38 protein-coding genes and 2 tRNA genes are annotated in these 54,720 nt (G+C 34.3%); 30 read left to right on the top strand and 10 right to left on the bottom strand.

Going from position 1 to position 54,720, the window contains the following annotated elements; genetic code table 11:
- The 4 genes from FEM21_RS14695 to FEM21_RS14680 form a co-directional block, all read right to left on the bottom strand.
- Nucleotides 1-2,309: Z1 domain-containing protein (locus tag FEM21_RS14695; protein WP_051627628.1), on the bottom strand; the 2,309-nt coding region annotated here is incomplete at its 3' end.
- Complete coding sequence (locus FEM21_RS14690) at nt 2,306-3,775, bottom strand: ATP-binding protein (RefSeq protein ID WP_035661972.1); 1,470 nt, start codon at nt 3,773-3,775, stop codon at nt 2,306-2,308. The genes FEM21_RS14690 and FEM21_RS14695, both read right to left, overlap by 4 nt.
- A gap of 183 nt (nt 3,776-3,958) precedes the next feature.
- On the bottom strand, nt 3,959-5,632 hold the full coding sequence (locus FEM21_RS14685; protein ID WP_051627627.1) for a DNA cytosine methyltransferase: 1,674 nt from the start codon (nt 5,630-5,632) through the stop codon (nt 3,959-3,961).
- A gap of 11 nt (nt 5,633-5,643) precedes the next feature.
- Complete coding sequence (locus FEM21_RS14680) at nt 5,644-5,859, bottom strand: helix-turn-helix domain-containing protein (RefSeq protein WP_035661969.1); 216 nt, start codon at nt 5,857-5,859, stop codon at nt 5,644-5,646.
- Nucleotides 5,860-6,431: 572 nt separating this feature from the next.
- On the opposite strand from FEM21_RS14680, the gene FEM21_RS14675 reads away from it, so the two are divergent.
- Together FEM21_RS14675 and FEM21_RS14670 are read left to right on the top strand one after the other, a co-directional pair.
- Entirely contained in the window at nt 6,432-7,988 is a 1,557-nt protein-coding gene (locus tag FEM21_RS14675; RefSeq protein ID WP_035661965.1) for a sodium:solute symporter, read from the top strand.
- Between the two features lie 28 nt (nt 7,989-8,016).
- A complete protein-coding gene (locus FEM21_RS14670; RefSeq protein WP_035661962.1) occupies nt 8,017-8,937 on the top strand; it encodes a dihydrodipicolinate synthase family protein in 921 nt (306 codons plus the stop codon).
- Nucleotides 8,938-9,597: 660 nt separating this feature from the next.
- Here the strand turns inward: FEM21_RS14670 and FEM21_RS14665 are convergent.
- The gene (locus FEM21_RS14665) at nt 9,598-10,467 is read right to left on the bottom strand and encodes an AraC family transcriptional regulator (protein WP_035661960.1); all 870 of its coding nucleotides are present in this window, start codon (nt 10,465-10,467) and stop codon (nt 9,598-9,600) included.
- A 268-nt stretch (nt 10,468-10,735) separates the two neighbouring features.
- On the opposite strand from FEM21_RS14665, the gene FEM21_RS14660 reads away from it, so the two are divergent.
- From FEM21_RS14660 to galB, 9 genes are all read left to right on the top strand, one after another.
- Nucleotides 10,736-12,334 (top strand): fucose isomerase, encoded by a 1,599-nt coding sequence (locus tag FEM21_RS14660; RefSeq protein ID WP_035661957.1) that lies wholly within the window; start codon nt 10,736-10,738, stop codon nt 12,332-12,334.
- 148 nt (nt 12,335-12,482) lie between these two features.
- Nucleotides 12,483-13,631 carry an ABC transporter substrate-binding protein gene (locus FEM21_RS14655; protein ID WP_035661954.1) on the top strand — a complete coding sequence of 383 codons (1,149 nt, stop codon included), beginning with the start codon at nt 12,483-12,485 and terminating at the stop codon, nt 13,629-13,631.
- Nucleotides 13,628-14,764 (top strand): CaiB/BaiF CoA transferase family protein, encoded by a 1,137-nt coding sequence (locus FEM21_RS14650; protein WP_035661951.1) that lies wholly within the window; start codon nt 13,628-13,630, stop codon nt 14,762-14,764. The genes FEM21_RS14655 and FEM21_RS14650 overlap by 4 nt, the downstream gene beginning before the upstream one ends.
- Before the next feature lie 77 nt (nt 14,765-14,841).
- Nucleotides 14,842-15,978 (top strand): CaiB/BaiF CoA transferase family protein, encoded by a 1,137-nt coding sequence (locus FEM21_RS14645; RefSeq protein WP_035661949.1) that lies wholly within the window; start codon nt 14,842-14,844, stop codon nt 15,976-15,978.
- A 1-nt stretch (nt 15,979) separates the two neighbouring features.
- A complete protein-coding gene (locus FEM21_RS14640; protein WP_035661946.1) occupies nt 15,980-17,209 on the top strand; it encodes an ABC transporter substrate-binding protein in 1,230 nt (409 codons plus the stop codon).
- Between the two features lie 2 nt (nt 17,210-17,211).
- A complete protein-coding gene (locus tag FEM21_RS14635) occupies nt 17,212-18,279 on the top strand; it encodes a Gfo/Idh/MocA family protein (protein ID WP_035661943.1) in 1,068 nt (355 codons plus the stop codon).
- A gap of 134 nt (nt 18,280-18,413) precedes the next feature.
- On the top strand, nt 18,414-18,857 hold the full coding sequence (locus FEM21_RS14630; RefSeq protein WP_035661941.1) for a MaoC/PaaZ C-terminal domain-containing protein: 444 nt from the start codon (nt 18,414-18,416) through the stop codon (nt 18,855-18,857).
- 21 nt (nt 18,858-18,878) lie between these two features.
- Nucleotides 18,879-20,180 (top strand): L-fucose:H+ symporter permease, encoded by a 1,302-nt coding sequence (gene fucP, locus FEM21_RS14625; RefSeq protein ID WP_081824712.1) that lies wholly within the window; start codon nt 18,879-18,881, stop codon nt 20,178-20,180.
- Between the two features lie 157 nt (nt 20,181-20,337).
- Complete coding sequence (gene galB, locus FEM21_RS14620; protein WP_051627626.1) at nt 20,338-22,764, top strand: beta-galactosidase GalB; 2,427 nt, start codon at nt 20,338-20,340, stop codon at nt 22,762-22,764.
- A 56-nt stretch (nt 22,765-22,820) separates the two neighbouring features.
- Here galB and FEM21_RS14615 read toward each other — a convergent pair whose 3' ends face one another.
- Nucleotides 22,821-23,387, bottom strand: a complete 567-nt coding sequence (locus tag FEM21_RS14615; RefSeq protein WP_035661939.1) for a hypothetical protein — start codon at nt 23,385-23,387, stop codon at nt 22,821-22,823.
- A 167-nt stretch (nt 23,388-23,554) separates the two neighbouring features.
- Between FEM21_RS14615 and FEM21_RS14610 the strand changes: the two genes are divergently transcribed.
- From FEM21_RS14610 to FEM21_RS14545, 14 genes are all read left to right on the top strand, one after another.
- Nucleotides 23,555-25,243, top strand: a complete 1,689-nt coding sequence (locus FEM21_RS14610; RefSeq protein ID WP_035661937.1) for a glycoside hydrolase family 28 protein — start codon at nt 23,555-23,557, stop codon at nt 25,241-25,243.
- Nucleotides 25,244-25,355: 112 nt separating this feature from the next.
- Complete coding sequence (locus FEM21_RS14605) at nt 25,356-26,000, top strand: LamG-like jellyroll fold domain-containing protein (protein ID WP_081824711.1); 645 nt, start codon at nt 25,356-25,358, stop codon at nt 25,998-26,000.
- Between the two features lie 31 nt (nt 26,001-26,031).
- Nucleotides 26,032-27,222 (top strand): pectate lyase, encoded by a 1,191-nt coding sequence (pelA, locus tag FEM21_RS14600; protein WP_035661935.1) that lies wholly within the window; start codon nt 26,032-26,034, stop codon nt 27,220-27,222.
- 192 nt (nt 27,223-27,414) lie between these two features.
- Complete coding sequence (locus FEM21_RS14595; RefSeq protein ID WP_236353672.1) at nt 27,415-29,367, top strand: glycoside hydrolase family 97 protein; 1,953 nt, start codon at nt 27,415-27,417, stop codon at nt 29,365-29,367.
- A 114-nt stretch (nt 29,368-29,481) separates the two neighbouring features.
- Nucleotides 29,482-30,111, top strand: coding sequence for an RNA polymerase sigma factor (locus FEM21_RS14590; protein WP_035661931.1), 630 nt, complete (start codon nt 29,482-29,484; stop codon nt 30,109-30,111).
- A gap of 56 nt (nt 30,112-30,167) precedes the next feature.
- Entirely contained in the window at nt 30,168-31,337 is a 1,170-nt protein-coding gene (locus tag FEM21_RS14585) for a FecR family protein (RefSeq protein WP_035661975.1), read from the top strand.
- 175 nt (nt 31,338-31,512) lie between these two features.
- Entirely contained in the window at nt 31,513-34,794 is a 3,282-nt protein-coding gene (locus FEM21_RS14580; protein WP_236353671.1) for a SusC/RagA family TonB-linked outer membrane protein, read from the top strand.
- A 17-nt stretch (nt 34,795-34,811) separates the two neighbouring features.
- Nucleotides 34,812-36,410 carry a RagB/SusD family nutrient uptake outer membrane protein gene (locus tag FEM21_RS14575; RefSeq protein ID WP_035661924.1) on the top strand — a complete coding sequence of 533 codons (1,599 nt, stop codon included), beginning with the start codon at nt 34,812-34,814 and terminating at the stop codon, nt 36,408-36,410.
- 220 nt (nt 36,411-36,630) lie between these two features.
- Nucleotides 36,631-37,452 (top strand): helix-turn-helix domain-containing protein, encoded by an 822-nt coding sequence (locus tag FEM21_RS14570; protein ID WP_035661921.1) that lies wholly within the window; start codon nt 36,631-36,633, stop codon nt 37,450-37,452.
- 163 nt (nt 37,453-37,615) lie between these two features.
- Nucleotides 37,616-38,926 carry a TolC family protein gene (locus FEM21_RS14565; RefSeq protein ID WP_236353670.1) on the top strand — a complete coding sequence of 437 codons (1,311 nt, stop codon included), beginning with the start codon at nt 37,616-37,618 and terminating at the stop codon, nt 38,924-38,926.
- A gap of 21 nt (nt 38,927-38,947) precedes the next feature.
- On the top strand, nt 38,948-39,994 hold the full coding sequence (locus tag FEM21_RS14560) for an HlyD family secretion protein (protein WP_236353667.1): 1,047 nt from the start codon (nt 38,948-38,950) through the stop codon (nt 39,992-39,994).
- A 1-nt stretch (nt 39,995) separates the two neighbouring features.
- The gene (locus FEM21_RS14555; protein WP_035661911.1) at nt 39,996-41,579 is read left to right on the top strand and encodes an efflux MFS transporter permease; all 1,584 of its coding nucleotides are present in this window, start codon (nt 39,996-39,998) and stop codon (nt 41,577-41,579) included.
- A 71-nt stretch (nt 41,580-41,650) separates the two neighbouring features.
- Nucleotides 41,651-42,310 carry an HAD family hydrolase gene (locus tag FEM21_RS14550; protein WP_035661907.1) on the top strand — a complete coding sequence of 220 codons (660 nt, stop codon included), beginning with the start codon at nt 41,651-41,653 and terminating at the stop codon, nt 42,308-42,310.
- 77 nt (nt 42,311-42,387) lie between these two features.
- Complete coding sequence (locus FEM21_RS14545) at nt 42,388-43,215, top strand: SMP-30/gluconolactonase/LRE family protein (RefSeq protein ID WP_035661903.1); 828 nt, start codon at nt 42,388-42,390, stop codon at nt 43,213-43,215.
- Between the two features lie 225 nt (nt 43,216-43,440).
- Here the strand turns inward: FEM21_RS14545 and FEM21_RS14540 are convergent.
- The 3 genes from FEM21_RS14540 to rseP all read right to left on the bottom strand — a co-directional run bounded on the left by FEM21_RS14540 (nt 43,441) and on the right by rseP (nt 45,430).
- Nucleotides 43,441-43,514, bottom strand: a tRNA-Asn gene (locus tag FEM21_RS14540).
- Nucleotides 43,515-43,877: 363 nt separating this feature from the next.
- Nucleotides 43,878-43,951, bottom strand: a tRNA-Asn gene (locus FEM21_RS14535).
- Between the two features lie 135 nt (nt 43,952-44,086).
- Nucleotides 44,087-45,430, bottom strand: a complete 1,344-nt coding sequence (gene rseP, locus FEM21_RS14530) for an RIP metalloprotease RseP (protein ID WP_035661900.1) — start codon at nt 45,428-45,430, stop codon at nt 44,087-44,089.
- Nucleotides 45,431-45,617: 187 nt separating this feature from the next.
- Between rseP and FEM21_RS14525 the strand changes: the two genes are divergently transcribed.
- From FEM21_RS14525 to FEM21_RS14505, 5 genes are all read left to right on the top strand, one after another.
- A complete protein-coding gene (locus FEM21_RS14525; RefSeq protein ID WP_035661897.1) occupies nt 45,618-46,679 on the top strand; it encodes an NADH:flavin oxidoreductase/NADH oxidase in 1,062 nt (353 codons plus the stop codon).
- 56 nt (nt 46,680-46,735) lie between these two features.
- Nucleotides 46,736-47,779: a Gfo/Idh/MocA family oxidoreductase gene (locus FEM21_RS14520; protein WP_035661894.1), complete on the top strand. Its 1,044-nt coding sequence runs from the start codon at nt 46,736-46,738 to the stop codon at nt 47,777-47,779.
- Between the two features lie 200 nt (nt 47,780-47,979).
- Nucleotides 47,980-49,194, top strand: coding sequence for an MFS transporter (locus FEM21_RS14515; protein WP_035661891.1), 1,215 nt, complete (start codon nt 47,980-47,982; stop codon nt 49,192-49,194).
- A gap of 339 nt (nt 49,195-49,533) precedes the next feature.
- Nucleotides 49,534-52,371, top strand: coding sequence for a TonB-dependent receptor (locus tag FEM21_RS14510; RefSeq protein WP_035661886.1), 2,838 nt, complete (start codon nt 49,534-49,536; stop codon nt 52,369-52,371).
- Between the two features lie 18 nt (nt 52,372-52,389).
- Complete coding sequence (locus FEM21_RS14505; protein ID WP_035661883.1) at nt 52,390-53,730, top strand: DUF5689 domain-containing protein; 1,341 nt, start codon at nt 52,390-52,392, stop codon at nt 53,728-53,730.
- Nucleotides 53,731-53,802: 72 nt separating this feature from the next.
- Here FEM21_RS14505 and FEM21_RS14500 read toward each other — a convergent pair.
- Nucleotides 53,803-54,720 (bottom strand): T9SS type A sorting domain-containing protein (locus tag FEM21_RS14500; protein WP_035661880.1); only part of this gene is annotated, 918 nt, incomplete at its 5' end.

Below are 54,720 nucleotides of genomic sequence, written 5' to 3'. Positions count from 1 at the left end.
GATATCACTTGATTATTTATTGAAGGAATATTTATTTTATAATTTTCAATAAAATCAGTTAACGCCTCTATTTGTACATTTCTATATAATAAATATTTAATTTTATTTCTTATTTGTTTTATGTTTCCATTAGTCGGAAATCCTAATCTTTCAAATAAATTCTTTAAATTATTAAAGTTGTTCTGAATTGATTTTTTGTCTTTAAGTAACAAATAAGTTTGTGGATTTGAACCAGAAAAAGATACTGAAATATCTTGAGCCCAAAAAAGTTTAGCGACACTTGTAATTGCTAATAAACCATGATGATTTCTTACTTTTAACGTAAAATCTTTTGGTTTTAAATTTCGAGTGGTCATTTCATCAAAATCACACCTCATTTCTTCAGTAGCCATTGTAATATGGTTAAACCATTCATAAATGGTTTCTGTTGTATATAATCTACACAAATCAACATAACCTGGTCTATAACCAAACCATCTTCCCATTTGCATCAAAGAATCATACATTCTTGTGGTTCTTAAATAATAACTCGTTGACAAACCTTCTAAAGTTATCCCTCTAGCCAATCTACCACCACCAACAGCTATTACAGAAAGACCATCTTCATACCTAGAGTAATCAATTTCATCAATATTATGATACTCTAAATTTGTTGTTGATCGAGTTCCATGAACAGCACGGACATCAATTTTTGAAGCTGCCTTCTTTAATTCTGTTTTTACACTATCCCAATCATGCAGTTCAATTCTATTATCTTTGTAATCTATATTTTCAATTATATTTTCGGTTGTAGGTAAAAAATCATTAATATATAATTCTTCTAATTCTTTCAAAAATTTAGAATCATTTGCACTTATATAATTTTGAAAATCTTTCATTCTTTCGTTGACCAAAGATGCTACTCTGTCAATCCATTTAACATAAAGAGCAACATGAACTAACATAGAATTATGCTTTTTCTCATGACCTCTTAATCTTCTAATTGCACAAGTAAGAATAAATGATTTTATAGCAGTTTCAAGACTTTTAGGTAAATATTCAGGTAAATCATCCTTGTTATTTTTATTAATTGTCCTAAAGAATGGTGGATCATAATCATCAATAACTCTAAAAATATTTAATGGTTCGTGACTTTCGCCAGTAACTGGATTTTCTAAACCAAATATTTTAGCTGCTCCAATATAATTTTTCGGAGCTATTATGTTTATAATAAAATCTTTAGGGAATAAATCTTCACCTATAAAATATGTTTTGCCTTTTACAATTGTAGTTAATTCATCATTGAAATCTTGCGGAATAAATAAGTTGGCATAAGGTGTTGCTGTATAACCAACAAATGTGTTTTGATCAAAAATATTTAATAAAGTTCTTATTAACTTATTAATCGTTTTAATATCATTTATGTCTTTAGTTGCATTAACGGAAGCAGCATCAGCCTCATCGTCAATTATCAATGCAGGGACATCAAATAATTTTGGTTGTCCATTTACATATTTTATATTAGAATCGTTAGATAACCAATGGATTAAATTTTCAAGTATTGTTTTGTTTTTTTTAATTACAAAAACAACTGGATTTTTACCAATAGGAATATTTGCATTTTTAGCGATCTTAATACTAAAATCTCCTTCGTCTTTTTTAACATAATTTGATGACGTTAACGGATAAATTTCTGTACCAACTGTATATTTTCCTACACCTCTTATTCTGTTTTCAGCTTTGTTTAATAAAAAAGCAGAACTACTTCTTCCAACATAACCTTCATCAATTCGTTCTTGAGTTTGTCTTCTCAATGAACTTATTGTTCCTGCAATAACTATAATAACTTTATATCCAGCATCAGTAGCTTTATTAATTAATCCAACATAGTTTGAAGTCTTTCCTGACTGAACATGACCGACAACCATTCCTCTTCTATCCCAAGAGCCTTTCTGATTAGGATTAACACATTTGTCTAATATTCTATCAGTAAAATCATCTAAATCATTAATAGGGAACGAAGGGTCTATTTCGTGCATATATGATTTATATCTACTCCACAATTCCCAATTAATATCATCCTTACTCGAATAAAGCCAAGGTATAATATCTCCATTCAATTCAGTAATTGAACCCTTTCCAATACTAAAATCTGCTACTAATATTTCAAACAATTCTCTTTTGTCAATTAATTGACCAACAGATGCCATTGTTGACTCAACTTTATCAATAATATTCAAAATTATTTCATCTGTAATTTCATCATTTTGTTTTGCATGAGACAAAAGTGTATGCGCTATTAATCTAGCCGAGTTTTTTATATCGTTCATATTAAATAGTCATTTATTAATGGAAACAGATTGAATGGAGTTGAATTTATTATTTGTTGTCTAGCCAAGTTTTCAGGAACTCCTTGTAGAATATAAATTTTATATAATTCTATTGCTAATTTTACTAATTCATCACTAGGAATTTCAGGAATGCTTTCTAACTCATGAAAAGATGGATTCTCATTTTGATTGTATAAAATCAATTCTAACGGAATATTTTCTTCAATAAGTTTTAAAGCTTTTGAAAAAAGCTTGTTTTCCTTTTCAGAATCAAGTAATTGTTTTATTATTGGATGTTTCTTATTTATTTTATATTTCTTTATACCTTCTCTGTTTGTTTCATCTTTCCATAAACTCTCAAAAGATTGACTATTATAACCTGAAGATATCGATTTTTGACCTCTCCAATTATATATTTTTGCGGATTTCATAACAGCCATTTTTGCTATTCTGGCTAATTCTTTCCTTATTTCTATAGGTGGTGTTGCGGTTGATTTTTTTATATCAAGATTCCAGTCAAAATCCCTTGCGTTAGGAAAATTTATTGCTATCCTAGCTAACTTTGAATATTCTCTCTTTTTTTCAATACCTAACCAGTCTCCAGATACAAGTAATCTATCACCTCTATATATATAAAAGCCCTGCTGTTGATACCAGCCTAAAGGGCCACCTGATTTTTCATAATCTTCATTACTTATCTTGGACATGTGAGGCAATATGAAATAGGTAACTTCCACATTATTCTGTAAAACTTCTAATTGTCCCATTTCCGGTTTAGGATTGAGATTTAATAAAAACGGGTTCCATGCTTCAATGTCATAAGTATTACAAAGAAGTTTGATTTTTTTGCCTTCAATAAAACGGTGAAAAACTAAGCTTAAATGCTCGTTAACTGTTGACATTTCCTGATAGAAAGCATTCTTTACAGCTTCATTTTCTTCCTTAGAATCGCCAACAATTCTATCCAACAATTCCCAAATAATCAAAGTGCCGCTTTTTAAATTGTCAATTTTTTTCAGGTGTGATTCATCCGATATATAATTTAACAGCGTCCATTCTTCTACACTATTAATAAATTCTATATCCCAACAGCGTTTAATTGTTGGATAACCTTCTTTTTTGGTTACAACAGTAAGTCTTTTACATTGAGAGAATGAAGCCGTTTTTAGCCCCATACCAAATCTTCCCAAATCTTTTTCCTCCCTCGTATCTTCTGGGTCTTTGCTCCCTGGAGTCATAGCTACAATCAGTTCTTCTAAATTCATTCCTTTACCATTATCCAAAATAGAAATTACAGAATCTTTTCCTTTCCAGGCAAAATCAATTTCAATGGTATCTGCATTAGCAGAAATACTATTGTCAATTATATCTGCTATTGCAGTTGAAAGATTATAACCAAAACTACGATATGAGTTTATTGTTGATCTTGGATTTGGCTTGGCATTTTCAGCTTTGAATTCATGCATACTCACATAGTGTTAATAGATGTAGTTTTGTTTTACATCTAATGTTGATTAATTATCATTTTAATTGTGGTATTTATTAATAATGTAATTCAAGAAAAAATGTACTATATCATTTCTTTTATTTTTTTAGCAATCCATTCGACATTGGGACAGAACAGGTTTGTTTATTAAATATGTTTGCTATTAATTTATTCTTTCTAATTCTTGGACAATATTTTCATTTTCATTAAGTGGAGGATTCAAAATACCTGAGACAATTTCTGCAATCTGGAAAGCCAAATAGGGAGGTACAGCATTTCCAACCTGATGAAACTGGTTAGTACGTTCTCCACAGAAATAATAATTGTCTGGAAATGTCTGGATTCTGGCAGCTTCCCTAACAGTTAAACTTCTGCATTGTACCGGATCATAATGAATAAAATAATGACCGTCTTTTGAAATGTGACTAGTAACTGTGGTTGCGGAAATATTTGGTAATTGTACACGGAATCGATCTGTAAATTTTCCAGAACCTGCATTTTCATGATCTGGCAATAAATCATTTCCAGCATCTCTGTAGTCATCAAGCCTTGGGAAAGTTCCATTTATTTCAGAATATCGGGCTGCAAATAAATATCTTTTCAAGTCTTCTAATAGATGTTTGCGTGAAACATGCTGAAGGATTCCTCCAAGATTATCATCAGCAAACCAACCTGATAATAAATGCTCTTCAGGTAAATTATAATTATTGTGTGGCTGATAATTAAGTCCCAGTATAACCGGATAATTTAAATTATTTTGTAAAGGTTGAAGAAATGTGTTTAGTTCTTCATTAAATCCGTTAATATAATTTCTCCAGTTTTCTGCAGAATCATTGATTCGGTTATAATGTCTTTTCTTTTTTAAAGTCTGATTTTTCCCTTCAACCATTGTGAAGTGCGAAAAAGATCTTGTGATGCCACTTCTTACTGCCGGAAGATTATCTATTACAGATGAAAGAGTAATTTGTTCCTGAGGTTGTAAAATACTTTGTGGTGCGCCAAAATCTTGTCTAACACCTAAAAGTATAACCCTGTGTCTCCTTTGTGGAACACCGTAGTCCTCTGATTTAATGAGGTAGTCGATAGGATTAAATATTGGATTTCCATCATCATCAAAGTTAGTAGCTTCCGTTGTAAGAGAATATATTCTATAATTTATGTGGGGTTGATTTACATCTGTAACAATTCCTTCAGCTATGCAGGCATTAACAGGATTTTTAAGGTCAGTTAATATTCTTTGAAATATACTTTCACTTTCTGTCCTTGCCGACAGAAGACCTTTGACATTCTCCATAACAAATACAGCAGGAGTGTGCATTGCAATAATACGTAGATATTCTTTATATAATCCAACTCTTTTATCGGTAGCTCCATCCAAAATAATTTCCTGACGTCTTGCGCGACCAACTAACGAATATGCCTGACATGGCGGACCTCCAATTAATACCCAGTTTGGATTTCCATTTAAGGCTATTCTTATTCTTTCGTCCACCTCTTCGTTACTTACGCCATTAGTCTCAGTTTCATCTGGCGTGCCTAAAGTTCCGCACCAGGCTTCTTCATCTGCTAATTGTGCCTGAATCGGATGATTGGTGTAAAGTTGATCGATAGTAATTTCTCCTCTTACGAAAGAATAATAATCTGCGGGAGCCTGATTAACTGGGAATTGGCGATAAAAACTTCTAAGTTTTAGAGTGCGATGTGCATTTTCATCTTTTTCAATTGATAAGGCAATTTTGAAAACACGATTTTCATCCGCATTTATTAAAGAGGAAAATCCCTCTGCTAAACCGCCAGGACCAGCGAAAATATCTATAATTGGAATTTCTTCTTCCATGGGTTTAACTATTATTTTTTAAAGAAAAATTCAATAGGTTTTTGATAAAAATTTGCGAGAATAAAAAGTTTAGCGGCACTAACATTTTTTGCTCCATTTTCTATTTTGGATAGATTACTTTGCTTAATAACTCCACTTTCTTCAACTCTTTTCTGAGTTAAACCCTTTTCTTCTCTGGCTTTAACTAGTTGGTTGCAAATAAACTGATTGATTTTTCTTTCATTCATAAAGAAATATTTTTAATATTCCATATTGCAATATTGATGAATTAAAGTGGGTATTCCATATTGGAATACTGATGTTTATTCTTATAATTTCTATGAATCTTATATTTGGATTTTATTGATAAATTCTAGCCCTGACCGCAGTTAAACTCCTTATGCGGGAGGGCTGTGATTTTTTCTTGTCCCAAAAGAGCGACTGCAGGAAGCTCCTTTTTGGCGCTTAGAAAAATCCGGGACTACAAATAAGAGTGAAGCGAAGGGCAGGAAGTTGCTTCTTATAAAAATAGTTCTCGATACAAATTTTCAGAAAAAGCTATTCGCATTTTCCGAAAATTCACTCGAACTGACGGCTGTTACGTCACTTCGAGTGTTTTTGGCTTGAGGAATTTGTTTTGAACAAGAACTTCATAAGCCAAAAATGTATCGAGAAGCTTTATGCTAATATCCTATAACATTCTGAAAAAATCTCATAGGAAATCGTTGTAGTTTTCGAATAAATTTGTAAAATCATCAATAAGTTGTACGATATACTTATTGATGTGGAGAAATTGAATTTTAAATCCCATCTTTAATAAATGAAAAATTTACCATTTTTAGATATCGCTATAATTGCCATTTATTTGATTGCAATGGTTGGCGTGGGAATTTATTTCTCCAGAAAAAACAAGAGTGCAGAGCAATATACTAAGGCTTCGGGTAAGATTCCCGGTTGGGCAATAGGATTGTCTATTTATGCTACATTTTTAAGCAGTAATACTTTTTTAGGAGTTCCCGGTAAGGCGTTTGGAGGAAACTGGAATGCGTTTGTGTTTAGTATTTCGATGCCATTTGCAGCCTGGGTAGCGGCTAAATATTTTGTACCTTTTTATCGCAGTACGGGAGAAGTTTCGGCTTATACTAACTTAGAAAAGCGCTTTGGTCCCTGGGCCAGAACCTATGCTGTGGTTTGTTTCTTGCTGACACAAATTACCCGAATGGGATCGGTATTTTTTGGAATTTCCCTTACACTGCAAGCCCTGACAGGTTTTAGTATGGAAACCATCATGTTGGTTACCGGAATATGTATTGTTGTTTATACCGTTTTAGGAGGAATTGAAGCGGTGATTTGGACCGAGGTGGTTCAGGCCATATTAAAAACCGGAGGCGCCTTATTGATTATGTATTTGATTATTTCAAAAATGCCTGGCGGTGTTTCTAAAATAATAGAGATAGGACAACAAAACGATAAGTTTAGTCTGGGAAGTTTCTCGCTCGATTTTACAACTTCAACATTTTGGGTAGTATTGTTGTACGGTTTTTTTATTAACCTGAATAATTTTGGGATGGATCAAAATTATGTACAGCGTTATCATGCATCTTCTTCTGCTAAAGAAGCGGCAAAATCCATCTGGTTATGCGTTTGGATGTTTGTTCCGGTTTCATTGGTTTTCTTTATGATTGGTTCCTGTTTATTTGCATATTATCAGGTAACGCCGGGATTGATTGAACCCATAAAATTACAGGCAGCAGCCGAACATCTAGGAACAGCAGCTTCACAAACAGATATTGCGAATTATGCCAAAACATTACAACCATCCGATTACGGAGATAAAGTAATGCCACATTTTATGGTGAATATGATTCCTACAGGTTTATTAGGATTAATTGTTTCGGCGATTCTTTCGGCGGCTATGAGTACGATTAGTTCGGGAATGAATGCATCGGCAACGGTGTTTTCAGAAGATATCTATAAGCGTTATTCGAAAAGAAAAATCAGTGACAAACAAAATATGCGTTTGCTTTACATAGGAACCGTTTTATTTGGGTTAGCCGGAATGCTTTGTGGAATTGCAATGATAGGCGTAAAAAGTATTCTGGATATTTGGTGGCAATTATCAGGAATATTTGCAGGGGGAATGCTTGGACTTTTCCTTTTGGGAATTATTAGTAAAAAATCAGGAAATACCGAGGCTATTGCAGCGACCATTGTAGGTATTATGGTTATTCTCTGGTTGTCACTTTCGTATTTAATTCCGGATCAATATGATTTTTTAAGAAGTCCGCTTCATGCTAATATGGTAATTGTGATAGGAACACTTTCGATTTATCTGACAGGAGCAACTATAGCAAAATTTAAAAGCGTAAAAGCTTAATATAATAAAAGAAGAAAATAGAATAACGATGAACAATTCAAAAAAAGGATTTATTCCGGTAATGTTAACGCCATTTAATAATGATGGAAGCATTGATTATAAAACACTAACAGCTCTTACCGAACTTTATTTAAAGTCGGGAGTTACTGGTTTGTTTGCCAATTGTTTGTCGAGTGAAATGTTTGAATTGTCGGAAGCCGAACGTCTTCAGCTAACAAAACATGTAGTTGACGTAGTTGATGGGCAGGTGCCTATTGTGGCTACGGGAACTTTTGAAGGAACAATTCAGCAACAAGCAGATTTTACCAATAAAATTTACGGAACAGGAATTAATGCCGTAATTTTGATTTCCGGATTATTGGCTAAAGAAACTGATTCGGATGAAGTATTTGTAAACAATGTACATCAGTTATTAGACTTGACGCCGGGAATTCCAACAGGATTTTACGAATGTCCAGTGCCTTATAAAAGAGTATTGACTGCTGAGCAATTAGGAGATTTTGTTAATACCGGAAGAGTAATTTATCATAAAGACACTAGTTTAGATATCAATCAGATTAAAGCGAAATTGAGTGTGGTAAAAAATCCTGAATTTGGTTTGTACGATGCTTATATGGTTCATTCGATTGAATCTTTAAAAGCAGGTTCGGCTGGATTGTCCTGTATTCAGGGGAATTTCTTTCCTGAATTAATTGTCTGGATTTGCGATAATTATAATGATGCTTCCAAAGCTGAAGAATTAGTGGCGGTGCAACAATTTTTAGAGTCAAATATGGGAGTTATGCACGATGTGTATCCTATTGTGGCTAAATATACTTTGCAAAAAAGAGGTTTGTCTATTTCTAATTTTACACGTAGAGAAGTAGGTAATTTTACTCCAATTGTAAAAAAGGCAGTAGATCAACTGCAAAATGAGTACGATATTCTCCAGAATGAATTGTCATTCTAGTTTATATATTTTGGTTAGTGTTAGTGATTATTAATTTGTCTGTTCGATAAGTTTTTGTATTATGCCCAGCTCCTCCCTGTTTTGGACATCGTATAAGAATATTTTGGAACCTTTTTTGACCATAATTTTGGTTTTGAATACAATTTCTAATTAGAAATTATTTTGGGCAGACAGATTGATAATTGTTTTTTTGCCACGAATGCACTAATTTTTTTCTAATATTTGAGTTTAAGAATTCCCACAGATTTTAATTTTCATTTATGAAAATAACTTATTTGAACTTTTAAACACTTTTTGGAAACAAAAAACTTATATACCTTATATGATAAAATTTCTTTGTGAACTTTGCGAAAAACTTTGTGTTCTTTGTGGTTAAAAATTAAGGCTTATTTCCAGATTATTTTTTGGAACACTGATTTGAAAAATTCAAGAAATTGAAAAAAAATCATTACACAACTTTGTGTTTTTCTTTGTAAACGTTGTGAATAAAACACCGCAAATTCGCAATTTTTTTTCTTTTATTTTCATTTATGAAAACAGCTTATAAGAACTTTTAAATAGTTCTAGCAGATAAAAAACTTATATGTCTTACATGGTGAAAATTTCTTTGTGAACTTTGCGAAAACCTTTGTGCTCTTTGTGGTTAAAAACTAGCTTAACTTAATTTGATAAATACCTTTTCTTGTATTCCATAGGGGTAATTCCCGCTACTTTCTTGAAATGTCGGTAAAAATTAGATACGTTATTAAAACCACATTCAAAGCAAATCATTTCAGTAGGGATTTTATTTTCAATCAATAATCTGCAAGCATGACTGATGCGGATTTCTATTAAAAAATCATAATAGGTTTTCTTAGTCATTAACTTAAAATAACGGCAAAAAGAAGTAACACTCAGGTTGCTAAAAGCGGCAATTTCTTTCAGCGTAATCTCTTTTTTATAATTCGAAAGCGTATAACTGCATATTTTGTTGAGTCTGATTGAATCAGATTCAGTAGATTGATAAAAAGCATGCGAAGAAGTAATTTCGGTATATTCTTCGGTTTCTGATAAAATTTTTAAGATAGTAAGAAGTATAATCAACTTGTCAATCTGATTGACATATGGTGCTTTTTTCATGAGCTCCATCAGTTCTTCTTTGGCTTTACCATTAAAAATCATTCCTTTTTTTGCCTTTTCAAATAGTTTTGGCAACATAAAAGATTCCGGTAAGTTTATAAAATCTTTGCCTAAACAATCGGGCAAAAAATGAATCACAATGGCTTCTACATCCAGTTCAGGATTGTTTTGATAATATTCTTCATGACAACGCCAGGTATGTGGTAAATTTTCACCCAGTAAAATAACTTCTCCTGAACTGAAATTACTAATGTTATCGCCAATAAACCGTACACCTTCTCCTTTAGCAACAAAGTGCAATTCGAGTTCAGGATGGTAATGCCAGAGCTTGCCAAAATTAGGTTTTTTGTCATGTCTTACCTCAAAGGAACTTTGAATGCTTGTTGGGACTTTATGAAATAAAGGCTTCATAGACAATGGTTTTAAGTTGGTTTTGCTAAATTAGTGTAATTTTTACAATTACAAATGCTTTTTATGATAATATCCTATAAATAGATGCGAATAAATAACAAGATTGAAGTGCTAATTTTTAGCATATTTGAAAATAGACTATCGGGGTTTTTTCTAAAAAACACAGTGAGTTTAAAAACAAAAAAGTAATCATCAAAAGCATAACACAAAGGAGTTTGAAAAAAGTTCAGACTGTTTTGTGTTTTATTGCTTATAAATATTTTAAGAAATGAACATTTATTTAGTAGCAAGTGGCGATTTGCGTTTATCGGCAAATCAGGTATGTTGGGATGCACAAGCCCAAATGGAGCAATTATTATCAGAAGCCGTTGCAGAAGCCGGCGGAAAAATCATCAGAGCACATGCTTATGACGAAAAAAAGCAGCACGGTTTTATTGACAGCCAAAAAATGGGAATGCAGGTTTTTAAAAACATTGACCCAACAGCGCCATTAATTGTTGCTGAAAGTGTCTGGCAATATTCGCACCATGTTTTGGCAGGTTTAATCACACATCAGGGACCTATTTTAACTGTAGCTAACTGGAGCGGAGAATGGCCAGGACTGGTAGGAATGCTGAACTTAAATGGTTCATTAACAAAAGCCGGTGTACAATATAGTACGCTTTGGAGCGTTGATTTTAGTGATGATTTTTTCAAAAAGAATTTAAAAAACTGGCTGCAAACTGCTACTGTACAACCCGATGAAAGTCATGTAAAAGCATTTGATAAAACGCTTATTCCTGTAGATGAATTTGCTAAAGGAACTGCTTTTGCAAAGGCTTTTAGAAAAGAAAAAGCCATTATGGGCGTTTTTGACGAAGGTTGTATGGGAATGTTCAACGCCATTGTTCCGGATCATTTGTTGCATCCAACAGGGATTTATAAAGAAAGATTGTCTCAGTCTTCACTTTATGCAAAAATGCTAACGGTAAAAGATGAAGAAGCCGAAGCAGTATTACAATGGTTATTAGATAAAGGAATGCAATTTGCCTGGGGAACAGACGAAGCAACGCAATTAACCAGAAACCAAACTTTATTACAATGCAAAATGTACATTGCAGCTGTACGAATCGCAGCTGAATTTGGTTGTGACACTATCGGAATTCAATACCAGCAAGGCTTGAAGGATTTGGTTCCTGCCAGTGATTTGGTTGAAGGTTTGTTAAACAATCAAAATCGTCCTCCGGTTTTTGACGAAGAGGGAAATGAATTGTTTGCTAATGAAGCTTTGCCTCATTTTAATGAAGTAGACGAATGTGCCGGAATAGATGCCTTAGTTACTTATAATTTATGGCGTTCTCTGGGATTAAAAGGAGAAAATACGCTGCACGATTTACGTTATGGTGAATATTATAAAAATGAAACTATTGACGGATTTGTTTGGGTATTCTTAATTAGTGGAGCAGCTCCTCCGGAACATTTTGTAGATGGTTACAAAGGGACTTCGAGCGAAAGACAACCTGAAATGTATTTTAGATTAGGTGGCGGAAGTGTAAAAGGAGTCAGCAAACCAGGTTCGATTGTCTGGAGCCGAATTTATGTAATGGATGATGCGCTGCATTGCGACTTAGGAATTGGAGAATCGGTAGATTTACCAAAAGAAGAATTAGACCGAAGATGGAACATGACTACACCACAATGGCCTATTATGAATGCTACATTAAAAGGTGTGAGTCGGGACCAAATGATGGGACGCCACAAGGCAAATCATATTCATGTGGTCTACGCCGAAAATGAAACTGAAGCTAACAAATTGTGCCGAATTAAAGCTTCAGCCTTACAGGAATTAGGAATTCAGGTTCATTTTTGTGGTGACGTAGCCTTATAATCATAAAAAACGGTTTTCAATAAATAGTAGTTTTATAACGAAGTCTATTGAGAACCGTTTTAAAATTTATAAATAATACTTAAAAAAAACATTAGTTTTGTTTTCGGAAAATTATTTTCGAAAAAATTAAAAAAGGAATAGAACAAAGATGAAGAAATTGAAAGGGATTACATGGAACCATACAAGAGGGCTTTTGCCAATGGTTGCCACTTCTCAGCGTTTTACTGAGCTGTATCCAGATGTAGAAATTAGTTGGGAAAAAAGAAGCTTACAGGAATTTGCCGATGCTTCGATAGAAGATTTAGCAAAACGATTTGATTTATTGGTTATTGATCATCCATGGACAGGTTTTGGTGCAGCTACCAATACGATTATGCCTTTGTCAGATCATTTTTCGGCTGAATATATTAAAGATCAGGAAGTAAATACGGTAGGTAAATCATACGAGAGTTATGTTTTTCATAACAAATTGTGGGCTTTGCCTATTGATGCGGCTACACCGGTTGCTGCTGCCCGTTTAGATATTTTAGAAAAAAACGGATTCAAAGTTCCTGAAACTTATGAAGATTTATTGGCTTTAGCCAAAAAAGGATTGGTTGCTTTTGCTGGAATTCCGGTAGATTCATTGATGACTTTTTATTCTTTCTGTTGTAGTTTAGGCGAAGCTCCTTTTCAATCGCAGGAAACCGTTATTTCTGATGAAACAGGAATTAAAGCTTTGCAAATGCACCGCGAATTAGCCCAATTAATGGATCCGGCTAATTTTAACAGAAACCCAATTCAGGTGTATGAGGCAATGGTGAATACTGATGAAATTGCTTATTGCCCATTTGCTTACGGTTATTCTAATTATTCAAGAATTGGCTACAGCAAACATTTACTTCATTTTTATGACTTAGTGAAATTAAACGATCAGTCAATGATCAGTTCATTAGGTGGAACAGGTTTAGCAGTTTCTTCTTTCAGTGAAAATCTTCCTGAAGCTTTGAAATATGCTGAATTCACAGGTTCTTCTCATGTTCAGCAAAATATTTTTGCAGACAATGGTGGACAACCGGGACATTTACAGGCATGGAAAAGCGAACGAATTAACGGAATCACTCATGATTATTTCAAAAATACCTTACCGGCTTTAGAGCGTGCTTTCTTGCGTCCGAGATATTCAGGGCACATGTATTTCCAGGATCATGCCGGAGATTTGGTACGTGATTATTTGATGAATGGCGGAGACGAAATTGCAGTTTTGAGAGCAATGGATGCATTATATGTAAAATCCCTTAAGCCAGAAACAGTATGAGACCTTTAGAAGGCTTAGTGGTTTTAGAGTTTTGCCAGTTTTTGGCAGGGCCTTCGGCTGGATTAAAACTGGCTGATTTAGGAGCAAGAGTGATCAAAATCGAAAGACCTGTAAAAGGAGAAGCCTGTCGTCAATTAAGTATTAAAGATCTGTTTGTAGATGAGAGCAGCTTACTGTTTCATACCATCAACAGAAATAAAGATTCGTTTGCAGCGGACTTAAAAAATCCTTCTGATTTAGAGTTGGTCAAACGTTTGATCACTAAGGCTGATATCATGACGCATAATTTTAGACCGGGTGTTATGGATAAGATAGGACTGGCTTTTGAAGATGCAATCGCCATCAATCCAAAGATTATTTACGGCGTAGTTTCGGGTTATGGAGAAGAAGGACCTTGGGCTAAAAAACCGGGACAGGATTTATTAGTACAATCTTTATCAGGATTAACGTGGTTAAGCGGACGCGATAGTCAGGGACCGGTTCCTTTTGGATTATCAACTGCCGATATTATGTGCGGAAATCATTTGGTACAAGGACTTTTGGCAGCTTTATTAAAAAGAGCTAAAACGAATAAAGGGGTTTTGGTCGAAGTGAGTTTGATCGAATCAATATTAGATGTACAATTTGAAGCTATCACTTCGTACTTAAACGATGGTGGACAATTGCAAAAAAGAGGTGATGTTGCCGGAAGTGCGCATGCATTTTTAAGTGCGCCTTATGGTGTGTATAAAACACAGGACGGCTATCTTTCGCTTGCTATGGGCGATTTAATGTATATTAGCGAATTGCTCGAAGTGAACTTGGAAAAATACCGTGAAAAACATCTTTGGTTTGAATTCCGTGATGAAATTAGAACACTTTTAAGCGAACGCATTATTCAAAAACCAACCGATCATTGGTTGGATTTATTGATTGGAAAAGGTGTTTGGTGTGGAAAAGTATTGAATTATCAGGATTTGGATACTATTGATTTTGGTATGCCAATGAAGCAAACAATTGAAAATTCAGATTATAAAAAAATTGTTACTACCAGAAGTCCAATTCAGTTAGATGGAAAAATTTTGACCAGCACTAAGGCGGCACCAAAAGTAGGAGAACAGAATGATGTTATAAAAAAAGAGTTTATTCGTTGATTTGTTTATTTGTTTTGTAATTATCACAAACCAATTAAACGATTAATCAATTAAACAGTTAAAACGATTAAACAAAAATGAAACCATTAGAAGATTATTTAATAATAGATTTCAGTCAGTTTCTTTCAGGACCTTCGGCAAGTTTACGTTTGGCCGATATGGGTGCTCGTGTCATTAAAATCGAAAAACCGGGAACAGGAGATATTTGCAGAACCTTATATACTTCGGATTTGATTATGAACGGAGAATCCTCTGTTTTTCATACTATCAACCGAAACAAAGAATCCTTTGCCATCGATTTTAAACAACCTGAGGAATTAGCAAAATTGAAAAAACTATTGGCTAAAGCCGATGTTGTAATGCATAATTTCAGACCAGGCGTGATGGAACGCATTGGATTAAGTTATGAAGAAGTACAAAAAATAAACCCTAATGTGGTGTATGCTTCGATAAGCGGTTACGGCTCAAAAGGTCCTTTTAAAGATTTGCCGGGACAGGATTTGTTGTTGCAATCGTTAACGGCTTTGACATGGCTCACAGGAAATGAAGGCGATGGTCCGGTTCCTATGGGATTGTCTATTGTGGACATGCTGGCAGGAGCGCATTTAGCTCAGGGAATTTTGGCAGCTTTGTACCGAAAAGTAACTCAAAATACTGGTGCGTTGGTAGAAGTGAGTATGCTGGAATCGGCGTTTGATTTTCAGTTTGAAACGATTACCACTTTCTTTAATGATGGTGGTGAATTACCTGTTCGAACAAAAAGCAATAATGCCAATGCTTATTTAGGGGCACCTTACGGAATTTATGAAACCAAAAATGGTTACATGAGTTTAGCTATGGGATCGATTCCTGTTTTGGCTGAATTGCTTAGCTGCGAAGAACTAAAGCAATTTCCAGAGAATAAATTTACGTTAAGAGACGATATCAAATCAGTTTTGGCAGCACATTTAAAAACTCAGGATTCGCAATATTGGTTAAATATTTTAGAACCAGCTGATATTTGGTGCGCTAATGTATTGAACTATGAAGAACTTTTTGCACAAGAAGGATTTCAGGTTTTAGACTTTGTTCAGCAGGTCGAAATGACAGATGGTTACAACTATAAAACTACGAGATGTCCTATTAGGATTGATGGCGAATTATTTACTTCAGGTAAAGGTTCTCCAAAATTAGGTCAGGACAATCAAAGTATCATAAAAGAATTTAATCTTTAGTATGGAAAACTCAACATTTAGAATCGCGGTTAGAAAATTTGGTCCTTTCGAAAGTGCCTTACAAAAATTATGGGATGCCTTTTGCTTAAAATACGATATTAGTATTGCAGTCGAAATGGTTCCAATGGAATTGCACGATTTGTATGAACAAACCATTACCGAAGAGGGTTTGAAAAAAGGAAATTGGGATATTGCCCACATCAATACCGATTGGATTTTTGATGCGGCTCATGCCAATGCAGTTCAGGATTTAACGCCTTATATTGCTAAAAAAGCACCACAGGATTTTCCTGAAGGCTGGCATAATTCCTTGTTGCATTTACAGGAAATTAACGGAGGAATCTATGGTTTGCCTTTTCACGACGGCCCTGAATGTTTGATTTACAGAAAAGATTTATTCGAAGATAAAATTGAAAAAGAGAATTTCAAAAAGCAGTTTGGTTACGAGTTAGCACCACCTAAAACCTGGACAGAATTCGAACAAATAGCTACTTTTTTTAATCGTTCAGGCGAAAATTTATACGGCTGTATTTTTGCCAATTATCCTGATGGGCACAACATGGTTTTCGATTTTTGTTTGCATTTATGGACCAGAGGAGGTTCTTTACTAAATGCCGAAAATCAGGTAAATGTTAATACTCAGGCGGCAATTGATACCTTAGATTATTACCGATATATTGTTAAAAATACGGCAGCTGTTCATCCCGGATCGGCTGATTTTGGTTCAGTCGAAGCAGGAATGGCTTTCGCCAATGGTGAAGGAGCAATGACCATTAACTGGTTTGGATTTGCGTCTATGTGTGAAGTAATTGCCGAATCAAAAGTAAAAGGTAAAGTAGATGTTACGACTTTGCCTTTTGCAGTTGGAGGAAAAACAGCTTCGCTAAATGTATATTGGTTATACACCATAGGATCAGGAAGCAAAAACAAAAAAATTGCCTACGACTTTTTACGATTTGCCACCACTGCCGAAAGCGACAAATTATTGACAAATGAAGGCGGAATTGGCTGTAGAAAATCAACATGGAAAGATGCAGAAATTAATGCAACGATTCCTTATTACCACAAGTTAGAGAGTTTGCACGAAAACGCATTGACTTTGCCTCAAATCACAGTTTGGCCAGATATTGCTATACTGATAGACCAGATGGTTTTGCAGGCATTAAAGACTAATGTTCCATCGGCAGATATATTAAAAAACACACAAATCGAAATTGAAAAAATACTATAATTATGCAAATCCCTTATAAACCACAACTGCCAAAAACCAACCAACCAATCATTATTATTGGCGCCAGCGGAATTGTAAAAGATGCACATTTACCTGCTTACAAAATGGCAGGATTTGAGGTTTTCGGGATTACGAATAGAACATTTTCAAAGGCACAAGCTATGGCTGCCGAATTTGGAATTACACATGCTTTTGAAACCGTAGCTGATGCAGTAAAAGCTGCTCCTGCTAATGCTGTTTATGACATTACTGTAATGCCGGAACAATACATTGAAATTTTAGAGCAGTTGCCTGATGGTGCTGCCGTTTTAATCCAGAAACCTATGGGAAATGATTTGGCTGAAGCCAAAGAAATTCTGGAAGTTTGTGAAAGAAAAAAGCTGGTAGGAGCTATTAATTTCCAATTGCGATTTGCTCCATTTGTGGCAGCGGCCCGTCATTTGATTAATGAAGGAATTATTGGCGAATTGTATGATTTGGAATTCAAAGTGACTGTAAATACACCTTGGGAAATGTTCCCTGTTGTTAAAGTACATCCAAGATTGGAAATTTTATTCCACTCGGTGCATTATATTGATTGTATTCGTTCGTTTATTGGTGATCCAAAAAGTGTTTTGGCTAAAACCTGGAAACATCCCTTAAAAGATTTATCGTCTTCGCGTTCTACAATTATTCTGGATTATGGTGATACTATGCGTGCCGTAATTAATACGAATCACGATCATCATTTTGGACCAGAACATGAAGAAAGCTACATTAAATGGGAAGGAACCAAAGGAGCCATCAAAGCTAAAATGGGATTGTTAATGAACTATCCAGCTGGTTTAGAAGATGTTTTCGAATACTCGGTACAAAATGAAGCTGGAAATTATGAGTGGAAAAAAGTACAACTGGAAGGTTCCTGGTTTCCTGAAGCTTTTGTGGGAACAATGGCAAATTTAATGCGTTACAAAGAAGGTTCAGATAATGAATTATTTGCCAGCGTAGAAAATGTATTAGGAACTATGAAAGTGGTAGAAGCTTGTTACATAAGCAATAAAAACGGTGGAATTCCGCAAATGGATTTATAAAAAAACACAAAAGTCCTTAGTCCCTGGTCCTTAGATAAGGAAAGCTAAAGACTCCTCAATTTAAATTATTAATATAGCTCTTAGTGTTTAGTTTTGAGAATAGACTAATTACTAAGTACTAAAACACTAAAAATATGTATTTCAAATCAACTTTTTTTGAAGATTACCAATTAGGAGAAAAACGAGTAACATTGGGAAGAACGATTACTGAAACTGATTTTGTTGTTCATGCAGGTCACACAGGTGATTTTTTTCCGCACCACATGGATGAAGAATGGTGTAAAACACAGCCTTTTGGACAACGAATTGCACATGGAACAATGGTACTTGCAATTGGTGTTGGACTAACAGCTTCAGAAATTAATCCGGAAGCTTTTTCTAAAGGATATGACCGTATGCGTTTTGTAAAACCGGTACACATTGGTGATACCATTCATTCAGAAATTACGATTTCAGAGAAAGGTGATGCCAAAAGACCAGAGATGGGAACAGTGACAGAGCATTTGGAAATCATCAATCAAAGAGGCGAAGTAGTAATGGTATGCGATCATTTACTATTGGTAAAAAGAAAAAATTAACCAACCAAATAAATATAAAAAATGCAAGTAACCAATCAGTTGGGTGACCAACATTCAGTGCCCACCGAAAAAGGAAAAGGACCAAATTATCTATTGCCTTTTATTTTAATTACGAGTTTATTTTTCCTTTGGGGAATGGCTCACAATCTGGATTCTATTTTGATTCCACACCTTAAAAAAGCCTGTCAGCTTAATAATCGTCAATCGACTTTAATTGATACGGCGGTATTTTTAGCTTACTTTCTTATGGCAATTCCGGCGGGAATGATTATTAAAAAAGTAGGTTATAAAAACAGTATTATCATTGGACTTTTAGTTTTTGCAACAGGTGCCTTTTTATTTGTTCCTGCAGCAAATACCCGTGCTTATGAATTGTTTTTAGTAGCCTTATTTATTATAGGTTGTGGATTAACTATTCTTGAAACGAGTGCTAATCCGTATGCTGCAATTTTAGGACCACCAGAATCTTCTTCTAAACGACTGAATTTAGCTGCTTCTTTTAATGGTTTGGCTGCAATGGTAGCGCCAATTGTAGGATCAGTATTTATTCTTTCGGGAAAAAGTTTTACTCCGGAACAAATGGCGGCAATGCCAGAAGCAGAAAGAGTAGCTTATTTAGCAGGCGAAGCAGCATCAGTAAAAATGCCTTATATTGTTTTAGGAACCATTTTAGTTTTAGTTGCTATTTTGTTTTATTTCATGCATTTGCCATCAATGAAACCTGAACATACTGAAGTTGAGGTAAAGCCTGGTTTTTTCTCTGTTTTAAAACACCGTCATTTAAGCTGGGCTGTTGTGGCTCAGTTTTTCTATGTAGGTGCACAGGTTTGTGTAACAAGTTTCTTTATCAGAATGGCAGAGAAAGGTGCTAATATGGACGAAATTACAGCAGCATATTATTTAGGTCTTTATGGTGTTTTATTTATGGCAGGAAGATTCATTGGAACTTTCTTTTTAAAATACGTAAAAGATTATGTTTTACTTTCTATTTATGCTGTTTGTTGTGCAGTTCTTTGCGCAGTAGCAATTTACGGAAGCGGAATTTATGTAATTTATGCGCTTGGAGCTATCGGATTTTTTATGTCGATTATGTTTCCAACTATCTTTGCTTTAGGATTAGTAGATTTGAAAAACAATACTGAAACAGGTTCTTCCTGGTTAGTGATGGCCATTGTAGGAGGAGCAATTTTACCTTATGGAATGGGAACCTTGATTGATATGAATCATGATGATATTCAATTAGGATACTCAATTCCGTTAGCGTGTTTCTTAATCATTCTTTATTTTGGTATGTTTGGACACAAGGTGAAAAAAGTAGCTTAATTTTATTTTTCTATAAAATAATCAAAAACCCGACCGCTTCAAAAAGTGGTCGGGTTTTTTGTAATAAGTTGTTTACTTATTGTGATTTGCAATTAGAATGTAGCTATTTTTATCAACTTTTTAAAAAATCAATAAGCAACCAATTATAAAAACTAAGATGAAACAGTTTAAAATTTTTCTATTTATTTTTTTTATAACCACACAAGTTTCCTTTTCTCAGGTGCGAGTTGTGAGAGAATTAGACAGTAACTGGAAGTTTCAAAAAGGCGATTTAGAAAATGCTTTTCAGAGCAATTTCAAAGATTCAAAATGGGAGTCGGTTACCGTTCCGCATGATTGGGCAATATATGGTCCTTTTGATAAAGAAATAGACAAACAGAGTGTAGCGATTGTTCAAAATGGTGAAAAAACAGCTTCTGAAAAAACAGGAAGAACAGGTTCTTTACCTCATATCGGTACAGCCTGGTATCGAAATAAATTTACCATTTCGGCTTCTGAGAAAGGAAAAAAAGTGATCCTGCTTTTTGAAGGTGCCATGAGCGAACCACAGATTTATTTAAACGGTAAAAAGGTGGGCGAATGGGCTTATGGTTACAGCTATTTTTATTTTGATATCACTGATTTCATTTCAGCAGGAGAAAATACCCTGGCGGTAAAATTAACTAACAAGGAATTTGCTTCCCGTTGGTATCCGGGTGCCGGTTTGTACAGAAAAGTGAGTCTTATTATAAAAAATAAGGAAAGCATTGATCAGTGGGGAACTTCTATTACAACGCCTTTTATTAGCAAGGAAGTTGCTAAAGTAAACGTTAAAACAAAAGCGACTGGTGAAAACGGTTATTTAGTGACCACTATTTTTGATGCTAATGGACAAAAACTAAGTTCTGATAAGGCAACAACAAAATTCGGAAATGAATTCGATCAAAATATCAAGGTCAAAAATCCAAAGTTGTGGAGTCCTGAAACTCCTTATTTGTACAAGGCAGTTTCTCAATGGTTCGTGGGAGACGAATTAAAAGATGAAGTTACAAGCCGTTTTGGAATTCGTGATATAAAATACGAAGCCAATAAAGGATTTAGTTTGAATGGTGAAGTACGAAAGTTTAAAGGAGTTTGTTTGCACCACGATTTAGGTCCTTTAGGAACAGCAATAAATGTGGCAGCCTTACGTCGTCAATTGACTATTTTGAAGGATATGGGCTGTAATGCCATTCGAAGTTCTCACAATATGCCATCATTGGAACAACTGGAATTGTGTGACGAAATGGGATTTATGTTTTTAGCTGAAAGTTTTGACGAATGGGCAAAGCCAAAAGTTAAGAATGGATACAATCGATTTTTTGAAGCGTATGCCGAGAAAGATTTGGTTAATTTAATTCATGCCACCAGGAATCACCCTTCTATTGTAATGTGGAGTTCCGGAAATGAAGTTCCGGATCAATGGGGAGAAGCCGGGGTGAAACGTGCCAAATGGTTACAGGAAATTTTCCACCGTGAAGACCCAACAAGACCGGTTACTGTGGGTATGGATCAGGTTAAGGCTACTATGGAATCTGGTTTTGGAGCTTTGTTAGATGTTCCAGGCTTAAATTATCGAGTGCATTTATATGAAGAAGCTTTTAAGAAATTTCCACAAGGATTTATTTTAGGTTCTGAAACGGCTTCTACCGTAAGTTCAAGAGGGATTTATAAATTTCCTGTGGTAAAAGAAAAAAACAAACAATATCCTGACTTCCAAAGTTCATCTTATGATTTGGAAGCCTGTAGTTGGTCTAATGTGCCTGATGAGGATTTTGTGTTGCAGGATGATAAACCTTGGGTTATTGGCGAATTTGTATGGACCGGTTTTGATTATTTGGGTGAGCCAACGCCTTATGATGAAAAATGGCCTTCACGCAGTTCTTATTTTGGCATTAATGATTTAGCCGGTTTGCCTAAAGACCGATTCTATTTGTACAGAAGCCGTTGGAATACCGAAAAAGAAACTTTGCATATTTTACCACATTGGAACTGGGAAGGACGTGAAGGTCAGGTGACACCGGTATTTGTTTACACCAATTATGATAGCGCTGAGCTTTTTGTAAATGGAAAAAGTATGGGAATCCAAAAAAAGAATAACGCCACACCACAAAACCGTTACCGTTTGATGTGGATGGATGTTAAATACGAACCGGGAACGCTGAAAGTAGTTGCTTTTGATAAAGACGGAAAAGCTGTTGCAGAAGAAGAAATTCATACTGCAGGGAAGGCTTACAAAATTGTTTTAGATGCCGACAGAAAGACAATCCAGGCAGATGGTAAAGATTTGTCGTATGTTACCGTTTCGGTAGTGGATGAAAAAGGAATTCCATGTCCTACGGCTACAAACCAATTGCAATTTAAAGTTAAAGGCAAAGGAGTTTACAGAGCAGCCTGCAATGGAGATGCAACTTCGCTGGAACAATTTCATTTGCCAACAATGAAGCTTTTTAGCGGAAAATTAGTAGTGCTGGTTCAATCCTTAAAAGAAGCCGGAAATATAGAATTAACGGTTAGTGGCAAAGGTTTAAAGACAGGAACTTTAAACATTAGTTCTACAAAATAAAAATTGATAATAAAATTAGGAAGCCCTCTTTTCTGGATTCAAAAGAGGGTTTTTTTCTATTTTTTTACTGGCATCGGAGGAGGAGGTGGTATAGTTACGTATTTTCTAGTTTTAAAATCTATTTTTTTACTTGTTTTAATCCATTTTGAATTGGTTTTAAATATATTTAACCACTTGATTAAACTATCTAATTGATCTGGAGATTTTTTAAAATCACTCACAAACACTAATTTTTTTATAGAATCTTTATCGATATAAGTGACGTAATGTTTCCTGAAACAGTCTTTTTGGTAGAGTGAATCATATTTTTTAAATGGTATTTTAGAAATTAAACTATTTAATTCCTTTCGTTGGGACTTAGTTATAATTGCTAAATAGTACGTTTCAATTTCTTTTGGTTTAATATCATTTTTTGAGTGCCAATGATAAAATCGATTTCTAATATAGATACTATCATTAGGCTTTATTTGCATCGAAAAATTAGTGTCTTCTGAATCAAATGAGTATTCAAAATACTTATAAGTGGGCTTTTCTTCAGATTTAGCACTTGGTTTTTCTTCTTTTTTACAGGAAAGACAAAAAATAGAAATGAAAAAGAGTAGTAATAATCTAATAGTTCTCATTTTTTAGCTTTTAATATTTATACTAAAATAAGAATTTTCTATAAATAAATTTTAACTAAAAGAGTGGTATGCTTATTGAGCTAAAATCAATTAATTTTAAATATATTTGTGGGATAATCGATTACATTCGTCATTAAATTCAAAAAATAAACCAAAAAAAAACGAGAATGAAAAATAAATCAAGAAATTTCCTGTTTGCTGCTTTTGTTGTTATGCTATCCAGCTGGTCGCAAAATAGTGTGGCTCAAAATTCAAATTCCAATGCAAACTACGAAGGAATTGAATTTAAAATGGCTATCGTTAAGGAACCAGTAATTCCTAATAATTCAGTAAACATCAAAGATTTTGGAGCCGTAAGTGGTGGTGACGTTTTAAATACAGAGGCATTTGCAAAGGCTATTGAAGCCGTTTCTAAAAAAGGTGGTGGAAAAGTAATTATTCCTCCTGGGATTTGGTTAACAGGACCAATTATTTTGAAAAGTAATTTAGAGTTGCATGCTGAAGGTGGAGCATTAATCAAATTTTCACCAGATAAAAGTTTGTATCCATTAATCGAAACCAGTTTTGAGGGATTGAATACATGGCGTTGTATTTCGCCACTTTATGGTAAAAATTTAGAGAACGTTGCTTTTACAGGAAAAGGTGTTTGGGATGGTTCAGGCGAAGTTTGGAGACAAGCAAAAAGAAGTAAATTAACCGAAAGTCAATGGAAAAAATTTGTTGCATCTGGAGGTGTTGTTAATAAAACGCAAACGAGCTGGTATCCATCAGAAGTTTTTATGAATGCGTCTGAAGGTGCTGATCAAAATGTGCGTTTGGATTTAAAAACGAAAGAAGATTTCGAAAAAATTCATGATTTTCTTCGTCCGGTATTGGTAAGTATTCAAAACAGTAAAAGAGTTTTGTTTGACGGACCTGTATTCCAAAATTCGCCAGCATGGAATATTCACCCTTTAATGATTGAGGATTTAATTGTTCGTAATGTATCGGTTCGTAATCCTTGGTTTTCTCAAAATGGGGATGGTCTTGATGTAGAATCCTGTAAAAATGTATTGGTAGAAAATTCTAGTTTTGATGTAGGTGATGATGCTATTTGTATCAAATCAGGAAAAGACAAAGACGGTCGTGATCGTGCTGTACCATGCGAAAATATTATTATCAGAAACAATATTGTGTATCACGGACACGGTGGTGTAACTGTGGGAAGTGAAATGTCAAGTGGTGTAAAAAACATGCACGTTTCTAATTGTACTTTTATGGGAACTGACGTAGGATTGCGTTTCAAGAGTAATCGCGGACGTGGAGGAGTTGTTGAAAATATCTTTATTTCAGATGTTTTTATGACTAATATTCCGTCTCAGGCTATTTCATTTAATTTGTATTACGGAGGAAAATCAATTGCTGAAACTTTAGAAGAAGGCGGAACTCCTGTAGTAAATAAGAGTGTTCCTGTTGATGAAAAAACGCCTCAGTTCAAGAATATTTCGATGAAAAACATTACGGTTGACGGAGCTCAGCAAGCAGTATTTTTACAAGGTTTGCCTGAAATGAATTTAGAAAATATTGAAATTTCTAATTTGAAAGCTAAGGCTGATAAAGGTTTTACTATTGTTGATGCTAAAGGAATTAAAATTACAAATGCTACTTTAGATATTAAAGACACTGCAATTTTTGATGTTTTTAATGTGAAAAATATGGAACTTAAAAACATCGAATTCAATTCGACTTCACCAAAAGCAATTACGATTAACGGAGAAGCTTCAGAGAAAATTCAATTGACTTCTTCGCCAAAACTTGATCTTTCTAAGAAAACTTTTGTGGGAAGTAAAGTTCGTAAAGGAGCTGTGAAATTCTAAACATAAAATAAACCAATTAAGATCTCCAGAGTTAGTCAATTCTGGAGATTTTTTTATCCCTGATTTCATTTAGAAAAAGTCAACTTACTATTCATTTTTAAAAAATTAGAAAATGAAAATAACCTCAATATTTACAGTGTTGTTGTTTATGTTTTTTTCTTTTGTTTCGAAAGCTCAAAACACAGAATGGCGGGTCGCATCTTTGCTTCAAAATAAAAAAGAAACCACAATTGTAAGCAATCCTGTAATTGTAAATTCTCCTTATGGCGAGGCAGTCGCTTTTGACGGAATTGACGATGCTTTGTTTTTAAACGAAATGCCCTTAAAAGATTTAGAATCGTTCACTATCGAAATGATTTTTAAACCCGAAAGTAATGGTGTTTTTGAACAACGCATTTTACAAATTGGCGAACTGACAGGCGACAGAACGTTGTTAGAAATACGCGTTGTTGACAATAATTGGTACTTTGATGGTTTTGTGGCTTCAAGAGGCGTGAAGTTGGCTTTAGCCACAGAGGAATTATTACATCCTTTAGAAAAATGGTATCATGTGGCTTTTGTGGTTACACCCAATAGTCTGACTACTTTTGTCAACGGAAATCAGGAATTACATAAAGATTACAAGTTTCATCCCATAGAAAAAGGACAAACTTCTATTGGCGTACGCATGAATAAAGTTTCCTGGTTTAAAGGAGCAATTTATAAAATACAAATTTCGCCCCAGGCACTTAAACCAAATCAGTTTTTAACATTTTAAATTATTAAACCAACCCCAAAAAACCACAACTATGAACCGAAATAGAAGGATACAATTTACATTTCTTAGTGCACTCGCATTTTCAAGTCTTTCTGTAAATGCCCAATCTGGAGCTAAAAATGCTGATATTATAACTACAAAACCATTTGGTGATAGCGAAAGACATTGGTACGGAATTAAAGATCCAACTAATTTAGTAGATCCGGTTCCTAATCAGCCTAAATATCCCGAATCTGATTACACTAAAATTGCCGATAATATGATTCTTTTTCAGCGTGACAATGGAGGCTGGCCTAAGAATTATGATATGAAAGCGATTCTAACTCCGGAACAAGTCGAAAAAGTAGCAGCTTCCAAAGCAATGCTACATACCACATTTGACAATGAAACGACTTACACTCATGTATATTATTTAGCTCAGGTTTATACTGCGACAAAAATTGAAAAATACAAAGTTGCCTGCGAAAGAGGAATTCAGTTTATACTCGATGCTCAATATGCTAACGGAGGCTGGCCGCAATATTTTCCGTTAGAAAAAAATTACAGTCGTCATATTACTTTCAATGACGGTGCTTATATGGGAATTATGAATTTGTTAGACAAAATCGTCAATAACAATCCTAATTTTTCTTTTTTAGACGAAGGCTTGAAATCGAAAGTTACACAATCTTACAACAAGGGAATTGATTGTATTTTAAACATGCAAATTAATGATAATGGAAGACTGACAGCCTGGTGTCAACAACATGATGAGGAAACTTTATTACCTGCCTGGGCCCGAAAATTTGAACCCCCAAGTATTTGTAATGCCGAAAGTGTTGAGGTAGTTTTGTTTTTGATGAAAATCAAAAAACCAAATGAAAGAATTGTACAATCGATTCAAAGTGCGGTGAAATGGTTTGAAGATTCTAAAATCTACAATACCCGAATAGAATCGTTTGAGATTAAAGCATTGGAATCAAAATACAAAACCATGAAGCATGATGTCAAAGTGGTTTCAGATTCGACCGCAGCTCCTATCTGGACACGTTATTATGAATTGGGAACTAATAAATCGTTATTTTCTGATCGAAATAGCGAATTATTGTACTCCCTTGCCGAAGTTAGTCTAGAACGCCGCAATGGTTACTCCTGGTACACTTATTCACCGCAAAAAGTATTGGATAAATATCCTGATTGGCAGCAAAAATATGCTCCATCTAATGATGCTTTAAAGAAATAAAGAATTTAATTTTCGAAAGAAGAAAGACAGTGAAAGCTGTCTTTTTTTATACTTATAATTTTGGAATCTAAAAAAATAAAGTGTTAAAAACACACTTTATGATTTTGAAACCAATAAATATTTGATATTTTTGGCTTTACTAACCTTAATTATAAATATATAATGACTATTTCTATTTTAAACCATTTGAAATTGACCAATTTCAAATTCTTATTTCATCTTATTTTATTCAGTTTTTTTGTTACTACTGTACAGGGACAAACTGTTGTAAGCAGTCCTGACGGAAAACTAACAGTAAATTTAGCTGTCAAAAATGGAACGCCAACTTATAGTGTTTCCTATAAAGGCAAATTGTTTTTAGAACCATCACCTATTGGATTAAAAACAGATGTGGGAGATTTTAGCACAGGCTTAGAATTAAAAGATAAGCCGGTTCAAAACAAAATTGATGAAACTTATGAATTGCCTACTATCAAGCAAAGCAAAGTACATTATGTAGCTAATGAAACCGTATTTTCATTTACAAAAGAAAATAAAACAGCGATTGATATTACTTTTAGAGTAAGTAATAATGATGTTGCTTTCAAGTACAAGGTATATCCGCAAAAAGAAGCGCTTACAGCAGTTGTAAAAGAGGAAACTTCGGGATTTTTATTTCCTGAAGGAACAACTAGCTTTCTTTCGGCTCAAAGTAAAGCGATGGCTGGTTGGAAAAGAACAATGCCTAGTTATGAAATTCCGTATGTTGTTGATGCAGCAGTAGGTAAAAATGGAGATGGTGAAGGTTATACTTTTCCTTGTCTTTTCAAAGTCAAAAATAATGGCTGGGTTTTGATTTCAGAAACCGGAGTGGACAGTCAGTATTGTGCCAGCAGATTGTTAGGTAATGAAAAAGGTTTATACACCATTGGCTTTCCGATGGAAGGAGAAAATAACGGTATTGGTTCATCAACTCCGGGAATCAGACTACCTGGCGAAACGCCTTGGAGAACGATTACTGTGGGCGAAACCTTGGCACCAATTGTTGAAACTACAGTACCATTTGATTTAGTAAAACCACTTTATGAAGCTTCTCAAAAATACCAATATACTAAGGGAACCTGGAGCTGGATTATTGGTATGGAAAAAAGTATGAACTATGAGGAACAAAAAAGATATATTGATTTTAGTGCTGATTTAGGTTATGAAACCCTTTTAGTTGATGCGCTTTGGGATACTCAGGTAGGACGTGATAAAATTGAAGAATTAGCAAAATATGCAGCTAGTAAGGGAGTTAGCTTCTATTTATGGTATAATTCTAACGGATATTGGAATGATGCGCCTCAAACGCCTAGAGGAATAATGAATAATAGTATTGCACGACGTAAGGAAATGGCGTGGATGAAAAGTATAGGTGTCAAAGGGATTAAAGTAGATTTCTTTGGTGGTGACAAACAGGAAACCATGAAGCTATACGAGGAGATTTTATTTGATGCTAATGATTATGGTATTGCAGTTATTTTTCACGGAACTACCTTACCTCGTGGTTGGGAAAGAATGTTTCCTAATTATGTTTCCAGTGAAGCAGTTTTAGCAAGTGAAAATCTTTATTTTGGTCAAAAATATTGTGATACTGAAGCTTTTAGTGCCACTTTGCATACTTTTATTAGAAATACGGTAGGAAGTATGGATTTTGGTGGAAGTGCTTTGAACAAGTTTTACAATGATAAAAACACGCCAAATAAAGGTTCGAAAAGAATGACTTCTGATGTTTACGCATTGGCAACAGCAGTTTTGTTTCAAAGTAGTGTTCAGCATTTTGCTCTTGCACCAAACAATTTAACCGATGCACCAAAATGGGCAATCGATTTTATGAAAACAGTACCTACTACCTGGGATGAGGTTAAATTTATTGACGGTTATCCTGGAAAATACGCCATATTAGCGCGTCGTCATGGAAATAAATGGTATGTAGCCGGAATCAATGCTCAAAAAGAAACAGTTAAAATAAAAGTAAAATTACCAATGATTGCTGCCGGTACCGAATTGCAACAATATACTGACGATGCACAATTGAATGGAAAGTTAACAGCTACAAAACTGAAAAAGAATCAGGAAATCGAAGTGACGATTCCTTGTAATGGAGCTGTGGTGTTAGTGAATTAAGTGAAATAAGCATAATAAAATACTTTAGACAAAAATAATATTCTTGTTTGCGAATGTATTTTAATTATGTTTGTTTAAATCTTATACTTTAAATTAATTGTCAATCATATAGATATGAATTCTAATTTGATAGCTTTAGATGAAGCTGCTCTTTTATTGAGTATTGCGTCAGGTGATGAATTGTCTTATACCCGGCTGGTGGAAAGATATTGGCAAAAAGTACTGCAACATGCTCTTAGTTTTGTAAAGTCTTATCCAATAGCTGAGGAATTAACACAAGATATTTTCATTCAGATTTGGGAAAAACGAAATAAATTATCTGAAGTAAACAGTTTTGAAAATTATCTTTTTATAGTTAGTCGAAATCTAATTATTAGCCATATTAGAAAAAAGCTTATTGAAACTAATTCGTTGAAAGATGAAAAATTACAAGAATTATTTTTTAAACCAGATGAACAGTATGAGTTTCAGGAATTAACTAAAATTATAAACGAAGGAGCAGCACTTTTACCAGAGCCCAGACGTTCTGTTTTCTTGCTGAGCCGAATGGAAGGAAAGGATTCCGATTATATTAGTAAAGAATTAGGTATAGCGACAAGAACCGTTCGATGGCATTTGCTACAAGCTTTAAACTTTCTTCGGAATTACTTACACAATCATTATATTCTCAGTTTATTAGCCCTAATTTTATTAGGGCTATTTTTTTTTAATAATTTTTTTCATTTTTCATTGCCACTTTTGTAATCAAATCACGTCTTTATAATTGAATGGTTTTTAATGCCGTTCCAAAAAGTTTATTTATGTATCAAAATGAAGTTTTTAAAGAGCTTATGGAGCAGTTTATTTCAGGAGAGATATCTTCTGATAATAAAAATATATTGCTCAATATGTTAGACAATCCAGAATACTTTGGGGAATTGGATGCAATTCTTAGAGAGAATTATGATTCTGTGGAAATTCCTTCTATTAATCCTGAGTTGACCCAAAAATTTATTGATGAACTTAGATCAAAAATGAGTTCTTCAAGAATAAAAGAGTCTTCTGTTAAAGTTTTTTTCGATTGGAAGAAAATAGCTGTTGCAGCGAGTGTAGTAATAGCCATTGGTATTGGATCACTCATTCTTTTTCAAAAGAAAGATCAATCTCCTGTACCAGTAGTTTTAAAAACAGTTGATGATAAAAAACCTGGAAAAACGGGAGCAGTATTAACTCTTTCTAATGGTTCTAAAATTGTTTTAGACAGTGTAGGTAACGGATTATTAGCTAATCAAAACAATACTTCTGTTGCAAAAAACAATGGCGGATTAGTCTATAAAGCTGGAGAGAATGCTCAATTAGTATTTAATACTATGACAACTCCCAGAGCACGACAATATAATTTGCAACTATCAGATGGTACAAAAGTATGGCTGAATGCTTCTTCATCCATTACTTTTCCAACTTCTTTTGCAGCAAAAGAAAGAAAAGTAATCTTAACCGGAGAAGCTTATTTTGAAGTAGCTAAAGATAAAACCAGACCTTTTATGGTTGTAGTTAATGGTATGAAAATAAATGTACTGGGAACTCATTTTAATGTAAATGCATATAATGATGAGGACAATATAAAAACCACTCTTTTAGAAGGAAGTGTGTTAATTACTGATAAGACTGAAAAAATAATATTGAAGCCTGGACAACAGGCACAGAAACAAAAAACAGGTGCTATAGTAGTAAACGCCAATGTAAATCTGGAAGAAGTGATGGGATGGAAAAACGGGGTTTTTTATTTCGAAAATGCAAGTCTTCAAACAGTTTTAAGACAAATAAGCCGTTGGTATGATGTAGATGTAGTATTTGAAAAAGGAGTGCCTGTAAGAACCTTTGAAGGAGAAATACAAAGAGACTTACAGCTATCACAACTATTGAAAATTTTAGAAAAGAATAAAGTTCATTTTAAAATAGAAGGAAATATTCTAAGAGTAATGCCATAATTTAGATTAAAACGGGGAACCCCTTTTTTATAAAATATGTATTTGTTATCCATAAAAAAGCCAGCTAATGTTGGAGCATTGCTGGCTTGTTCCAAAAAAGGAACAGTCTATGGAAAACAAATAGATAAACCAAGCAAGGAGAATTTATTATTAACCAAAAACCATTACCAAAAGTATGAAATTATTACCAAAAACCAAGCCAAAAAACCATTGGCTAACCACCAAAACCTGGAAAGTTATGAAGTTAACCTCCGTTCTAGTTGTTGCCTTAACTTTTCAAGTTTCGGCAGCAGTATCTTCACAAACAATTACTTTTTCCGGAAAGAATGTTCCGTTTAAAAAAGTAATATCGGTCATAAAAAATCAAACAGATTATGTTTTTTTCTATGACATGACTATTTTAAAAAATGTTAAGCCAGTTTCGATTAATGTTGTAGCTGCTCCCATTGAAAAAGTGCTGGAACAGGCTGTTTCAGAAACACCCATTACCTGGATTATTGAAGGAAAAACAATTTCGTTTATTCCAAAGGCTGAAAAGTTAAAAAGATCTAATAATGTATTAATACAGCAAAGTATAGTTAAAGGTAAAATTACTGATCAGCTAGGCGGGCCTTTACCTGGAGCTACTGTACTTGTAAAGAAAACCAATAAAAGTACAACTACAGATTTAGATGGGAATTATACAATTGAAGCTTCTGAAAATGATGTTTTATTGTTTTCTTATATTGGATATACAACAAAAGAAATTGTGGTTTCAAACCAAAAAACAATTAATGTAAGTTTACAAGAAGACATAGCTGATTTAAAAGAAGTGGTTGTTGTGGGTTATGGTACTCAAAAAAAGGGAGACGTAACTAGTGCAGTAGCGAGTGTAAAAGCCAAAGATTTTAATCAGGGGCAGGTAAAAGATGCTGGTCAGCTTATACAAGGTAAAGTAGCCGGTCTCGCTATAACTAATACTAGTGGTGATCCTACAGCAGTAACATCTATTAAGCTTAGAGGAAATAACACACTTTCTGGTGCTTATACAGATCCGTTGGTACTTATTGATGGAATTCCCGGTGCTCTAAATACTGTTGCTCCAGAGGATATAGAAAGTATTGATGTTCTTAAAGACGGTTCGGCAGCTGCCATTTATGGAACGCGTGGTACTAATGGTGTAGTTTTAATTACTACTAGAAAAGCAAAAGGAGGCGAAATTGATGATGTTCAATATACTGGTTATGTAAGTACATCTACTATTGCAAGTAAACTAGATATGCTTTCCAGTCAACAATTTAGAGAACTTTATCCACAGTATGATAAAGGGAGTAATGTAGACTGGCTTGATCAAATTAGCCGTAAGCCTATTACACATGTACACAACCTTTCTATAAGGGGTGGAAGTTCTAAAACAAATTATGCAGCTAATATTAATTACAATAGTCAGCAAGGGATTATGCTTAATTCCGATAATACTACTTTTAGAGGGCGTATTGATATTAACCATCGTATGTTTAATGATAAGTTATTGGTTAAATTTTCAATTTTAGGAAATGAAAACAAATTTACTTCAACAACAGATGCAGGCAGCTTCAACGGTGGGGCTTATTGGCAGGCATTACGTAGAAATCCTACAGATCCTATTTATAATGCAGATGGTACTTATTATCAAAATAAAGATAAACTGGATTATTTGAATCCTATAGCTTTATTGAATGAAGCTGATGGAAATGTTAAGACATCAGAAGTAAGGTATAATAGTACATTGACATACAATCCCATTAAGGATTTAACATTGAATGCGCTTTTCTCTTACGTGAAAGAAAATAGAGCAACTGGTTATTCAGAAACTCTTCAACATTCATCAGCAACGGTATATGGTTTTCCAGGATATTCGTCAATTTCAGGATTTAATCGAATGGAAAAACAAACTGAACTTACTGCTAAATATGATAAAACATTCGATAAAAATAAATTTAGTGTATTAGGTGGATATAGTTATATAGAATCAGATATTGAAAGATCGAATATGTCTAACTACGGTTTTCAGGATGATTATTTTGGCGGATGGCATAATATTGGAGCGGGATCGGCACTTCCATTAGGTCTTGCAACAATGAATAGTTCTAAAAATCATGCTAATCTAATCAGTTTCTTTGGACGTATGACTTATGCCTATGATGACAAATACCTTTTAATGGCAAGTTTACGTCATGAAGGAGCTAGCCAGCTTTATGGAACCAATAATGCCTGGGGTACATTTCCAGCAGTATCATTAGGATGGAAAATAACCAATGAAAATTTTATGAAAAATCAGACTTTGTTTGATGAAATAAAGCTTCGTGCGGGTTATGGTGTTACAGGTTCACAACCTGCAAATTCATTTCTTGGTGTAGCATTATTACAATATGGTGATTTTGCTTTGGTAAACGGACAATGGGTTAGGACAATTACACCTGCTTCAAATCCTAATCCTGATTTAAGATGGGAAGAGAAGAAAGAAACAAATATTGGTATCGATTTCTCAATGTTTGGCGGTCGTCTTTCAGGATCTATTGATGCTTACAATCGTAATGTAGAGGGATTGTTATATTCTTATAATGTACCTACACCTCCAAATTTATATCCTACAATTGTTGCCAATGGTGGTACTATGCAAAATAGAGGTTTAGAAGTTTTAGTATCTGGAATACCAGTACAAACTAATGATTTTGAGTGGACAACTACAGGAACCTATTCGACTAACAGAAATGAACTTAAAAGTTTAGATGGAGCTTTCAAGACGCAATTTGATTATTTTGATACTGGAAATGTAAATTTTGAAGGAATGACAACGTCATCTCATAGAGTGCAGGTTGGTCAGCCAGTAGGTAATTTTTATGGTTTTAAAGTGGTAGATGTAGATGAAGACGGTAAATGGGTGTATCTAAATGCTGCAAATGAAAGAGTGAATTATGATGATTTTGCTCAAAGTCCTACGGATAGACGTGTAATTGGTAATGGATTGCCAAAATGGTATGCCAGCTGGATAAACACATTTAGATATAAAAATTTTGATTTAAATATGAATATTCGTGGGGCTTTTGGTTTTCAGGTAGTTAATGAAGCTCGTATGAATTATGAAGGTACTCAAAACGGATATGCTGATAATCGTCTTTCTTCTGTAAATGATTTGGTTTTTGGAAAAGCATTATTGAATAATACGATAGCACCTCAGTTTAATAGTTATTATGTTGAGGATGGAGATTATGTTAAAATTGATAACATTACACTTGGTTACTCATTCAAAGAAATGAAGTCTTCTATTTTTAAATCAATAAGGCTTTATAGTACAGTAATGAATGTATTAACAATTACAAGTTATAAAGGTATTGATCCTGAAGTTAACACATCAGGTTTGAATCCGGGTGTAGACAGCAGAAGTAGATATCCTACTATAACATCGTTTACGTTTGGAGTACAAGCTCAATTTTAATTTCAAAAGACATAATAATGAAAACAAAAAATATATTTTTAGCAATAAGTACTATTATGTTATTTAGTACCTTTTCTTGTACTGATTTAGTTGATGATAGTTATGGATCTGTTATTTCAGAAAATTACACCCCAAGTACAGAAACAGACATTAGTGCATTAGTAAACGCAGCCTATATACCTTGGAGAAAAACAATGCTTTTATGGAATGGAGTGGTAAGAGCTCAGGAACTTCCTGCTGATCAGGATGTACTTCCTGCACGTACGGGTATAGGATGGATAGATGGTTATAATTATAAAAGAATGCACGAGCATACCTGGACTTCAAGTGATGATGGTGTTTTGCAGCCATGGAGTCGTACTTTTGAAGGTGTTAATACTTGTAATCGAATAATATACCAAATTGAAACTGGAAAAATTGTTGTTGAAGACGAAAGAAAAATTGCTCTTCTTGCAGAATTAAAAGTACTCCGTGCTTCTTACTATTACATACTTGTAGATTTATATGGTAACGTACCAATTGTTACTGATTTTAGTGATACAAGTTTGCCAAAACAAGCTACAAGAGCTGAAGTTTTTGATTTTATAGTAAAAGAAATTAAAGATAACATAGGAGTTTTGTCAGAAACTCCAAGAGGGCTTTATTACGGACGTATGAATAAATGGGTGGCTAATACCCTGTTGGCTAAAATGTATCTTAATGCCCAGGTATGGCGTGGTCAGTCAATGTGGGCTGAATGTATAACTGCTTGTGATAACGTAATAAATTCAGGTCATTATTCTTTAGAGGCAAATCAAAAAAATGTTTTTATTACTGATAATCATAATTCAAATGAAATCATTTTTGCACTTCCATTTGATGAGAAATATGTAAAAGATTGGAATGCATTCGATTTTCATATGTATACTTTGGCAAGTGAAAATCAAAAAACCTATCAATTTACAAATTCTCCATGGGGTGGAGTTTGTGCTATTCCACAATTTATAAACTCTTATAATTCAAATGATATTCGTTTAAAAGAGAATTTTATTGCTGGTCAGCAATATGCTATTACAGGTGAGGCTTTATCTATTAACTATACAAATTCAGTTCCGTCGATAGATGAATCGGATAAAGACGATGGGCTTCGTTGGGGCAAATTTGAATATGCTATTGGGGCTACAAATCGTTTAAGTAATGACTGGCCCATGTTTCGTTATGCAGACATATTGCTTATGAAAGCAGAAGCTTTGTTAAGATCAGGCCAGGCAGGAGCTGGTACTTTAGTAACAGAAGTACGTGCAAGAGCATTTACAGCTAACCCTACATTAGCCACAGTAACTGATGCGCAGCTGATGCTAGGAAGTAATTATGATTATGGAAGACGTGATAAAAATTCTCAAACATTTGAAGGTGGTGCTGATATTGTTATGGGCAGATTTCTTGATGAGTTAGGTTGGGAGTTTACACAAGAAGGACGCCGTCGTCAGGATCTTATTAGATTTGGTGTGTTTTCAACAAAATCATGGTTTTCACACAATGCAACTAAGAATATTGATTTTAATTTATTTCCAATTCCTAATGATGCATTGCTAACAAATTCTAATCTTGATCAAAATCCAGGTTATATAAAATAAATATTAAGTGGCGGACTTTTGTTCTCCATTAAGCATTTTTTGCTTTAACAGCATATTGATTAATAGAGAAAATCAGAATACTAAAGTTATTAATGGTTATTTTTCATAAAGCCTGTCGGTGTGGTTTCCGGCAGGCTTTTTTTGATATAATTAATTAAAAGTATTGATTTAGTATTGAAAACTTTGTTGAAATTTGTAGAATAAATTTTAGCAATCCTAAATGGAATCATCTCATCATAAAGTCGATAAATATTACATTAAAAATGTAGATGCCGATAAAAACAGTATTTATTGTCACCACGATTTGATGGGAGAATTGTTTGTTCCTACACACAAACATCTTAAAGCACAATTATTATATGCTGAGGGCGATGTGGTTTTTGTAACTACTGAAACCAAAACTTATTTTTTACCGGCGCGCCATTTTATCTGGATTCCTGGCGGAATTGAGCATAGCATTCAACCTAAATCAGAGAATGTAATGATGCGAAATTTATATTTTCCTATCGAAGCTAATGAAAATGTCTTTTTCCAAACCGAAGGAATTTATCCGGTAAATAACCTGCTGCTTCAAATGATGCTTTTTACCAATCGCTGGAATGGTGATTTGGAAAAAGGGACTCCGAATTTTGTTATTGCCAGTGCTATCAAAGCCATTTTGCCTCAAATTTGTTTAACTAATTTACCTCTCGAATTGCCTTTGCCAAAAGACGAAAGACTCAATAAAATTCTTCGTTTTATCGAAAATAATCTGGGAGAAACCATTCTTTTTGCTGAAGTGGCGACACAATTTGGTTATAGTGAACGCTCTTTGTATCGCTTGTTTCAAAAGGATTTAGGTATGTCTTTTATACAATATTATACCATTCGCCGTATTTTAAAAGCGATCGAATTGCTGTTAGAAAAAAAGCTTTCAGTTAAGGAAATTGCTCAGGAAGTAGGTTATAATAGTGTGCCTACTTTTAGTAACACATTCTATAAAATTTTAAGACAGCGTCCGTCGGATTATTTAAATCAGGATGAGATTTTAAAGAGAAAATAGCAGATAAAATCCGGTTTTTAACAAATGTCCGAAATGAATATCTTATTGACTTTTTAAGATTATCAGTCATCAAAAAAATGAAAGAACTTTGTACTTCAATTTATTTGATGTATTCATGTTACCTAAAGAATCAATTTGTTTAACAGAATTATTTTTCAAAAAAATGATTCTCGTTCTAATTTTACTGGGATTTACTACTTTAAAAGCCCAACAAACGAATCCTATTTCCCTTAAAGAGGCATTGAAAATTGCCAAAGAAAACAACCTTTCGGTCTTAAAATCGAAATTAGAAATTCAACTTTCAGAAGAAAATATTAAAGAACGTCAGGAACTCCGCTTGCCTGATGTTGAGCTTTCGGGTGTTTATTCGAGAATTACCAATTTAACTGAATTTAAAGACGGTTTTTTGAAAGGAAAAGAAGTGGTACATACTATTCCGGAAATTTATGATATCAAAACCAATTTTAAGATGCCTATTTATGCCGGAAACAAAATCAATAATGCAATTGAAATAGCAAAACAACAAAATATAATTGCCGAAATTCAAAAAGAAAAAGCAGAAAATGATATAGAATTAGAAGTGATTGCTAATTATCTGGGGATTTATAAACTGATGCAGCTTCAAAAAATTATCGACGAAAATATTAAAGAAGAACAAAATAGACTAAAGGAAGTACAGTCACTTAAAAAGCACGGAACAGTCACTAAAAACGAAGTCGTCCGTGCCGAATTACAACTTTCGGACAGGGAGTTGAGCGCTTTGAATAATTCGAAAAACATTCAAATTTTACTGCACAATTTTAAAACATTATTGCAATTACCCGAAACACAGGAAATAAGTATTGATACTGCTGCAAGTATAGATAGTAATGGAATGGATTCGTATGATTTTTACATGCATCATGCTTTAGAAAATGAAGAAATGCAGATAGCCACTCAGGAAATCAATATTCGAAAAACAGAATTGGCTTTGGCAAAAGGTAACTATTATCCAAGTATTCATTTCTTTGGAAATTATGCATTCAGTTATCCTAATTATAGATTTTTTCCTCCCGATCCGTATTTGTACAGTTTAGGTCAGCTGGGAATTGAAGCCAGTTTTGATCTTTCAGGTTTGTATAAAAACAAGACCAAGGTAAAAATGGCTAATACTAAAATTGAATGGCAAAAAACGCAGACTCAATTACTGAAAAACAATATACAGGATGAGTTGTTTAAAAATCACACCCAATATCAGGAAGTGATAGAAAAGTATAAAGTGGTTGATAAAGCGCTGGAATTAGCCAATGAAAACTACCGAATTGTAAAATTAAAATACCTTAATCAATTGGTTTTAATTACCGAGATGGTTGATGCCGATAATGCTTTATTACAGGCAAAATACAATAAAATAGCAAGCCGTATTGATGCTGCAATGAAACATTATGAGTTGTTGCACACGGCAGGATTACTAAACGAAGAATTTAAATTATAACAAAAAGACATAATGTATCTGATGGCAAATAAGAGTAAAAAAACAAGTCAATTTTTTCATGTTTTTGTAAAATTAGTAGCAACCGGGCTAATTGTGAGCGGTGTTGTTTTAGGAATTTGGTTTTATGTTTTTAATAGGAATAACGAAGAAACAAACGATGCCCAAATAGAACAATATGTGACCCCAATTATGTCCAGAATTACGGGTTATGTGCAGGAAGTGCGTTACGAAGAAAACCAATTTGTACATAAAGGCGACACCTTGTTGCTGATTGATAATCGGGAGTATAAATCGAAATTAGATGCTGCTTTGGCTGATGTTGCTTTGGCAAAACAAAATTCAGTAGTTGCAGAAAAAAATGTAGCTACAACGGCAAGTACAGCTACTATTGGTGAAGCCCAACTGAAAGCAGCACAAACGAATTTGTGGAAAACCAAATTGGAATATCAGCGTTATAAAGCTCTGGTAAGTGAAGACGCTGCAACCGAACAACAATTAGAAAAAGTAAATGCCGATTATCAGGCAGCACAGGCGCAGTTTCAGGAAATGAAAAACCGAATTCAAATGGCTAATTTGAGTACTTCACAGGCTGCTGCCAATGTACCTTCGGTGCAAACATTAATACAAGCTAAACAAGCACTGGCAGATAACGCTGCGCTTTTTCTTTCGTACACTGTAATAACAGCGCCTTATGATGGTTGGGTGGGTAAAAAAACAATCCAGAACGGACAGTTAATCAAAGAAGGACAGGCGCTGGTTGCTATTGTGAGTAAAGAAAAGTGGATTACGGCTAATTTTAAAGAAACCCAATTGGAATATCTAAAAGTAGGACAAAAGGTAACCGTTGAAGCCGATGCCGTAAGCGGTAGTGATTTTGTGGGAACCATAAGTTCTATTTCTCCGGCTAGTGGAGCACGATTTTCGTTGTTGCCACCGGATAATGCTACCGGGAATTTTGTGAAAATTGAACAACGTATTCCAGTTAAAATTAAACTCGATGAAAATAATACCAAAGTTGATTTTCTAAGAGCCGGAATGAATGTAAAAGTAATAGCTGAACACAGTTAAAATGAATAATCAAAGTATATTTAAATCATGGGTTCCTAATTGGGCCATTATTATAATTCTGTTTGTTTGCCTGCTGCATTCCATGATTTTATTGGGAGTTTATACTTCTAACGTAACCTATGCGGCAAGTTTTCTGGATATTGAACCCGAAGATTTGCAATACGGTATGTGTGTGACTTATGGAACTTTACTGGCAAGTATATTAATCGAAAGCAGGTTTTCCAGTTATTTTCCAACCAAGAATTATCTGATGGCGGTATATTCATTAATTGCCATTACGATTGTTTCCTCGGCTTATGTAAGCAGTTTTGAGGTGTTTTTGTTGTTAAGAGTTTTCGAAGGAATATTGATGGCATTGCCCGTTATTACCGTTAGACAGTTGTTAATTGAGCGATTTCATTCTAAAAATGCTATCATTATCGGTTTTTCATTTTATTATGGCGCTTTATTGTTATCTACTCCTTTTATAATGAACATTGCGGTTTGGTTTTTGGATAATTACGATTGGAAATACATGTTGTATGTGTCAGGAGCTTTGCAGGTTTTGAATGTTTTCCTGATTATGATTACATTCAGAGGTCACCGAATCACAAAGAAAATTCCGTTGTATCAGATAGATTGGATCAGTTATTTTCTGGTGTTGACTTCTATTTTAACGGGAGCTTATTTTTTTGTGTATGCCGAAAAAATGTATTGGTTTGAATCTTCACAAATGGTACTTAGTCTGGCGGTTTTTCTAATTACTACCGGCTTGTTTATTTTTAAAGAACTTTCGGTTAAAAGGCCGAGTTTTCATCTCGAAGCTTTTAGTTATGCCAATTTGCGAATAGGCTTGCTGCTGTTTTTCCTGTTTTATATCAGCAGGGCTACGCTGAGTTTATGTCATGGAGCCATGTTTTCTATTTGGAATTGGGATCCTTCCAGAGTTGCGGCTGTGCAATATATTAACGGATTGGGGAATGTGATAGGTTTGGTTTTGTCCGCCGTTTTTTTAATGAAAGCTATGCCAACTAAATATATTTTTATGTTGGGTTTTTCGCTTATTGCGGTGTATCATTTTTGGTTTACGTTTTTGTTTGTGCCTGATATTGCCCTGACAGATATTCTAATTCCTTATGTTTTACAAGGAATTGGTGTTGGGTTGTTATTTGTGCCCTTGGTTTTGTTTACTACTTCTTCTGTTCCTCAAAAAATGGCTGCTACCTCAGGTATTGTAGCTGTTTCGGGGAGATTTTGGGGTAGTACCATTGGTTTTTGTGTGATGCAAAATGCTGTGGTTTTTTTACAGAAAAAACATTTTTTAAAGTTCAGTCAGTTTTTAACGGCAAACAGTTTCGAAACTCAGGATGCAATTTCAAAAACTGCTCAGAGCTTTATGGATAAAGGGTATTCGTTGGATAATGTGAATACATTGGCATTAAAAAAAACATTGAGTAATATTACTAAACAAGCAACTTTGCTGAGTGATATGGAAATTTATACCACCGTGGGTTATGGTTTGCTTGTTCTGATTATTTTTATTGGTTTCAACCAACATTTAAAACAGAGTTTTAATTTATTTAAGAGTAAACTTTGGATTAGTTAGAAATCAACCCTAATAATTGAAGCAGAAAAAAATAATGCTCGTATCTTGCAATTGCTAAAACAATATATAAAATGAGTCAGCACTGTGTTATTTTTGATATGGATGGAGTGATTTGTCATACTAATCCACATCATGTAAAGGCTTTCGAAGCGTTTTTTGATAAATACCAAATTCTTTATACACTCCAGGAATTTGAAGAACATATGTATGGAAAACATAATGGTTATATCATGAGCCATTTTTTTAAGCGTCCTGTAAAAGGAGAAGAACTTAGAAAATTGGAAGATGAAAAAGAATCCATGTTTCGTGAGATTTATAAAGATTGTGTCGAAACTATTCCGCACTATTTAGCATTTTTGGACAAATTGAAAGCCCGTAATTTTAAAACGGCTGTTGCCACATCGGCACCTCGTGCTAATCTTGATTTGATTATAAGTGCCTTAAAAATTGAAGATAAAATGGATTCGATGCTCTCAAGTGAAGATGTGAGTCATCACAAACCGGATCCTGAAGTTTATTTGAAATCGGCACAAATTGTAGGTGTTCCTCCTTCAAAATGTATTGTTTTTGAAGATTCTTTTTCGGGAGTTTCAGCGGCGCTGAATGCCGGAATGAAAGTTGTCGGTGTCTTGAGTACGCATACTAAAGAAGAATTGCCTCCCTGTGATTTTTATATCAACGATTATAGCGAAGTTAATGTCGATAAACTTTTGACTTTGTTAAACAGTTAATAAAATAATAAGAGCTATTACTAATAATTTTATTTTTGTTAGACCTTATATTATAATGCCAAATCAATTGAAAGATTATGAAATACAAATTTTTAGCACTATCAGTCTTTACAGCATTTAGTTTTAATATTAAAGCCCAACAACTTTCGAAACCCATTTGGGAAAGTAAAAATATACCGGTACCAGAATCTGTATTATATGATGCAGCTGATAAAAAACTGTACGTAAGTTTAATTGATGGTGTGGGCAACGTAAAAGATGGAAAAGGAGGTGTTGCTATTCTTAACACCGACGGAACGATACACAATCAAAATTGGGTTGAAGGCTTGAATGCGCCTAAAGGTTTGGCTCGTTATAAAAATACACTTTTTGTGGCAGATATAACTGCTGTAGTGAGTATTGATATTCCGAGTGGAAAAATCGTTAATAAATTAGAAATTGAAAATGCTGTTTTTTTAAACGATGTAACAGTAGATAATAAAGGAGTAGTTTATGTGTCTGATACGCGTACAAATAAAGTACATCGTATCAAAAATGGTAAAAGCGAACTTTATTTAGAAAACGTGAATAGTGCTAACGGTCTAAAATGGATTAATAAAAATTTATATGTCTTGGCAAATACAGAGCTTTTAAAAGTGGACAAAAACAAAAATAGAAGTATTGTTGCCAAAGGTTTTGAAAAACAAGGAGATGGTATAGAACAGCTTAAAAACGGTGATTTTATAGTAAGTTGTTGGGCTGGACTAATTTATTATGTTAAAGCCAATGGCGAAATTAATAAGTTACAAGATGTACAAGGACAAATGAACACTGCCGATTTAGGTTATAATGCTAAGGAAAACATATTGTATATCCCAACGTTTAACCATAATAGTGTGATTGCTTATAAATTATTGGAGAATTAAATGTGATTTAATAGAAAGACAAAGCCTTTACAGAAATGTAAAGGCTTTTTTTATGGGAAAATGACACGGACTCGAACCAAGTTGTAAAGTTTACTGCAAAAAAAAGACCCATCATTGCTGATAGTCTTTCTAAAAAAGCTTCTCCGCCGCGGCGGACTCGAACCAAGTTCGTAAAGTTTACTACAAAAAAAGACCATCATTGCTGATAGTCTTTTCTAAAAAAAGCTCCCCCTCTTGGGCTCGAACCAAGGACCCTCTGATTAACAGTCAGATGCTCTAACCAACTGAGCTAAGGAGGAAACTGTATATTTAATATGCGTAAGGAACGTATTTGTTTGCCAGATTTTATTAATCTTAGCGGATGCAAATATAAGATGTTTTTTGAATGTGACAAATAAAAGAGTTGTTAATTCATGATAGAATTCAAAAAAATTAGCACAAGAAAGACCATTATTGCTGATAGTCTTTTCTAAAAAAAGCTTCTCCGCTGTGGCGGGCTCGAACCAAGTTCATAAAAAGTTTAGAGCAAAAAAAAGCCACTCAATTGCTTGAATGGCTTTCTAAAAAAAGCTTCTCCGCCGCGGCGGACTCGAACCAAGGTTCAAATGGATTTAAAACAAAAAATCCAGTCTAAATAATTAAACTGGATTTTTAAAAATAAGCTCCCCCTCTTGGGCTCGAACCAAGGACCCTCTGATTAACAGTCAGATGCTCTAACCAACTGAGCTAAGGAGGAAACTGTATATTTAATATGCGTAAGGAACGTATTTGATTGCTATTTTTAAGATCTTGCGTCTTGTTCTTAGCGGTTGCAAATATAAGACGTTTTTTGAATGTGACAAACAAAAAATAGATTTTTTTTCTGTTTTTTTTACTTGCCTACAATTGCTTTGTAAATGTCGTTTCCGTTAGCAAATACCAGCAGTGTGATAAGTAAAACGAAACCAACCATTTGGGCGTTTTCAAGGAATTTGTCACTTGGTTTTTTACCCGAAATCATTTCGTATAATAAAAACATTACATGACCTCCATCAAGTGCCGGAATAGGCAATAAGTTCATTACACCAAGCATAATGGATAATAAAGCGGTGATAGTCCAGAAAACTTCCCAGCTCCATGTGTTTGGGAAAATATTATAAATAGCTGCAAATCCACCTACTTGTTTGTAAGCTCCGGTATCAGGATTAAAAATCATTTTTAATTGTTTACCATAACCTACTAATTGGTTTTTCCCTTTTTCGATTCCAACAGGAATAGATTCTATGAAACTGAATTTTTCAGTACTAACTTTATAATAACCTAATTTTTCTAAAGAACTTAGGTCTAAACCACCAAGTTGAACTCCCAGTTTTCCTTCTTTATCTACAATAAGCTGTACCGCTGTTTCTTTTTGATTGCGTAAAACTACTGCAGGAATAGTTTTTCCTTTATTGTTTTCTAAGATGGTTTTAGCTTCATCAAAATATTTTACTTTTTGATTGTTTAACGAAAGCAAAACATCCTTTGGCTGTAAAGCCGTATTTTTAGATTCTTCAGCAACAGCTCCAATTGCAAATGGCATACGAATAGAGACGATTGATTTTTTGTCGTATTGAGACAATTGATCAATAAAATCATTAGGCATTTTTATGGTTTGTTGAGCGCCATTTCTTTCAATCAGGATTTCTTTACCCATTGCGATTTTCATGTTGATTTCGTTGTCAAATTTTGCAATTTCGCTTCCGTCAACAGCAAGGATTTTATCACCGGTTTTAAAACCAGCTTTAACCATAGCAGGATTTTCAATTAAAAGTCCGTCTTTTAAATCGCTATTAGCAATATAAGTTTCACCATAAGTAAAAGCCATTCCAATGTAAATAATAAAAGCCAGAATAAAGTTTACCGTAACTCCGCCAAGCATAATAATCAAACGCTGCCAGGCTGGTTTAGAACGAAATTCCCATGGCTGCTGAGGTTGAGCCATTTGTTCTTTGTCCATGCTTTCATCAATCATTCCTGAAATTTTCACGTAACCACCCAGAGGAAGCCAACCAATTCCATATTCAGTTTCACCGATTTTCTTTTTAAGAAGTGAAAATTTAACGTCAAAAAATAAATAGAATTTTTCGACTCTGGTTTTGAATAATTTGGCAGGAATAAAATGCCCTAATTCGTGTAATATAATCAGTAATGATAAACTCAATAAGAATTGAGAAAGCTTGATAACAATATCCATTTTTTAGTTTTGGTTCTTAATTATGATTGACAAAAGTAAGGTTTTCTGTTTGTTTATTTTACAATAATTTTCCCATACGCATTTAAATGTTTGTTAATTAATTTCAATTTAAATTCAGATATTCCGCAAGCTCTTGTAACTTTACTTTTCTCAAATAAAATCAGTTCACGTTTTAAAAAACAGGATTATGTCTTCAAAATTATTTTCTCCCCTCTCGATAAAAAATATTATATTAAAAAATAGAATTGCAATTTCTCCAATGTGTCAATATTCAGCCGAAGATGGTTTTGCTAATGATTGGCATTTGGTGCATCTGGGAAGCCGTGCTACTGGCGGTGCGGGATTAATTATTCAGGAAGCTACGGCGGTATCACCCGAAGGCCGAATTTCACTGGAAGATTTAGGGCTCTGGAAAGACGAACAAATCGAAAAAATGAAAGCCATTACCGCTTTTATCAAAAGTCAAAATTCGGTTCCGGGAATCCAATTGGCACACGCCGGACGAAAAGCAAGCGTTTCTTCACCATGGAAAGGCAATAAGAAACTTGATGTTTCACAAGGCGGATGGCAAACTGTAGCGCCATCGGAAATAGGATATCATGATGATGAAACGCCGGTGGCTTTAGACAAAAACGGAATCCAAAAAGTGATTTCCGATTTTAAATCAGCGACCAAAAGAGCCGTGGAAGCAGGTTATGAAGTACTGGAAATTCACGCTGCTCACGGATATTTAAACCATCAGTTTTTGTCTCCTTTATCGAATAAAAGAACTGATGAGTATGGAGGGAGTTTCGAAAACCGTATCCGTTTAACAATCGAAATTCTCGAAGCAGTACAAACAGAATGGCCTGCGAATTTGCCTTTGTTTGTTCGAATTTCAGCAACTGATTGGGCAGAAGGAGGATGGAATCTGGAAGAATCTATTGCACTTTCGAAAATCCTAAAAGAAAAAGGAGTTGATTTGATTGATGTTTCTTCTGGCGGAGCAGTTTCACATCAAAAAATTACATTAGAACCGGGTTACCAAGTTCCATTTGCAGAAGAAGTAAAAAAACAAGCTGGAATTTTAACAGGAGCCGTTGGTTTAATTACCGAAGCGCAACAAGCCGAAGAAATCCTGACTAGCGGAAAAGCCGATTTGATTTTATTTGCCAGAGAATCATTGCGTAATCCTAATTTAGGATTGGATTTTGCGAAAGCATTAGTCACAGATATCGCCTGGCCTTCACAATATGAAAGAGCAAAATAATTTTCTATTTCGAATAAATCTAAAATCTACATTCTGAAATCTAATATAAAAAATATATGAAAAAAATAAAAGCAGCTTTACTTTCTTACGGAATGTCGGGCAAGGTGTTTCAGGCACCATTTTTAGAATTGCATCCCGGTTTTGAATTATTAGGTTCCTGGGAAAGAAGTAAAAAACTAATTCAAGCCGATTATCCGCATTTAAAAAGCTATGAATCTATTGACGAAATTTTAGCAAATGACGAAATTGATTTGGTTGTAGTGAATACACCTATCGATACGCATTTTGAATATGCTAAACGAGTTTTGGAAGCTGGAAAACATGCCATTGTCGAAAAAGCATTTACCACCACAGTTGTCGAAGCACAGGAATTAGCGGCTTTAGCTAAAGCAAAAGGATTGAAATTAGCTGTTTTTCAAAATAGAAGATGGGACAGTGATTTGAAAACCGTACGCCAGGTTTTATCAGAAGGAACTTTGGGCGAAATTGTAGAAGCCGAATTTCATTTTGATCGTTACAATCCGTTGTTGAGTGAAAAACAGCATAAGGAAACGGTTAATTCAGGTTCGGGAATTTTGAAAGATTTAGGTCCGCATTTAATTGATCAGGCTTTGTATTTGTTTGGTTTTCCAAAATCTGTTTTTGCCGATATTCGAACAACACGTAACAATTCACTTGTGGATGATTGGGTCGATATTTTGCTGTTTTATCCTGATTTCAGAGTGCGCTTGAAAGCGAGTTTCTTTGTACGCGAACCTAATCCGGCTTATGTGATTCATGGTAAAAAAGGTTCGTTTTTGAAACCGCGTGGCGATGTACAGGAAGACGATTTGAAATTGATGAAAAAACCAAATTTAGAGTCTTGGGGAACTGAGTCTTTAGAAAAACAAGGTTTTTTACATACTGAAAGTGATGGCAAAATTACGAATGGAAAAATCCCAACGCTTCAGGGAAATTATTATGATTTTTTTGATGGAGTTTACAATTCGATCATTAATAATTCTCTAGAACCGGTTACTGCTGATGATGGTGCAAGAGTAATGCAGATAATCGAAGCAGCTATCGAGAGTAATAAAGAAAAAAGAGTAGTCGATTTATAAAAATGTTTTTGATTATCATCAAAAATTTTACAATAACCTCAGATTTGGAATGGAAAGTCATTTTTGAATCTGAGGTTTCTTGTTAAAATTATTTATTTTTTGAACGATAACGATGTATTATTAGTTGCTTAAACTGAATTAGTAAGTTGCACTATTGCTTTTCGTATTTTTGCATCCTTAATATTTAAAATACAAAACCTTTGTTACGATTAAATTTTATAGGAAACTTTAGAGCGCAAGGAAAGATTAAAAAAAGTTTTAGAAATGCTAAACTTTCTTATCTCAACAGAGTGCGTATTGCGGTGGCTTCGTTTTATTTCGGGATGGGATTGTGTTTTGCCACCTGGGCAAGTAGAATTCCAGATATCAAAATGAGCTTAAATTTAAGTGATGCCGATTTAGGTTCGATTCTTTTTGCATTACCGGTTGGTCAATTAACCATGATGGCATTTTCCGGAAAATTAGTAACCCGCTATGGAAGTCATCGTTTAGTGGTGCTGTCGTTAAGTATGTACGCTTTTTGTTTGACTAATTTAGGCTTGGCTACCAATGCCTGGCAGCTGGCTTTAGGTTTGTATGTTTTTGGCCTTTTTGGAAACATGAACAATATTGCCGTAAATACGCAGGGTGTTTACACTGAGCAGCTTTTCAAAAGAACCATTATGGCATCTTTTCATGGTGTGTGGAGTTTTGCCGGTTTTACAGGGGCTTTAGTTGGTTTAGGAATGCTGGCTTTAAACTTAACGCCCTATCATCATTTCATTATAGTTGGGATCATTACGTTATTACTTATTGCTTTTAATTATAAATTCTTGGTTAAAGCCAAAGAAAAACGAAAAATTGCCGAAAAGAAAAAACTGTTTTCGAAACCTGATATGACTTTAATTTGGTTAGGAGTTATCGGTTTTGGATCTATGGCGAGCGAAGGAATTATGTTCGATTGGAGCGGAATTTATTTTAAAGATATCGTTCAGGCACCAGGTCCTTTAATTATTTTAGGTTATACTTCATTTATGATTATGATGGCAACCGGACGTTTCTTAGGCGACGGAATGATTAATAGATTCGGAAGAAAAATTGTTATACAAACAGGAGGAGTCTTAATTTCAACAGGACTTTTTACTTCAGTATTTTTGCCGTTTTTAATTCCATCGACTATTGGATTTATGTTAGTAGGACTTGGAGTTTCGACAATTGTGCCTACATTATATAGTATTGCCGGAAAACATCCCACGATTCCTCCTGGCGAAGCATTAACAGCGGTATCGAGTGTGAGTTTCCTTGGATTTTTAATGGGACCGCCTGTAATTGGTTACATTGCTGAATTATTCGGATTACGATTTTCATTTGCCTTCATTGGTGTATTTGGAATTCTAATTGCTTTTTTAGTGCCAAGAATCAAAGTAATTCAGTAAATCATTTTTTAATTTAATAAACGCTAACAGGATTTGATTTTAATATGATTCTGTTAGCGTTTTTCTTTTTTTTATTCACCACATAAAAAAAATAATACAAAAATATTTTTTATTAAAAGTTTTTTCTTACTTTTAATTTCAGAAAGCAAAATCTACTTTTACTAAGTGATTTAATACCACTGCTTTCGAATTTATTTTATTTCCAAGAACAATAACCCCCACTTGATTTTATAATATTCCTTTTTGGAATGTTTTGTTGCTTTTAGCAATTACATTTTCAAATTGTATTATCAAGCAATTTTCTTTTAAAAAGAAGTTGCGGTTAATTCTATTGGGCTTATGAGATATTTTCTTGTTTTACTATTTAGTACTGTTGCAATTAGTAGTGCATTGGCACAAGATCAAACTAGGATTTCAGCAAAGGTTTTAGATTCCAAAACATTAAAACCAATAGTGGCTGTCGTGGTTTCTATTCAAAATACCAATTTTACACAACTAACCAATACTGATGGAATAGTTGTTTTTGAGGCCATTCCACCAGCTGATTATTTACTGCTTTTTCATAGTCAGGGTTATAAAGATGCATTGTTTCCTGTTTCAGTTCAAAATACTCTAGAACTAGATTTAGGAACTATTTTGCTGGATGTAGATCAGGTTTCTGAGCAACAGGCAGCTGTGATTCAGCTTTTCGAAGACGACTTAACTGATGATAATAGCAGTTCAGAGAATACTTCCGGATTATTACAATCTTCGAGGGATGCTTTTCAGCAGGCAGCTGCTTTCAATTGGGGGCAAGCCCGTTTTAGAATTCGTGGTTTAGACAGTGAAAATGCTACTACGATGATTAACGGAGTAACGATGAACAAAATTTATGACGGAAGACCGCAATGGAACAACTGGGGCGGACTCAATGATGCAACCCGAAATCAGGAATTTTCCATAGGAACAGCTCCATCTGATTATACTTTTGGAGGAATTCTGGGAACTCAGCATATTAATACCCGTGCTTCGATATATCGCTCTGGAACCCGTATTACTTTTTCAGGAACCAATACTAATTATAATTGGCGAATGATGGCGACTCATGCTTCCGGAATGAGCAATTCAGGCTGGGCTTATGTTATTTCGGCGGGAAAACGCTATGCACAGGAAGGACATTTTGAAGGAACAAATTATGATGCGAATTCACTTTTTCTAAGTGTCGAAAAAAGATTAAGTGACCGACATTCGATTAATATTACTGGATTTTATACACCGAATGAGCGTGGGAAAAACTCACCAAATACAAATGAAGTGACTAATTTGACTAGTGAAACTTACAATTCTTATTGGGGTTATCAAAATGGGAAACAACGAAATGCCCGTGTAAGAACGATTGAAGAACCTATTGTGATGCTGAATCATTATTTTAAAATAAATAATCATACTAATTTAAATTCGGCAGTTTCCTATCAGTTGGGGAAAGTAGGGAATAGCAATATTGATTTTCAAAATGCGAATAGTCCTGATCCTACTTATTTCAGGAAAATGCCGAGTTATTTCACCTCTTTATATGCTGCTGATAACGGAGAATTCTCAGGCGATTTTACACCAGATTATGATAATGCTGAGAAAAACAGATTGGCATTTTTAGCTAATCCTCAAATGGATTGGGAATCCATGTATCGGGCAAATCAAAATCCTGTAGTAGATTCAAATTCGAAAATCATTGGTTATGAAGCGGCTCAAAGTCATTATGTGTTGTATGAAGACAGAAATGATGATAAAACGCTGGCGGTGAATTCGAACTTTAATTCGCAACTCAATGATAATTTAATTCTCAATGCCGGAGTTTCATTTAGGGATTTGAAATCGCATAATTATCAAAAAATGCTGGATTTATTAGGAGGTACTTTTTTTGAAGATATCGACGGATTTTATAGCGGGAATCAGGCACAATCTGATTTGAATAATCCCAATCGTCAGGTTAAAACAGCTGATGTTTATGGCTATAATTACAAACTTTCGGCAGCGGTTTTGGAAGCATTCACGCAGTTTAAATTTTCGTATGATAAAATCGATTTTTATTTGGCGCAGTCTTTTTCGAAAACAAATTATCAAAGAGAAGGTTTATATAAAAATGGTATTTACCCAACGATTTCTTTTGGCAAAAGCCAAAAACTGAACTTTGAGAACTTTGGTTTCAAGGGCGGAATGATTTTTAAAATTTCAGGAAGGCAATCTATCAATTTGAATGCGGCTCATTTGACTAAAGCACCCAATCTTAGAAATAGTTTTTCGAATGCCAGATTGAATAATACGATAGTAAATGGCTTAGAAAATGAAACTCTCAATAGTCTTGATGCGACTTATATTTTTAGAACACCAAAATTAAAAACGAGAGTAACTGCTTATTATTCGACGATAAAAGATGCGACTAAAATTAGCTTTTTTTATGCTGAAGGAATTTTTAATCGTGAAGGCGGATATACCAATACAAATGCTTTTGTGAGCCAGACGTTGACAGGTTTAAACCGAAAAAATATTGGTGCCGAACTGAGTCTGGAATATCAAATAAGTCCAACTTTAAAAACAAGTTTTTCGTCAGCGTACGGGCAATTTACTTTTGATAGTAATCCCAATGTGAGTATTAACAATGATGCTTTGGCTACGGTTGAAAATACTAATCCGTCGTTTGATTTTGGAACCACACTTTTAAAGAATTACAAACAAGCAGGAATGCCACAACAGGCGTATAGTCTGGGTTTAGAATACCGTGATCCTAAATATTGGTGGATAGGTTCGAATGTCAATTATTTGGCAGAAAATTACATTGATGTTTCGCCTATTTCCAGAACGAATCGATTTTATATAAATCCCGCCAGCGGATTACCATTTCCTGAAGCTACTGAAGAAAGAGCCGCTGAATTATTGCAACAGGAAAAATTTGATCCGGTGGTTTTACTCAACTTAATTGGCGGAAAATCATGGCGCATTAAAGGAAAATTTCTCGGACTTTTTGTGAGTGTAAATAATGTGCTTGATAACAAATACAAAACAGGTGGTTTTGAACAGGCTAGAAATTCAAATTTTAGGCAGCTCAATCAGGATGTTTCCAGCGGAACTCCTTCTTTTGGCAACAAATATTTTTATGGATACGGCAGAACGTATTTTGTGAATCTCAATTTTAGTTTCTAATTTAAAAAGGTAGCGATTATGAAAAATTATACTTTTCGATTTTTATTAATGATGTTAGTTTTAGAATCTTGTGCTAATGATGAAGCGGGAATCCCGAAGTTAAGTTGTAATCAGGCTGATTTTGCAGTTAACAAAACTGTTGCTGATATTCAAAAAACAACTGCCGAAATTGTGGCTCAATATTCCTATGATGATGTAATTGAGGGCTATGTAGTTTCTAGTGATGAAAATGGTAATTTTTTTAAAACCATTTCGTTTCAAACTTTGGCTACAGCCACAACTCCGGCGATAGGTTTTAGTGTTCCGGTTGATGTTACGAATTTGTATGTGGATTTTCGATTGGGAAATAAAGTATATGTAAAATTAAAAAATCAATATACTGATTTGTATTACGGTGGATTACGAATTGGCGGATTGTATGTGAATGCATATAATCAAGGCGGAGTGGGGAGGCTTTCGCAAAATGATTATAAGAAAGTGTTGTATTCTTCTTGTACCAATTTAAAAGAAGAACAATTGGTGCGTTCGATTGATTTAGGCGAAATTAACGATAGTCATCTAAATACGCTTATTGAATTATCAGATGTGCAATTTGTAGAATCGGCTATTGGACGGCATTATTTTGAAGAGACTAATAATGTAGGTGGTGCGACCAATTGGAATTTGGTAGACAAAAAAGGGAATCAAATTATTTTTAGAACGAGTAGTTATGCTGATTTTTCTAAAAGTATTGTACCTGATGGAAGTGGAAAAGTGCGAGGCGTTTTGACTAAATATGCTGCCGATTATCAACTAATGGCTAGAAAAGAAAGCGATGTTAATATGACTGGAAAACGTAATGTTCCCTTTTTTATTGAAGATTTTCAAACGGTTTCCGATGGTACTAATTTGAGTTTGCCTGGCTGGGGAAATATTAGACAAGCAGGAGCTATTTTTTGGAAAGGTGGTATTACATCGACTAATGGTTATGCTGAATTTGCTATAACGGGAACCAAGGTAGCTTCAAATATTGTTTGGTTGATTTCACCAAAAATTGATATGGATACGCATACCAATGAGAAGCTTTCGTTTAGAACAGCACAGCATCATTTGGATGTAGATTCGCCATTAAACACATTGGAAGTTTATATTTCGAAAAATTTTGATGGAGTGAATATTAATACCGCAACCTGGACCCGACTTCCGGCAAGAATTCCCACTCAGTCTACGCCCTGGTATGAGTTTATTGGTTCAGGAGCTATTGATTTATCAGCTTACACCGGAAAAATTAATATCGCTTTTAAGTACATTGGCTCTGGAACTAATTTAGCTTTAGATGGCGCTTTTCAGGTAGATGATGTACAGATTTATGGGGATTAGTTAGGATTAATGTTATAAAAAAAGCCGACTTCAATTTTTATTTGAGTCGGCTTTGATAAAAAACAAAATCTATTATTTTTTCACGATAGCTTTAATTGTATAGTGTTTACCATTTTTAATATGTAAAAAGTAAACTCCCTTAATTAAATTAGTCATCGACATTTGTTGCATTGTAGTTATTAAAGGTTCTGATTTAACTTTTCTGGCTAAAATATTATAAAGAGCAAGTTCTGCTTTATCATACACCTTATCTACTTTAACATTTAGAACTGTTTCAACCGGATTAGGGTAAACCACAACATTTTCGAAAATACTGGTCGCCGGAGTGTTATAACAACTTCCTAATTTGTCTCCATGATTTAAATGTGCCTGAACTGCACTTGCACTAATACATAGTTCGTTACCATTATGACAAACCATTACTTTATTTCCTGAATTACCGCATTGAACATTTATGGCATTAATAGCAATTGATGTTGAAGTTTGACATCCTAAAGCATCAGTAACAATCACATTATAATTCCCTGCCTGATTTACAACAATTGCAGCCGATGATTGTCCGTTACTCCAGTTGTAAGTGTAAGGAGCTGTTCCACCATTTGGCGTAGCTGTTATTGTAAATGATGAAGGTCCGTAACCAATGTATAAAGTGTTTTTATCCACCGCAGATTGATTCGCCGCATAAACATCGGGAATACTTACCGTTAATGGAGTATTAAGAGTTACTGTGTTGCTGACAGTACTTTGATTATCATGAATATCAGTAACTGTCCATGTTATAGTAGAAACGCCTGCATTAAAGTTTCCGCTGGCATCGTTACCATTACCGCTTCTTATAGTAGCTCCACTTATACTATAGCTGATTGCAGACACACCACAATTGTCAGTTGCTGCTAATGTTGGAATAATATATTTATTGCTTTCATCATAACAGAATGATTGTGGTACAAGTTCTCTAATTAAAGGTTTTTGAGTATCCTGTACAATTAC

Source organism: Flavobacterium seoulense, assembly GCF_000695795.1.
Classification (GTDB): domain Bacteria; phylum Bacteroidota; class Bacteroidia; order Flavobacteriales; family Flavobacteriaceae; genus Flavobacterium; species Flavobacterium seoulense.
Note: the sequence above shows the minus strand (reverse complement) of the source record. Positions and strands in the feature narration are given on the sequence as shown.

What these genes read in the sequence shown, in the direction of transcription:
- FEM21_RS14690 (WP_035661972.1), bottom strand. Translation starts at nt 3,775, where the DNA reads ATGCATGAATTCAAAGCTGAAAATGCCAAGCCAAATCCAAGATCAACA.
- FEM21_RS14685 (WP_051627627.1), bottom strand. Translation starts at nt 5,632, where the DNA reads ATGGAAGAAGAAATTCCAATTATAGATATTTTCGCTGGTCCTGGCGGT.
- FEM21_RS14680 (WP_035661969.1), bottom strand. Translation starts at nt 5,859, where the DNA reads ATGAATGAAAGAAAAATCAATCAGTTTATTTGCAACCAACTAGTTAAA.
- FEM21_RS14675 (WP_035661965.1), top strand. Translation starts at nt 6,432, where the DNA reads ATGAAAAATTTACCATTTTTAGATATCGCTATAATTGCCATTTATTTG.
- FEM21_RS14670 (WP_035661962.1), top strand. Translation starts at nt 8,017, where the DNA reads ATGAACAATTCAAAAAAAGGATTTATTCCGGTAATGTTAACGCCATTT.
- FEM21_RS14665 (WP_035661960.1), bottom strand. Translation starts at nt 10,467, where the DNA reads ATGAAGCCTTTATTTCATAAAGTCCCAACAAGCATTCAAAGTTCCTTT.
- FEM21_RS14660 (WP_035661957.1), top strand. Translation starts at nt 10,736, where the DNA reads ATGAACATTTATTTAGTAGCAAGTGGCGATTTGCGTTTATCGGCAAAT.
- FEM21_RS14655 (WP_035661954.1), top strand. Translation starts at nt 12,483, where the DNA reads ATGAAGAAATTGAAAGGGATTACATGGAACCATACAAGAGGGCTTTTG.
- FEM21_RS14650 (WP_035661951.1), top strand. Translation starts at nt 13,628, where the DNA reads ATGAGACCTTTAGAAGGCTTAGTGGTTTTAGAGTTTTGCCAGTTTTTG.
- FEM21_RS14645 (WP_035661949.1), top strand. Translation starts at nt 14,842, where the DNA reads ATGAAACCATTAGAAGATTATTTAATAATAGATTTCAGTCAGTTTCTT.
- FEM21_RS14640 (WP_035661946.1), top strand. Translation starts at nt 15,980, where the DNA reads ATGGAAAACTCAACATTTAGAATCGCGGTTAGAAAATTTGGTCCTTTC.
- FEM21_RS14635 (WP_035661943.1), top strand. Translation starts at nt 17,212, where the DNA reads ATGCAAATCCCTTATAAACCACAACTGCCAAAAACCAACCAACCAATC.
- FEM21_RS14630 (WP_035661941.1), top strand. Translation starts at nt 18,414, where the DNA reads ATGTATTTCAAATCAACTTTTTTTGAAGATTACCAATTAGGAGAAAAA.
- fucP (WP_081824712.1), top strand. Translation starts at nt 18,879, where the DNA reads ATGCAAGTAACCAATCAGTTGGGTGACCAACATTCAGTGCCCACCGAA.
- galB (WP_051627626.1), top strand. Translation starts at nt 20,338, where the DNA reads ATGAAACAGTTTAAAATTTTTCTATTTATTTTTTTTATAACCACACAA.
- FEM21_RS14615 (WP_035661939.1), bottom strand. Translation starts at nt 23,387, where the DNA reads ATGAGAACTATTAGATTATTACTACTCTTTTTCATTTCTATTTTTTGT.
- FEM21_RS14610 (WP_035661937.1), top strand. Translation starts at nt 23,555, where the DNA reads ATGAAAAATAAATCAAGAAATTTCCTGTTTGCTGCTTTTGTTGTTATG.
- FEM21_RS14605 (WP_081824711.1), top strand. Translation starts at nt 25,356, where the DNA reads ATGAAAATAACCTCAATATTTACAGTGTTGTTGTTTATGTTTTTTTCT.
- pelA (WP_035661935.1), top strand. Translation starts at nt 26,032, where the DNA reads ATGAACCGAAATAGAAGGATACAATTTACATTTCTTAGTGCACTCGCA.
- FEM21_RS14590 (WP_035661931.1), top strand. Translation starts at nt 29,482, where the DNA reads ATGAATTCTAATTTGATAGCTTTAGATGAAGCTGCTCTTTTATTGAGT.
- FEM21_RS14585 (WP_035661975.1), top strand. Translation starts at nt 30,168, where the DNA reads ATGTATCAAAATGAAGTTTTTAAAGAGCTTATGGAGCAGTTTATTTCA.
- FEM21_RS14580 (WP_236353671.1), top strand. Translation starts at nt 31,513, where the DNA reads ATGAAATTATTACCAAAAACCAAGCCAAAAAACCATTGGCTAACCACC.
- FEM21_RS14575 (WP_035661924.1), top strand. Translation starts at nt 34,812, where the DNA reads ATGAAAACAAAAAATATATTTTTAGCAATAAGTACTATTATGTTATTT.
- FEM21_RS14570 (WP_035661921.1), top strand. Translation starts at nt 36,631, where the DNA reads ATGGAATCATCTCATCATAAAGTCGATAAATATTACATTAAAAATGTA.
- FEM21_RS14565 (WP_236353670.1), top strand. Translation starts at nt 37,616, where the DNA reads ATGATTCTCGTTCTAATTTTACTGGGATTTACTACTTTAAAAGCCCAA.
- FEM21_RS14560 (WP_236353667.1), top strand. Translation starts at nt 38,948, where the DNA reads ATGGCAAATAAGAGTAAAAAAACAAGTCAATTTTTTCATGTTTTTGTA.
- FEM21_RS14555 (WP_035661911.1), top strand. Translation starts at nt 39,996, where the DNA reads ATGAATAATCAAAGTATATTTAAATCATGGGTTCCTAATTGGGCCATT.
- FEM21_RS14550 (WP_035661907.1), top strand. Translation starts at nt 41,651, where the DNA reads ATGAGTCAGCACTGTGTTATTTTTGATATGGATGGAGTGATTTGTCAT.
- FEM21_RS14545 (WP_035661903.1), top strand. Translation starts at nt 42,388, where the DNA reads ATGAAATACAAATTTTTAGCACTATCAGTCTTTACAGCATTTAGTTTT.
- rseP (WP_035661900.1), bottom strand. Translation starts at nt 45,430, where the DNA reads ATGGATATTGTTATCAAGCTTTCTCAATTCTTATTGAGTTTATCATTA.
- FEM21_RS14525 (WP_035661897.1), top strand. Translation starts at nt 45,618, where the DNA reads ATGTCTTCAAAATTATTTTCTCCCCTCTCGATAAAAAATATTATATTA.
- FEM21_RS14520 (WP_035661894.1), top strand. Translation starts at nt 46,736, where the DNA reads ATGAAAAAAATAAAAGCAGCTTTACTTTCTTACGGAATGTCGGGCAAG.
- FEM21_RS14510 (WP_035661886.1), top strand. Translation starts at nt 49,534, where the DNA reads ATGAGATATTTTCTTGTTTTACTATTTAGTACTGTTGCAATTAGTAGT.
- FEM21_RS14505 (WP_035661883.1), top strand. Translation starts at nt 52,390, where the DNA reads ATGAAAAATTATACTTTTCGATTTTTATTAATGATGTTAGTTTTAGAA.